General features: G+C 50.3%; 56 protein-coding genes, 2 pseudogenes and 1 riboswitch (2 of these 59 cut by a window edge). Of the genes and pseudogenes, 16 read left to right on the top strand and 42 right to left on the bottom strand.

Annotated elements, in window-relative coordinates; genetic code table 11:
• The 24 genes and pseudogenes from IPH59_04545 to IPH59_04430 form a co-directional block, all read right to left on the bottom strand.
• Nucleotides 1-2,553, bottom strand: partial view of a tetratricopeptide repeat protein gene (locus tag IPH59_04545; GenBank protein MBK7090981.1) — the 5' portion only. It extends 93 nt beyond the left edge of the window; only the first 2,553 of its 2,646 coding nucleotides appear in the window; its start codon is at nucleotides 2,551-2,553; its stop codon lies beyond the left edge, outside the window.
• On the bottom strand, nucleotides 2,546-4,168 hold the full coding sequence (locus tag IPH59_04540) for a glycosyltransferase (GenBank protein ID MBK7090980.1): 1,623 nt from the start codon (nucleotides 4,166-4,168) through the stop codon (nucleotides 2,546-2,548). The genes IPH59_04545 and IPH59_04540 overlap by 8 nt, the downstream gene beginning before the upstream one ends.
• Before the next feature lie 68 nt (nucleotides 4,169-4,236).
• Nucleotides 4,237-4,716, bottom strand: coding sequence for a flagellar assembly protein FliW (fliW, locus tag IPH59_04535; protein ID MBK7090979.1), 480 nt, complete (start codon nucleotides 4,714-4,716; stop codon nucleotides 4,237-4,239).
• Between the two features lie 10 nt (nucleotides 4,717-4,726).
• Nucleotides 4,727-6,655 carry a flagellar hook-associated protein FlgL gene (gene flgL, locus IPH59_04530; GenBank protein ID MBK7090978.1) on the bottom strand — a complete coding sequence of 643 codons (1,929 nt, stop codon included), beginning with the start codon at nucleotides 6,653-6,655 and terminating at the stop codon, nucleotides 4,727-4,729.
• 8 nt (nucleotides 6,656-6,663) lie between these two features.
• Entirely contained in the window at nucleotides 6,664-6,801 is a 138-nt protein-coding gene (locus tag IPH59_04525) for a hypothetical protein (GenBank protein ID MBK7090977.1), read from the bottom strand.
• 10 nt (nucleotides 6,802-6,811) lie between these two features.
• Nucleotides 6,812-7,147 carry a carbon storage regulator CsrA gene (gene csrA / locus IPH59_04520; protein ID MBK7090976.1) on the bottom strand — a complete coding sequence of 112 codons (336 nt, stop codon included), beginning with the start codon at nucleotides 7,145-7,147 and terminating at the stop codon, nucleotides 6,812-6,814.
• A gap of 18 nt (nucleotides 7,148-7,165) precedes the next feature.
• Nucleotides 7,166-8,548: a flagellar hook-associated protein FlgK gene (gene flgK, locus IPH59_04515; protein ID MBK7090975.1), complete on the bottom strand. Its 1,383-nt coding sequence runs from the start codon at nucleotides 8,546-8,548 to the stop codon at nucleotides 7,166-7,168.
• Between the two features lies 1 nt (nucleotide 8,549).
• Nucleotides 8,550-9,053, bottom strand: coding sequence for a flagellar export chaperone FlgN (gene flgN / locus IPH59_04510; protein ID MBK7090974.1), 504 nt, complete (start codon nucleotides 9,051-9,053; stop codon nucleotides 8,550-8,552).
• Between the two features lie 11 nt (nucleotides 9,054-9,064).
• Entirely contained in the window at nucleotides 9,065-10,042 is a 978-nt protein-coding gene (locus IPH59_04505; GenBank protein ID MBK7090973.1) for a transglycosylase SLT domain-containing protein, read from the bottom strand.
• Nucleotides 10,039-10,925: pseudogene (locus tag IPH59_04500) on the bottom strand (flagellar basal body P-ring protein FlgI). Before IPH59_04500 ends, IPH59_04505 begins: the two are co-directional and overlap by 4 nt.
• A gap of 14 nt (nucleotides 10,926-10,939) precedes the next feature.
• Nucleotides 10,940-11,539 (bottom strand): flagellar basal body L-ring protein FlgH, encoded by a 600-nt coding sequence (locus IPH59_04495; GenBank protein ID MBK7090972.1) that lies wholly within the window; start codon nucleotides 11,537-11,539, stop codon nucleotides 10,940-10,942.
• Nucleotides 11,511-12,200 carry a flagellar basal body P-ring formation protein FlgA gene (gene flgA / locus IPH59_04490; GenBank protein ID MBK7090971.1) on the bottom strand — a complete coding sequence of 230 codons (690 nt, stop codon included), beginning with the start codon at nucleotides 12,198-12,200 and terminating at the stop codon, nucleotides 11,511-11,513. Before flgA ends, IPH59_04495 begins: the two co-directional genes overlap by 29 nt.
• Nucleotides 12,201-12,202: 2 nt before the next feature.
• Nucleotides 12,203-12,991, bottom strand: coding sequence for a flagellar basal-body rod protein FlgG (gene flgG / locus IPH59_04485; protein MBK7090970.1), 789 nt, complete (start codon nucleotides 12,989-12,991; stop codon nucleotides 12,203-12,205).
• Between the two features lie 14 nt (nucleotides 12,992-13,005).
• The gene (gene flgF / locus IPH59_04480; protein MBK7090969.1) at nucleotides 13,006-13,740 is read right to left on the bottom strand and encodes a flagellar basal-body rod protein FlgF; all 735 of its coding nucleotides are present in this window, start codon (nucleotides 13,738-13,740) and stop codon (nucleotides 13,006-13,008) included.
• Nucleotides 13,741-14,278: 538 nt separating this feature from the next.
• Nucleotides 14,279-14,785: a hypothetical protein gene (locus IPH59_04475; protein MBK7090968.1), complete on the bottom strand. Its 507-nt coding sequence runs from the start codon at nucleotides 14,783-14,785 to the stop codon at nucleotides 14,279-14,281.
• Complete coding sequence (gene accC / locus IPH59_04470) at nucleotides 14,785-16,269, bottom strand: acetyl-CoA carboxylase biotin carboxylase subunit (GenBank protein ID MBK7090967.1); 1,485 nt, start codon at nucleotides 16,267-16,269, stop codon at nucleotides 14,785-14,787. Before accC ends, IPH59_04475 begins: the two co-directional genes overlap by 1 nt.
• A 96-nt stretch (nucleotides 16,270-16,365) precedes the next feature.
• The gene (locus IPH59_04465) at nucleotides 16,366-17,160 is read right to left on the bottom strand and encodes an enoyl-CoA hydratase/isomerase family protein (protein ID MBK7090966.1); all 795 of its coding nucleotides are present in this window, start codon (nucleotides 17,158-17,160) and stop codon (nucleotides 16,366-16,368) included.
• Nucleotides 17,161-17,162: 2 nt separating this feature from the next.
• Nucleotides 17,163-18,770 carry a methylcrotonoyl-CoA carboxylase gene (locus IPH59_04460; protein ID MBK7090965.1) on the bottom strand — a complete coding sequence of 536 codons (1,608 nt, stop codon included), beginning with the start codon at nucleotides 18,768-18,770 and terminating at the stop codon, nucleotides 17,163-17,165.
• Between the two features lie 6 nt (nucleotides 18,771-18,776).
• Nucleotides 18,777-19,169, bottom strand: a complete 393-nt coding sequence (locus IPH59_04455) for a Zn-ribbon domain-containing OB-fold protein (GenBank protein MBK7090964.1) — start codon at nucleotides 19,167-19,169, stop codon at nucleotides 18,777-18,779.
• Entirely contained in the window at nucleotides 19,169-20,326 is a 1,158-nt protein-coding gene (locus IPH59_04450) for a thiolase domain-containing protein (GenBank protein ID MBK7090963.1), read from the bottom strand. The genes IPH59_04455 and IPH59_04450 overlap by 1 nt, the downstream gene beginning before the upstream one ends.
• Before the next feature lie 11 nt (nucleotides 20,327-20,337).
• On the bottom strand, nucleotides 20,338-21,279 hold the full coding sequence (locus IPH59_04445; protein ID MBK7090962.1) for a hydroxymethylglutaryl-CoA synthase: 942 nt from the start codon (nucleotides 21,277-21,279) through the stop codon (nucleotides 20,338-20,340).
• Nucleotides 21,280-22,257: 978 nt separating this feature from the next.
• Nucleotides 22,258-23,052: a hypothetical protein gene (locus IPH59_04440; protein MBK7090961.1), complete on the bottom strand. Its 795-nt coding sequence runs from the start codon at nucleotides 23,050-23,052 to the stop codon at nucleotides 22,258-22,260.
• Between the two features lie 118 nt (nucleotides 23,053-23,170).
• Nucleotides 23,171-23,491 carry a hypothetical protein gene (locus IPH59_04435; GenBank protein ID MBK7090960.1) on the bottom strand — a complete coding sequence of 107 codons (321 nt, stop codon included), beginning with the start codon at nucleotides 23,489-23,491 and terminating at the stop codon, nucleotides 23,171-23,173.
• A gap of 278 nt (nucleotides 23,492-23,769) precedes the next feature.
• A complete protein-coding gene (locus IPH59_04430; protein ID MBK7090959.1) occupies nucleotides 23,770-24,318 on the bottom strand; it encodes a thioredoxin family protein in 549 nt (182 codons plus the stop codon).
• A 306-nt stretch (nucleotides 24,319-24,624) separates the two neighbouring features.
• On the opposite strand from IPH59_04430, the gene IPH59_04425 reads away from it, so the two are divergent.
• From IPH59_04425 to IPH59_04405, 5 genes are all read left to right on the top strand, one after another.
• Nucleotides 24,625-25,014, top strand: coding sequence for a DUF2007 domain-containing protein (locus tag IPH59_04425; GenBank protein MBK7090958.1), 390 nt, complete (start codon nucleotides 24,625-24,627; stop codon nucleotides 25,012-25,014).
• 216 nt (nucleotides 25,015-25,230) lie between these two features.
• On the top strand, nucleotides 25,231-25,620 hold the full coding sequence (locus IPH59_04420) for a hypothetical protein (GenBank protein ID MBK7090957.1): 390 nt from the start codon (nucleotides 25,231-25,233) through the stop codon (nucleotides 25,618-25,620).
• Nucleotides 25,621-26,008: 388 nt separating this feature from the next.
• A complete protein-coding gene (locus IPH59_04415) occupies nucleotides 26,009-26,305 on the top strand; it encodes a hypothetical protein (GenBank protein ID MBK7090956.1) in 297 nt (98 codons plus the stop codon).
• Between the two features lie 95 nt (nucleotides 26,306-26,400).
• Nucleotides 26,401-27,150 carry a 2,3-diphosphoglycerate-dependent phosphoglycerate mutase gene (gene gpmA, locus IPH59_04410; GenBank protein ID MBK7090955.1) on the top strand — a complete coding sequence of 250 codons (750 nt, stop codon included), beginning with the start codon at nucleotides 26,401-26,403 and terminating at the stop codon, nucleotides 27,148-27,150.
• Between the two features lie 20 nt (nucleotides 27,151-27,170).
• Entirely contained in the window at nucleotides 27,171-28,619 is a 1,449-nt protein-coding gene (locus IPH59_04405; protein ID MBK7090954.1) for a leucyl aminopeptidase family protein, read from the top strand.
• Between the two features lie 87 nt (nucleotides 28,620-28,706).
• On the opposite strand, the gene IPH59_04400 is transcribed toward IPH59_04405, so the two are convergent.
• Nucleotides 28,707-29,417, bottom strand: a complete 711-nt coding sequence (locus IPH59_04400; GenBank protein MBK7090953.1) for a DUF1573 domain-containing protein — start codon at nucleotides 29,415-29,417, stop codon at nucleotides 28,707-28,709.
• Nucleotides 29,418-29,707: 290 nt separating this feature from the next.
• Here IPH59_04400 and IPH59_04395 point away from each other — a divergent pair, with 290 nt between their 5' ends.
• The gene (locus IPH59_04395; GenBank protein ID MBK7090952.1) at nucleotides 29,708-30,274 is read left to right on the top strand and encodes a DUF1579 family protein; all 567 of its coding nucleotides are present in this window, start codon (nucleotides 29,708-29,710) and stop codon (nucleotides 30,272-30,274) included.
• 68 nt (nucleotides 30,275-30,342) lie between these two features.
• Here IPH59_04395 and IPH59_04390 read toward each other — a convergent pair whose 3' ends face one another.
• A complete protein-coding gene (locus tag IPH59_04390) occupies nucleotides 30,343-30,840 on the bottom strand; it encodes a YajQ family cyclic di-GMP-binding protein (GenBank protein ID MBK7090951.1) in 498 nt (165 codons plus the stop codon).
• A gap of 146 nt (nucleotides 30,841-30,986) precedes the next feature.
• Here IPH59_04390 and IPH59_04385 point away from each other — a divergent pair, with 146 nt between their 5' ends.
• The 3 genes from IPH59_04385 (at nucleotide 30,987) to IPH59_04375 (ending at nucleotide 33,688) form a co-directional block, all read left to right on the top strand.
• The gene (locus IPH59_04385; GenBank protein ID MBK7090950.1) at nucleotides 30,987-31,991 is read left to right on the top strand and encodes a GNAT family N-acetyltransferase; all 1,005 of its coding nucleotides are present in this window, start codon (nucleotides 30,987-30,989) and stop codon (nucleotides 31,989-31,991) included.
• Nucleotides 31,992-32,090: 99 nt separating this feature from the next.
• Nucleotides 32,091-33,041, top strand: coding sequence for a ring-cleaving dioxygenase (locus IPH59_04380; GenBank protein MBK7090949.1), 951 nt, complete (start codon nucleotides 32,091-32,093; stop codon nucleotides 33,039-33,041).
• Between the two features lie 8 nt (nucleotides 33,042-33,049).
• Entirely contained in the window at nucleotides 33,050-33,688 is a 639-nt protein-coding gene (locus IPH59_04375; GenBank protein ID MBK7090948.1) for an alpha/beta hydrolase, read from the top strand.
• A gap of 24 nt (nucleotides 33,689-33,712) precedes the next feature.
• Here IPH59_04375 and surE read toward each other — a convergent pair whose 3' ends face one another.
• The gene (gene surE, locus IPH59_04370; GenBank protein ID MBK7090947.1) at nucleotides 33,713-34,462 is read right to left on the bottom strand and encodes a 5'/3'-nucleotidase SurE; all 750 of its coding nucleotides are present in this window, start codon (nucleotides 34,460-34,462) and stop codon (nucleotides 33,713-33,715) included.
• A gap of 4 nt (nucleotides 34,463-34,466) precedes the next feature.
• Nucleotides 34,467-35,135, bottom strand: a complete 669-nt coding sequence (locus tag IPH59_04365; GenBank protein ID MBK7090946.1) for a glycosyltransferase family 2 protein — start codon at nucleotides 35,133-35,135, stop codon at nucleotides 34,467-34,469.
• 125 nt (nucleotides 35,136-35,260) lie between these two features.
• Between IPH59_04365 and IPH59_04360 the strand changes: the two genes are divergently transcribed.
• From IPH59_04360 to IPH59_04345, 4 genes are all read left to right on the top strand, one after another.
• The gene (locus IPH59_04360) at nucleotides 35,261-35,986 is read left to right on the top strand and encodes an HAD family hydrolase (GenBank protein MBK7090945.1); all 726 of its coding nucleotides are present in this window, start codon (nucleotides 35,261-35,263) and stop codon (nucleotides 35,984-35,986) included.
• 113 nt (nucleotides 35,987-36,099) lie between these two features.
• The gene (locus IPH59_04355) at nucleotides 36,100-37,512 is read left to right on the top strand and encodes a phenylacetate--CoA ligase family protein (GenBank protein MBK7090944.1); all 1,413 of its coding nucleotides are present in this window, start codon (nucleotides 36,100-36,102) and stop codon (nucleotides 37,510-37,512) included.
• Nucleotides 37,509-38,888 (top strand): phenylacetate--CoA ligase family protein, encoded by a 1,380-nt coding sequence (locus tag IPH59_04350; GenBank protein ID MBK7090943.1) that lies wholly within the window; start codon nucleotides 37,509-37,511, stop codon nucleotides 38,886-38,888. Before IPH59_04355 ends, IPH59_04350 begins: the two co-directional genes overlap by 4 nt.
• 194 nt (nucleotides 38,889-39,082) lie before the next feature.
• Nucleotides 39,083-39,958 carry a dockerin type I repeat-containing protein gene (locus IPH59_04345; GenBank protein MBK7090942.1) on the top strand — a complete coding sequence of 292 codons (876 nt, stop codon included), beginning with the start codon at nucleotides 39,083-39,085 and terminating at the stop codon, nucleotides 39,956-39,958.
• Between the two features lie 74 nt (nucleotides 39,959-40,032).
• Here the strand turns inward: IPH59_04345 and IPH59_04340 are convergent, their stop codons facing one another.
• The 8 genes and pseudogenes from IPH59_04340 to ribD form a co-directional block, all read right to left on the bottom strand.
• Nucleotides 40,033-41,040 carry a flippase-like domain-containing protein gene (locus tag IPH59_04340; GenBank protein ID MBK7090941.1) on the bottom strand — a complete coding sequence of 336 codons (1,008 nt, stop codon included), beginning with the start codon at nucleotides 41,038-41,040 and terminating at the stop codon, nucleotides 40,033-40,035.
• Nucleotides 41,033-42,157 carry a glycosyltransferase family 4 protein gene (locus IPH59_04335; protein ID MBK7090940.1) on the bottom strand — a complete coding sequence of 375 codons (1,125 nt, stop codon included), beginning with the start codon at nucleotides 42,155-42,157 and terminating at the stop codon, nucleotides 41,033-41,035. The genes IPH59_04340 and IPH59_04335 overlap by 8 nt, the downstream gene beginning before the upstream one ends.
• A 14-nt stretch (nucleotides 42,158-42,171) precedes the next feature.
• Entirely contained in the window at nucleotides 42,172-44,691 is a 2,520-nt protein-coding gene (locus tag IPH59_04330; GenBank protein ID MBK7090939.1) for a DUF2723 domain-containing protein, read from the bottom strand.
• Between the two features lie 197 nt (nucleotides 44,692-44,888).
• The gene (gene nusB / locus IPH59_04325; GenBank protein ID MBK7090938.1) at nucleotides 44,889-45,314 is read right to left on the bottom strand and encodes a transcription antitermination factor NusB; all 426 of its coding nucleotides are present in this window, start codon (nucleotides 45,312-45,314) and stop codon (nucleotides 44,889-44,891) included.
• 3 nt (nucleotides 45,315-45,317) lie between these two features.
• The gene (locus IPH59_04320) at nucleotides 45,318-45,785 is read right to left on the bottom strand and encodes a 6,7-dimethyl-8-ribityllumazine synthase (protein ID MBK7090937.1); all 468 of its coding nucleotides are present in this window, start codon (nucleotides 45,783-45,785) and stop codon (nucleotides 45,318-45,320) included.
• Nucleotides 45,778-47,030, bottom strand: a pseudogene (locus IPH59_04315) (bifunctional 3,4-dihydroxy-2-butanone-4-phosphate synthase/GTP cyclohydrolase II). Before IPH59_04315 ends, IPH59_04320 begins: the two are co-directional and overlap by 8 nt.
• A gap of 29 nt (nucleotides 47,031-47,059) precedes the next feature.
• On the bottom strand, nucleotides 47,060-47,701 hold the full coding sequence (locus IPH59_04310; GenBank protein ID MBK7090936.1) for a riboflavin synthase: 642 nt from the start codon (nucleotides 47,699-47,701) through the stop codon (nucleotides 47,060-47,062).
• A gap of 8 nt (nucleotides 47,702-47,709) precedes the next feature.
• Nucleotides 47,710-48,735 carry a bifunctional diaminohydroxyphosphoribosylaminopyrimidine deaminase/5-amino-6-(5-phosphoribosylamino)uracil reductase RibD gene (gene ribD, locus IPH59_04305; protein MBK7090935.1) on the bottom strand — a complete coding sequence of 342 codons (1,026 nt, stop codon included), beginning with the start codon at nucleotides 48,733-48,735 and terminating at the stop codon, nucleotides 47,710-47,712.
• 141 nt (nucleotides 48,736-48,876) lie between these two features.
• A riboswitch (FMN riboswitch) is annotated at nucleotides 48,877-48,995 on the bottom strand.
• Nucleotides 48,996-49,124: 129 nt separating this feature from the next.
• Here ribD and IPH59_04300 point away from each other — a divergent pair.
• Entirely contained in the window at nucleotides 49,125-49,778 is a 654-nt protein-coding gene (locus IPH59_04300) for a CDP-alcohol phosphatidyltransferase family protein (protein MBK7090934.1), read from the top strand.
• Nucleotides 49,779-49,883: 105 nt separating this feature from the next.
• On the opposite strand, the gene IPH59_04295 is transcribed toward IPH59_04300, so the two are convergent.
• The 6 genes from IPH59_04295 to IPH59_04270 all read right to left on the bottom strand — a co-directional run bounded on the left by IPH59_04295 (nucleotide 49,884) and on the right by IPH59_04270 (nucleotide 55,215).
• Nucleotides 49,884-50,081: a hypothetical protein gene (locus IPH59_04295; GenBank protein ID MBK7090933.1), complete on the bottom strand. Its 198-nt coding sequence runs from the start codon at nucleotides 50,079-50,081 to the stop codon at nucleotides 49,884-49,886.
• 315 nt (nucleotides 50,082-50,396) lie between these two features.
• Nucleotides 50,397-51,191 (bottom strand): DUF3078 domain-containing protein, encoded by a 795-nt coding sequence (locus IPH59_04290; protein MBK7090932.1) that lies wholly within the window; start codon nucleotides 51,189-51,191, stop codon nucleotides 50,397-50,399.
• 115 nt (nucleotides 51,192-51,306) lie between these two features.
• Nucleotides 51,307-51,972: a TrkA family potassium uptake protein gene (locus IPH59_04285; protein ID MBK7090931.1), complete on the bottom strand. Its 666-nt coding sequence runs from the start codon at nucleotides 51,970-51,972 to the stop codon at nucleotides 51,307-51,309.
• A gap of 59 nt (nucleotides 51,973-52,031) precedes the next feature.
• Nucleotides 52,032-53,462: a Trk family potassium uptake protein gene (locus tag IPH59_04280; protein MBK7090930.1), complete on the bottom strand. Its 1,431-nt coding sequence runs from the start codon at nucleotides 53,460-53,462 to the stop codon at nucleotides 52,032-52,034.
• A gap of 135 nt (nucleotides 53,463-53,597) precedes the next feature.
• Nucleotides 53,598-54,710, bottom strand: coding sequence for an aminopeptidase (locus IPH59_04275; GenBank protein ID MBK7090929.1), 1,113 nt, complete (start codon nucleotides 54,708-54,710; stop codon nucleotides 53,598-53,600).
• Between the two features lie 22 nt (nucleotides 54,711-54,732).
• Entirely contained in the window at nucleotides 54,733-55,215 is a 483-nt protein-coding gene (locus IPH59_04270; GenBank protein ID MBK7090928.1) for a methylated-DNA--[protein]-cysteine S-methyltransferase, read from the bottom strand.
• Nucleotides 55,216-55,628: 413 nt separating this feature from the next.
• Between IPH59_04270 and IPH59_04265 the strand changes: the two genes are divergently transcribed.
• Both IPH59_04265 and IPH59_04260 read left to right on the top strand, forming a co-directional pair.
• The gene (locus tag IPH59_04265) at nucleotides 55,629-57,437 is read left to right on the top strand and encodes a S41 family peptidase (protein ID MBK7090927.1); all 1,809 of its coding nucleotides are present in this window, start codon (nucleotides 55,629-55,631) and stop codon (nucleotides 57,435-57,437) included.
• Between the two features lie 171 nt (nucleotides 57,438-57,608).
• Nucleotides 57,609-57,671: the 5' portion of a S41 family peptidase gene (locus tag IPH59_04260; GenBank protein MBK7090926.1), read on the top strand. It continues 1,620 nt past the right edge of the window; only the first 63 of its 1,683 coding nucleotides appear in the window; the start codon lies at nucleotides 57,609-57,611; the stop codon falls past the right edge of the window.

Here is a 57,671-nt window from a genome sequence, read left to right as displayed (position 1 = left end):
CATCAGTGCACGTTCGTAGCCGACCTTAGCGCTGTCAATGTGCCCGAGCTTCAAGTAGCAGTCGGCAAGAAATCCTACTAGCTCTGGGGAGCGCGGGTGTACCAACAGGCACTTTTCAACGTACCGGAGTGCATCAGAATAGTTCGATAAGTCGAACCACAGCCTTGCAACCAGGTAGGTCACATCGAAATCCTCCGCCGCATAGTCAATATAGTTTGACAGTTTTACTGCCGCGTTGGCGTTGTCACCGAGCTTGAAGTACGACAGTCCAATATTCCGCAGCGCCGGCACAAGTTGCGCATCGATTGCCAATGCGTTTGAATAGTGCCGTATCGCTTCCTGGTAATCTGACATGCGGAAATAGCAGTTTCCGGCATTATTCCAGAGTTCCGCATCATTTGGAAAGGCTGCCAACAGGTGCGAATAAATCTCCGTTGCGCGGTCAAATTGACCCTGTCCAATCAGCACCTCGGCCTTCTGATTCAATGTCGCGAAGTTAGTAGGATCCACTGCGAGCAGTTGGTCAATCCTGACCAAAGCCTCCCTCGCATTTCCCGCTTCGCGTTCCAATGAGATGAGTGTCTCAAGAGCCTGAATGTGATTGGCGTCTATGGCGAGGATTTCCAGGCAGTGCTTTCGACTCGACACTGCTTGTCCCGCACGTTGCTTGATTTTAGCCAGTAGAACATGAGCCGTGATATCGCTGCGATCCGAACTCAACTGCCTTTCGGCATAAGACTCCGCACCATCATAGTCACCTTGACGGAATCGCAGGACTGCGAGGTGTGCGTAAACGTCGAGGTGATTACTCTTGTACTCCAGAACACGCTTGAAGTACAACTCCGCCTTCTCATCCATCTTCATCTCTTCATGGATCAAGCCAAGGCTGAAGTAGGCTGCAGCTTGATCATGCGAGTGGATTAGGATGAAACTCGTGATTTCGTTTCCCGGGTTATAATCATCTGCTGCTGCGATGTACTTCTCGTATGCCTTGATGGCTCGAGCAAAGTCGCGAGAAGCAGCATACACATGCCCCAGTTGGAACATCGGATCAAGATAATTGGGATCAATTTCGAGCGCTTGCTTGGCAGTCTCTTCGGCTCGCTTGTACTCGCCCAAGTGAAAATATGCCGAAACGATTTGGTCAAGCGCCATGAGATGTATGTGCCGCTGTCCCGGTGCTTCCGAGCTCGAATTGCGAACAGCGCGTCCAGCATGTTCGATTATTTCACGACAAACTTCGGGCGGTGGCATCTTATGTTCGCCGCGCAGAATTTGAGCAAGATTGAAGTTTGCAAAGTAGTTGTTCGGATTCTCTTCGAGCTGTTTGTGGAGCAGCGCCTTGCTGCGAGCGATCTTCTTCTTCATCAATTCCCAGTCGAGTCCGTAGCCGTAGTGTATGATCCCGGCATCAACGCGAAGAATCGGCTCATCGACCGGCAACCGCAGTTCGTTATGCACGATACCTTCGTAACGTACGTTCAGTTTTCGTCTCCACATGCGCACCGAAGGTAGAAACGATGTGATTTCGCCGCTGGCAACGTGCTTGTTGTGGACAGACAGGGACAAGACGTTCATATCGGGTACCCGAGTTGCCTGTTTGAGCTTTGCAATGTCCTCTTGACGCAGTTCTTCATCGGCGTCGAGAATCAGAATCCAGTCTCCGGTGGCGTATTCAAGCGATTGGTTGCGGTGAAGCGAAAAATCATTCTGCCACGGATGATGATAGACTCGGGCGCCAAATTGCTCTGCAATAGCGACGGTTCCATCAGTACTGCCGGTATCGACGACAATAATCTCATTCACGAGCCCGCGGGCGCTTGTCAGACATTGTCCCAACAGTGCCTCCTCGTTCTTCACGATCATGCAAAGCGAGATTGTCTCGTTGCCGACAAGATCGCGCGCGAGAATATCCAGTTCGCGTTTATTGCCGCACCGGACTAACCCATCACTGATGACCTTGCGCCGTCCTTCTTCATCGCCCAAACGCCCTTTAACAGTGGCAAGATTGACATAGAATTCGTCATGGTCATCGCGTGCGCTGATCGCTTCTTCAAGGACATTCACTGCAGACTCTAATTCGCCGAGATTGTAGTATGACATTGCCAAACAGGAAATCAGGTCCAACTGGGCTTTTGTTGTCATTCCGTTGTTTTCATTGCGCGCCGTTTCGGAAAGCGGCATTAGCAGTGGTTCGGCAGTCCGAATACACTCTCCGAATTCACGAAACTCGTAATGCAATAGACCTTTAAGCAGTGCATCGTCTTCGCCAAGTCCGCGAGTGTTCCCGAGATCGACAAGAAACTTATCTGCTTCCGCGAAGTTGCCAACGCGATATGCGCTCCAGGCGCCGATTTGGACAAGCTCTGGATTCGTGGCTTCCGTAGTTCGATCGTTTAACTCGTACCTTGATCTGGCGACACCGAGGGCAGCCGCGTAGTCGCCATTAGCGAAGTACGCTCGCGATTGATCCAATGAAGCGTCAAGACTCATTGCCTTCTGAGCCACAACCTCTTTGGGTCTGCGCTGTTTGCCCGAACTCTTCTTAGCCATTGCTTGCCTCTCGATTCTCGCCGGATAGTATTGATGTGATCAATGATTCGATTTTCTTAAGCTGCCGGCGATTGTCATATCGCCCGGCAATGAAATTGCGACACTCTTGCTGCATTTGAGGGCGATTACCGCTTTCGATTTCCTTGAGAAGGCGTACAGAGTCATTGGGTGTAGTAAAGACATACTGCTTCGGATACAATTGGTCGGCGCCAAGCCAATCATGAATTAGCGGCAACACTCCCGAAGCCATTCCTTCGGCTATCGAATAATGGAAAGACTCAAACAGCGAGGTTGAAATTACGAAGTCTTTGTCACGCATATATGCCGGTACATCTTCGACCCATCCGTCGAATGATACCGGGATGTTGAGTCTGGGCAGAAGGTGTGCGAAGTAGACCTGAATCCGTGCATCCTGATGTTCGCCGGCAAGATGGAATGTATATCCGGGATCGTAATCGTGAATCGCCTTGAAGCAGTACAACAGCATCGCCGGGTTCTTCTTGTAGTTGATGTAACCAATCGAGCAAATCTTCTTCCCCGGCTTCTTGTTCGGTGGAATCGTGAATTTCTCGAGATCAACGCCATTATGAATGACCGTAATCGGACAGGGCACGTTGAAATTGTAGCTCAAAAGTTCCTTTACAGCATCACTCACAAGTACAAGATGGTCGATCTTGCTCCAATCTACCTGACGCGGCATATCTGAAAACACTTCGTAGCTGTGCAGTCTGCAGATCATCTTGCACTTCTTGGGCATCTTTGAGGCCGCGATCACCAGTTGATCGCACCATTCGAACCAGGCAAGGTCGCACCACTCCAGTAGGGACTTCATTTCCGCTTCCGAGCCCTTTTCGAAGACTCGTAGATCGTGGTGCGTTTTGAGGTTCGCGATGACGGGATCAATGAATGTGCGGTATGAAGCAAACACCGCGATCTTGGCGCGTTTCACTTGTGGAACGACAGGCACACTCGGTGCTCCAGCTTCCACTTCTGCCACTGGACTCTTTGTGTTGCGTTTTTCCCATTCAAGCAATACTGCATCTGCGCCCCAGCGGTCAAGATACTGCGAACGCACTGCCTGCAAGTCGGTCAAGCCGGCGTGGCGTTGACAGAAATCGAGGAAGTTTGTGAACAGCTTCTTGCTTGCGGATTTCAGTTTTGCTCCGCGTTGAAAGGTATTCAGTGCGCCGGCGAGATTGCCGCTCTCTTCTTCAAGAATCGCAAGGTCGTTGTAGGCCGCTGGCTCCAGCGGTGCCAGCATTATCAACTTGTGGAGACACTCTGCTGCAGCTTCGAATCTGCCAAGCGCAGTTCGCACGAGTGCCAAATTGTGTAGTATGTCTGTATTGTTCGGAACAAACCTCAAAGCTCGAGAGAAGTACTCCTCAGCCCGCAGTGGTTCGCCGGCTTGAAGCCAGGTCATGGCGGTGGAGCTTAACAGATCGATTGAGCGAGGCTGCAATAAGCACGCCTTATCGAGTATCGATGCGGCGCCGCGGAGATCTTTCTTCGCTATTCTTGCTGAGGCTTCTTCAACGAGTGCGGCGGCTTTGTCGGCTGCAGTAACAACCTGCTCGGTTGATTCCTGCGGACCGGCGTCCTTGGGGTTGACCATGGCATCTCCTATTTGCTCTACAAATTCGACTCACTGTCGCTCCCTCAATCCAATCGGGAAGTTTTCTACTACGATATCTGAACCGGCGTTGCCCGCTGGGTATTGACCTGTTGTCTGCGTTCCATTTGTTTGACCACCGAGTGAGCAACTGAGTATAGGCTGTCCGTCAGAACAAGCTGCTTCACACGATTGTTGCGCTTATTCACAAGAATCGGCCCTTGCAAGTTAGCGGTCATATCTTCCAATCGCTCCGGAATGGTGACTACGACATAGATTTCCACATCATGTGGATCCTCTACTTCGATGTCCGCCACTTCCTTGGCGTGTACCGCCACGCGGTAATCGGGGAAGAACACCACGGGGCTGACTACTACAAAAGCCAGGTCTGGTGCGTCAATGCACTGAAGCCAACGAAACGGCAAGCATTCTGCGCTTTCAATCAGGACAAAATGCTCTAACCCTTCAAATCCCAGCAGCCCTTTGGGGATCTGAAGAACCTCTGTGTCGTCTACTTCAATTGTTCCGAATTGTCGGGTCTGAACTTCCATTATCCCCTCGTTATCTGATAAAATCCAAAAGCGATGGTTGAATGATCTTTGCCGCCGAGTTGAGCGCCGCTGAATAGGCGTTCTCTTGCATAGCCAAATCTGTGATTAGTTTTGTAAGGTCCGCATCTTCGACATCGGACAGCAGCTTTGTATAGTAAACTTCGTACTCCTGTAGTCGATTCAGTGTCGTTTCCATGTGGATGCCTTTGGCACCGGTAGAGGCACGTTCATTCAAAACGGTAGTCAGCGAATCGCTTAGCGTGCCGACCATTTGCTGAATCGTCTCGCCATCGTCTTCTCGGAGTGCCTTGGTGAGAAGCATCATCGAACCCAACACATCAGCTGCGCCCGAGATACCCAGAGCGGATGCCGATCTGTCATCATCACCGTTTGTCACCATGAGCGTCCGGCTTGGATCGTCATTGACGATCTGAATTCCGGTTCCAGCGCTATTAATCGACGCCGTGATTGCAAACCCGGAGTTGTTGAAACGATCAATCAAGTCCTGCACAGTGACGATCGATGTATCAGCCAAGTCGATCTCGTACGCAGAATCGCCGTGTGCGATTCGAATTGTACCGGCAGCGAAGCCATTGCCATTGTTGAACTGAGTCAGGAGGTCAGTTGGTGTCAATTGAGGCTGAAGCGCCTGTCCAACTTGACTGTAGTTGAACAATCCAACAAGTCCCAAGTCCGTGGCCGTTGTTTCACCTGGCGCAGTTTCAGCAACGCTAAACGCCGGTCGTGGATTTAGTGCTGTTCCGACAAGCACCGGGTCAACTTGTCCGAGGATTCCCAGGCTAGCAGCTGTATTCTCAAGCGGGCCAAACTCTTCGACACGGAGATCAAGAGGGATTCCGTTTGTATCGGTTATGCTGATGCCATTGCCGGAGCCATTGATGGCTGCAGTAACATTCGCCACACCGGCGGTGGTTAACTGCGTGTTGATGGCGGTGATGACATCACCTAACGTGACTGCCGCAGAAATGTCGATTGCAACACTCGTCGTACCTGCACCGTTACGGATCGTAAACTTGCCCGGACTTGTATCAATTCCAAGACCAGCATTGAGGTTAGTCAATGGCGTGGCTGATGTGACAGTCGGAGAATCGACCGCAACCAGTCTGAGGTTATTGCCTTCAAGACCGATCGATGCGGTGACGTTCGTGATCCCACCCGCAGTCAGTTGAGTATTGATTGCAGTAATTGCACTTTGTATGTCTGTTGCAGCCGAAATGTCTATTGTGACTGCTGTGTTTGTGTTCTGGTTTGTAACCGTGAACGTACCTGGAGCCAAGTCTACACCTTGGTTAAGGTGCAGGCTTGCAAGCGTGGTCGCGCCCGTTATGCCGAGCTTCACATCCGCACTCGCTCCGATGGCTTGGAACGGCTTTGTAAGCAGGTTTGATCCAATTGTGTTGATCTGCACTTTTGATCGTGTATCAACGGTGTATTCCATGATGCCGGTATCACCGCGATAAACCACTCCATTCGAGTTGGTCTCAAATGGCTGTGTTCGCGTGCGATAGCCTGAGAATAAGTAGTTGTTCTGAAGTTGCGAGTTTCCTGCACCGATTATCTGATCGAACAGCGATTGGACTTCGTTGGCGGCCGCTTCGCGAGCATTCTCGTCGTTTGTATCATTGGACATTTCGACCGCGATAGACTGAGCGTCCTTTATGGCTGAATTCATGTCGGCAATCGCACGATCCGACGATGCCAGCCATGTGCTTCCAATAGATATGTTGGCTTTGAATTGCGTGATCTCCGTGAGACGTTCGCGGTACGACAAGTCCTTCACAGTGCCGATTGGATCATCGGACACTTTGTTGATGCGCTTGTTGGTCGACATCATGTTTTGGAGCTTGAAGAAGCGCGAAATGCTGTTTTGCAGGTTGAATACAACCTGGTTCGATATCATCTCATGAGTTACGCGCATTGTCTTAGCTAATCCTCGTAATAGACGAAGCCCTCATCCATTGGATTCGGGGTCCGCGGGTCATTGTTCTTGTCCACATCCTTGAGCTTTGGATCACTTCCGCTCGAAGTGCTCTTGTCGCTGTGCGAATCCTTCCCGTCGCGCATTGTCCACCGCCTAATGTTTGCCTTCTGGTCTTATGTTGTCGTCATGGTTCTTCTTTTTCGACTCGCGATACTCAAGCTCGGATTTTTGCTCGCCGTCCGGCTTGATGTCGCCTTTGAACTTGTTCTTGAGCATTGTCACTACTGACATCAGGTCTTTCTTGCCTGCCTGAGCCGCTTTGCGGTTCTCGTTCTGGATCTTTACATAGACCTCTTCGCGATGAACGACGACCTTCAGCGGAGCATCGATACCGAGACGAACTTGCCGGCCATAGATGCCGAGCACGGTGACCTTGATATTGTCGCCGATAGTGATGGACTCGCCTAACTTCCTTGTTAGTATTAACAATCCACCCTCCGTGGTTCGTTATCTGGTGACGCCCATACCGCTTATCACGGTCTCCAGAGCTGAGTCGACGAAAGTGATCACCCGAGCTGCCGCTTCGTAGGCACGCTGGTATTTGATCATGTTCGTCACTTCCTCATCAATCGACACTCCCTGCACCTGTTGGCGGGCATTGTCCAATTGGGTCACCAGCAAATTGTAATTGTCTTTCAGGGTTTCGGCTTCCTGTGTCCGGATGCCGAGTGTTCCCACCATTGATGCATAGTATTCGTTTATAGTTGCCGTGCCCGACTGGAGCACGCGCTGATATCGTAGTTCAGAGATTGCCTGCGCATTTCGAGTGTCGCCTGGTTCACCAGTTATCGAGGCTGCAATCAGGTTTGGATCACTTTCCACATCAATATTAACTTCCATCGTTCCCGCGGTAAGACGATAGGGATCGAAGAAGTTGATGCCGGTCGACCCTTGCGCGCCGGTTCCAGCTGCGTGGACCGCGTTGACGCGCTCGATGATTGTTGTCGCAAGGAGGTCAAGGTCCTTCTGCATATCGGGAATAGTCGAATCCCGCATCTGCTCAAGTGCCTGTATTTCGCCCCCAGCAAAATCGATCTCAAAATTGGTGTTTTCCCAAACCGCCACTGTCGCGGTAGAACTTCCGCGCTGAATGGTTTTGGTTTCTATCTGAAGGAAGTCTACGCCGTCGACCAGACTCATCGAACCGATCATCACAGCCGCGGTGCCATTTGATCGCTCAATAGTGCGAACGCTGGCGTAGCTGGATAAGTTGTCAATCAGAAGGTCTCTCTTGTCCCGCAGATCGTTGGCGCTGTCGCCGCCCAATTCGGCTGTCGAGATTTGACGATTCAAGCTGGCGATTTGGACTGCAAGCTGATTGATCTCGCTCGTGCGGCCTTTAATATCGGCGTCAACGCTTTCGCGCAGATCCGCCAACTGGTTCGCTTGTTCGTGGAACGCGTTAACCAAAACCTTTGACTTTTCGAGTACTGTCACTCGAGCATTCGGGTTAGTCGCTAAGTTTTCCCAACTATTGAAGAAATCGGTAATAAGCTGATTTAGTCCCTTATCTCCCGGCTCATTAAAAAACAGCTCCACCTGGGAAAGCGCCTTATGAGAGGTCTCCCAGCGTGCAAGCTTGCCGCTGTCGGCGCGTAATTGTGTACTTAGAAACAAATCGCGGACTTGTCGCACGCCGCTAACTGAAACGCCGGTACCAATGTTGCCTTCCGTCGTGTTCAACGGATTTGACTGTGAGATTACCACGCGCTGACGAGAGAAGCCCGGTGTTGCCGCATTGGCAACGTTGTGACCAGAAGTCGTTAACGCCAGTTGCTGAGTCATCAGGGCGCGCTTGCCCATTTCGAGTCCGAGAAACAATCCGGGCATGCTACACTCTCCGATCGACAAGCGCCGTTTTTGACGCTTTGGAAGTTCGGGTACTCTCAGGCGAGTAGGTCTGTTTTTCCGGCGGCTCTGCAAGGCCCAGTTGCGACATCGTCGTATTGATGTATTCCATCGACTTGCGAATCAGAAAATCGTTGCGAGCTTTGATTGTCGAAATTTGATCGTGCAAACCAAGCAGCGTATTCTGTAGCGAGTGAATCTGATTTGACTCGGGTTCAGATACTAACTTTGTGAGTTCGCTGAGGGTGAGGTCGTGCTGGTCACGCTTGAGGTCAACCGACAGCTCGGCCACAAGTGCCTTGCGCTCTTGTTCGACCTGCGTTGTGCGAACAGCGAGAAGTTCTTGATCGCGAGTAACTGTCTGCAGCGCCTCGAGATTGTTGTTCACGAGCGCTTCCTGCTGGCGATTCAAGTATTGAAGGAAGGTCTCGAAAATGAGTACTTCCTCGCCGATTAACTTTATCAATCTTATGATTTTGGCTTCCAAAGTCTTTCCTCTTACTTCTTTATGTCGGTATCCTGCGAGGATTTATTAACCTGCTTGCCTTCAGAAAGTTGAGATAGAATGCGCTTCACATAGTTTTGTGTTTCTGCAAACGGCGGGATCCCATTGTGTTTCTCAACATTGCCCGGTCCGGCGTTGTAAGCCGCCAGTGCCGACTCGATGTCACCGAAGCGATCGAACATCTGGCGCAAGTATCTGGCACCACCCTTGATATTCTCTTCTGCGTCGTAAAGATTAGTTACACCGACTGAGCGAGCCGTGTCAGGCATTAGCTGCATCAAGCCAGCCGCTCCACGATTTGACGTCGCTCGTTCGTTTCCGGAGGATTCCTGCATGATAACGGCGCGAAGCAGATCTTCCGGTATATTTGACTCAATCGAGGCGCTGCGGATGTGGTCCACATACTTGCTAAGGCGATCGTGTGCTGGACTGTTGACTTGCGGAGCGTGGGTCACCTGCTGACTCTCGACCGGACCGATAACCTTAGTATTGGTGGGCTGAGGCACGGTCGGCACCTTTTCCTGAATTGGAGGACTAGTTGCCGGTTTCGATTGATGTGAATCGAAGTGCTCCGGCTCAACTTCCTTCGCTGAACGGGGCGGTGCGACACCGTCAATGTGCCGCTTTGACGTGATTTCGAGCCCGGTGCTAACCTGCGTTTCTTCACCCAGCCGCTTCAAGAGGTTGTTGTAGAGTACTTCTCCAATTCCAATCATCCCTGTCTTGGCAAGCTGTTTTGCGACGCTTTCGTCGGCCATAGATAACATGATATCTTTGCCGAATCCGCTTTCTTCCTTTCCCTTGTCTTCAAGAGAACTCGAGCGCATGCTTTTGAGCAATTGTGCGATGAATATTGATTCGAAAGCTTGTGTAGCTTGCTTGAGTTTCAACTGCCGCTGCAACTTGCTGTCGAGCGGCGTCTTGGCTGGAGCAATCTCCATCGGTGCCGGGAGATTGTTGATCTTCATCATAGCACGACGAGTTCGGCGCGCAATGCGCCTGCCTGCTTGATCGCCTGGAATATGGCAATGATGTCTCGCGGCGAGGCTCCAATAGCATTTAATGCGGAAGCAATTTCCGAGATATTTGTGCGCTCTTCGAAGTACACCACGCGCGCCTCATCCTCTCGGACTTCAACCTGCGTATCTTGAGTCGACACCGTTTCACCCTTACCGAATGGTTCCGGCTGGCTGATTACTGGCGTCGCTTTGATTTCAATGGTGATATTGCCGTGGGCAAGCGCAACCGGTGCTATGCTAACGTTGCCTCCAGCAACAATAGTACCGGTCTTCTCAAGTTTTCGCGAATTGGCTCGCGCTCTACTTGCAGACCATTGGGAATTCGTCCTACTAAGGTGTAATTGCTAACAATCTTGTTGTCGCCTACTTGAACGTTGAAACCGCCGATCGAAACTGAACCCTGTGCATATCCATAAAGCACGCCTGTACGATCAGAAAGCGGCGTCAAGACAAGTGTTCCGCCTTCCAACGTAGAAGCATCTCCCAACGATGACACAGTCACGTCGAGCTTGTCGCCGATCATTGCATTCGGAGAAAGTTTCGTCGTCACCAGTACGGCGGCGACGTTTTTAGTCTTAATCGAGCCAGCGTCGACGGTAACACCCATCCGCTGCAGCATATTCGAGATTGATTGCACTGTGAAAAGAGATCCCTTGCCATCACCGGTGCCATTGAGGCCGATCACCAAACCGTAACCGACGAGATCTGTCTCGCCGGTCTGGTTGATTCGGGCTATATCCTTGATTCGTACATCCGCGCGTACTTCAAGCAAGGTCAGGATATTGACCAGCACGAAGATTATCGCGGCGACGACCAACAGTCTCAATAGCTTCATAGCGTCCATGCTCCTTAGAAAACCCAATTGAGAATTCTGGTAATGAGGCCAGGTTTGGAACCATCTGCGGCTGGTCCCTTGCCGGTGTAATTAATCTTTGCGTTTGCGATGTTGTAAGAGTTGACCGTGTTGTCAGGGTTGACATCGGCGCGGCGCACGATCCCGCTCAGCACCATAGTTTCTTGTTCTGCATTGATCTCGATGTTGCGCGAGCCTTGGATAACAAGGTCACCGTTGTTCCGCTCGGCGATAACTTCGACAGTCATCCGCGCGCGAATGCTTCCACGCCGGCTGTTTGAGCCTTTGCCGTCGTAAGCTGTCTCGCTGGCGTTATTTGCTGAGAACAATGGAATGAAATTGAGCGGTCCAACGCCGCCGGTGCTATTGGTTGAACCATCGCTTGATTCTTCCGTCTTCATCGCCGACTCATTCGAAGCTTCCGTGCTTTCGTAAATGATAACCGTAAGCAGATCTCCGACCCGGTGGGCTTTTATGTCTGTGAAGAAAGATCCGTCCGTACCGACACGCTGGGCGTGTAATGACGGTGCTGATATTCCAGCAAACAACAGCATCAATGCTGCAATTTTAGCGTACGACTGTAACAAGCTGTTCATCCTGAACCTCTGCCATTATGATCTTGTTCGTTAACAGATTCTTGACTTTGATCGACTCGCCGCGTGCTCCTGCCTGACGAGCTTCACCCGATGCGGTGATTTGGACGCTGCCGGAACGGAACATGATCGTGACGTGGTCACCACGCTTGATCACTTCCTCAGGCTTGACCATGCCGTATGTCAGGGTCTTCCCTTGCGGAATCGTGCGGCTTGCTTCCATGCCCTCGATGTCGTCAATTGTTGCGACAAAGGGGTCGGTAAGTGAGTTGATCTCTCGCCGCATTGCGGTGAACATGTCAGCGGACAGCGCTTCACCGCGAGGAACATTTCGTGTCGAGACTAGAGCATCCTGATACCAACGGACCTGCGCGTTGAGGGTAGCATTAGCGACGATTGTCTGATTTGCATATACAAACACCTTGAACCAGCAATTGCCGAATGGTTGCGACTCGCCAATCATTTCGACTCGAAGGCTGTCGTAGACTTCCGGAAACACCGGAGGCACCGTGGAAAGCGTTATCAGATACTCGTAGTTGGTATCGATGAGCTGAAGTCGCAACGCATTCTCAATCTCCAGTGGAGTATTCTTTGTTGCTTGAACGTGACTCGCTGCGAGCAACATTAGTAGTGAGGCGACTGTAGTAAGTAATCTCTTAATCACGGCTATCTCTTCAGGTTGTTGACCAAGCTGCTCATGTCGTCGGCAGTTTGGATTGCTTTGGAGTTGATTTCGTATGCGCGTTGCGCGACAATCATGTTCACCATTTCACTCACGACATCGACGTTGGACATTTCCAGGTAACCCTGATTGATCTTTCCGAATCCGTCTTCCGAAGCCGTGCAGGTAATTGGAGCGCCAGATGCCGGTGTCTCTTCGTAAAGGTTGTGACCGATTGCCGAAAGTCCAGCCGGGTTGATGAACCGCGCCAATTCAATCTGCCCAACTTCTTGCGGATCGTTGGAACCGGCCTGATTGACCGAGACTCGTCCATCAAAGCCGATCGAAATTGAAATCGCGTCTTCAGGAATTGTGATATCGGGTGTTAAGTAGAAACCATCGGATGTCGCAAGGCGGCCATCGGCGGTCAATTTCAGACTGCCGTCACGAGTGTATGCTGTTGTGCCGTCCGGTTTCTGGATTTGATAGAATCCATCACCGTCGATTGCGACGTCAAGCGGATTCCCCGTCTGCGAAAGTTCTCCAACTGAAAACTGTCGGGTAGTTGCAACCGGGCGTGTGCCGTAGCCGATATCGAGTGACGTCGGTGTCACTGCACCTGTCGATGCGGTCACCCCGGGCTTCCGCAGTGACTGGTACATAATGTCTTGAAACTCGACCTTGGACTTCTTGAAGCCGGTCGTATTCACGTTCGCGAGGTTGTTCGCAATGTTGTCAACATTCATTTGCTGGGCGGACATTCCGGATGCAGCAGTTCTGAGAGATCTAATCATCTTACCTTACTCCCTTAAACTCGCGGCAGTTCGTTTACTGCCTTGGACAAAGTGTCATCCTGTATCTGGATCATCTTCTGCCCGGTTTCAAACATGCGATATGAGTCGATCATGTCGACCATTTCGCGCATGATGTTTACATTCGACTTTTCAAGATATCCCTGCCGCACGTTCATCGTGGCAGGTGCGATTGGCAGTACATTTGCCGGGGCCTTAAATAGTGTGCCCGATGTCTTAATCAGTTCACCAGCGTCTTCAAACGCGACCAATCTCAAGCGACTGACAAGAGCGTTGCCAAGTGTGACCACTCCGTCAGTTCCGATAGTGACCTTTTCATCTGTAAGAGTGATTGGTCCGCCTTCGGAGAGGACTGGAAATCCATCAGCATTGACCAGCGTGCCATCGGGACCAAGAGTGAAACTGCCGTTGCGGGTGTAAGCTTCTCCGGTCGGTGTCTCGACTACGAAGAAACCATCGCCTTGAATGGCAACATCCAGATCACGGCCGGTCGCTTCTAGAGAACCTTCAGTATGATCGACATACAGTTTGTCAATCATCCGAACTCCCCAGGAAGGACCATTCAGATTCTTGAGACTTTTGACTTCTGGCTGACTCTTGAAGACACGCAAGAACAATGAGTCCTGCTTGTATCCGGCAGTCTCGGCGTTAGCCATGTTGTTTGCGATCACCTCTTGTTTGCGAACGCGAGGGACCATCGATGCTGCTGTGTTGTAAATACCTTTAATCATAGCAATACTCAGCCACAGCTATTGCAAGAGGCCTGCCAACCCTGAGGACTATTCTGTTAAGTCGTTGTAATTGGTTCAGTTAGAACCATGAAGTTTTTGACGGAAAGGGATTGGATTAAGATGAATACAGAAATAATTTCCGCGCAGTGGCCTATAATTTTCTCAGCGTGGAATCAATTTGTGCGACTTGCTCTTATTGATGAGCTCGTTGACAGCTTTATGGAAATCCTCTTCGGTTACTGCTCCACCGTTTGTCTTAGTGTAAAGAACGCAGTCAAGTTTGTAACCGTAACATTGAAGTGATTCCGCTAAGTAGCAGACATCTGTGTATTGACATTTAATAATGGGTTTATTCTCGCGCATACTCGTCCTTGCTCTGATGTCCTGTCTTTTCCGATTATCGGAGAGACGTGCAAGAAACATTAGGCGAATTGTGAATCGAGATTGTTTGCGTTTATTGGGAAGGAGGCATGTACTGGCAGCGAATTCGAAAGTCCGAGTTTGCTCGACTCAGACTTTACGTCTATTTCAGTAACACCTACTCGGTCTTCGATAGCTCAACGAGGATTTTGTCGGAATCGACAAGTTCGCCTTCAATGCAGTTAATAGCTTTGACCTCTGCAGCGAAAGGTGCAACCAGCGGATTCTCCATCTTCATCGCTTCGACAATGATCATCTTCTGTTTAGGTGCGACTTTGTCGCCTGCCTTCACCAGAACTTTGACAACCTTGCCGGGCATCGGTGCGGTGATCTTTGATTTGTCACCGTGATCACTCTGCTCCGACCCAAACGAATCGGCGTCCTTAGCCGCCGGGAGATCAAACACATACGATTCGTTGTCGGTGAGAACGAATACCTTGTTGCGAGCCCTTATCGCCGTCACTCGCATCACCTTTGTAGCATTGCGCAGAATGAATTCGTTTTCACCGCATGGCGTCACTTCATAACGCTGATTCTTGCCGTCGCGTACAATCAGCAGTTTCTCGCCTTCACGTTCGGCGCGAATGTCAACTGCCGTTTCGTTGCGGAATAACTTCAGATCCATTACAGCTCCCAAGATCCCAATGCTTGCCAGGGAGAAATCTCCAGCTCCTGAAGCGTATCAGATGACGCCGCGGCCTTTCCCGACATTGCCAAAGCCGCTCCAGCGTACGCTGCATCAAGCTCTTTGTCGGATTCCGATTCCGCCCATTCGGGCAGGTACTTATCAATGAAGCCTGTGAAGAGATTTCCGGCTCTGTATTCCGGATGGCTAAGACAATCAATGAGGAATCGAACATTGTTCTTGATTCCAACTATACGATAGTCTTTCAGCGCCAAAATCATTCGATCAATCGATTCGTCGCGAGTGCGTCCCAACGCTATTACTTTCGACAAGATTGGATCGTAGTAGATCGGCACTTCGAACCCGGAATAAACGCCGCTATCAACACGAACATTTCCCCCTACCGGCTCCTTGAGATGCAGTATCTTTCCCGGAGAAGGCAAGAATCCGGTCGCAGGATCTTCTGCATAGATGCGACACTCGGTTGCATGGCCGCGCATCTTAACATCCGACTGGGAAAATGAAAGTTGGTCTCCCGAGGCGATGCGGATCTGCTCTTTGACGAGATCAATACCGGTTACCATCTCAGTAATCGGGTGCTCTACCTGAATTCGCGTGTTCACCTCAAGGAAATAGAAGTTGCCGTTATCATACAGAAATTCGACAGTACCCGCTGAGATGTACGAAGCCGCCTTAGCCGCTGCAACTGCCGCGTCACCCATTTTAGTGCGAAGTTCAGGAGTCAACGCCAGCGATGGAGTTTCTTCGATAATTTTCTGATGTCGTCTTTGAATTGAGCACTCGCGCTCGAAGAGGTGAATCGTGTGGCCAAAACTGTCCGCAATTACCTGTACTTCGATGTGGCGCGGATGGCTGAGGTATTTTTCGAGATACACCGTTGCATCGCCAAACGACGACTTAGCTTCCCGCTGTGCGGCTTCTACGGCCTCCTGCAATTGCGCCTCGTCGTTGACAATGCGCATTCCTTTGCCCCCGCCGCCGGCAGCTGCCTTGACAATGATTGGGTAGCCGATCTTGTTCGCCAACGATTTGAAATCGTCGATGCTGCCGGACTTGACTTCGCCGCCAGGAACTGTCGGCACGTTAGCCTTGGACATCATCGAACGCGCGCCAAGCTTGTTTCCCAAAGCTCGAATCGCCCTCGGTTGCGGGCCGATAAACGTCAGCTTGGCATCCTGAACTGCTTGAGCGAATTCGGCGTTCTCCGCCAGAAAGCCATAGCCCGGGTGGACAGAATCGCACCCCGTTTTCTTCGCGGCATCAATCAGCTTGGGAATGACGAGATAACTCTCGTTGGCCGGCGCTGGTCCAAGTAATACAGCCTCAGTTGCGAGACGGACATGCAGGGCTTCGCGATCGGCCTCGGAATAGACCGAAACCGTCGGTATCCCCATTTCGCGGGCGGCACGCATGATGCGAACCGCAATCTCTCCGCGGTTGGCGATTAAGATTTTTTTGAGCATCTATCACAATCTATTGAGCGGCCATGTTCTTCGTGGGCCGCGCACAGCTTATTCTCATTTTTGTTGTGGCAGTTCTCGCTGCCTGTTTTCCTGGCTTTAGTCGCCTTCAATCACCCAGTTGGGCTTGCGTTTATTCAGGAAGGCGTCCATACCCTCTTGCCCCTCTGGTGATTGCCGCAAGTCCGCTATGACTCGAGCAGTATACTCTTTGTAATCGTCCACTGATTGTTGCGGTACAGTCTGAAGCAGTTGCTTGCAGACCTTGATTGCCTCAGGACCAGACGATAGAAGCGACTCTACGAGACCGTTGACAGTCGCATCAAGCAAATCATCCGGCACCGAGCGATTGACCAATCCTGCGGTCAAAGCGCGCTCGGCAGTTAACCGTTCGCCGGTAAGAAAGAACTCGCGCGCTCTTCCTTCTCCCACTCTCTTAATTACGTAAGGCGAAATACACGCAGGTACAACGCCAATCTTGACTTCGCTAAAAGAAAACACCGCACTCTGCGCAGCTACAGCAATATCGGTAACTGCGACAAAGCCTGTGCCACCGCCGATTGCCGCACCATTTATGCGGCCAATTACCGGTTTCGGAAAAGAGTAGATATCGTAAAACAAATCAGCCAGTCGCCGCGCTTCATCGAGATTATCTTCGTAAGCTGCACTGCGAACATCGCTCATCCAATTCAAATCGGCTCCGGCGCAAAAAGATTTACCCTCGCCGGTTAAGATCACGACGCGAACATCCTGGTCGGTCTTCAGCCGCTTGAATGCAAATGTCATCTCATCGATAACCTGCGCATTGAAGGCGTTGTGAACTTCCGGACGACAGAAGATCACTCTTCCAATCGCACCCGCTGTTTCGACTCTGACTGTCTTGCCACCATTCATCATTACATCCTAAACACGCCGAATTGCGGCTCCGGAATCGGCGTATTGAGCGACATTGAAATCGCCAACGCCAGCAAATCACGCGTCTTCTTGGGATCGACAATTCCGTCGTCCCATAATCTTGCAGTTGAGTAATAGGCCGAAGACTCCTGTTCGTACTTTGCAAGAGTCGGCTGTTTGAACTCGGCTTCCATCTCAGGCGTAAGTTTCACGCCCTGCTTGGCGAGCTGTGACTTTTTCACCGTCCACAGCACATCGGCAGCTTGTTCGCCGCCCATAACACAGATTTTTCCATTCGGCCACATCCACAAGAAATTGGGGTCATATCCCCTTCCGCACATGGCATAGTTGCCGGCTCCGTACGACCCGCCAACTATCACCGTAAACTTCGGTACCTGCGCATTTGCGACAGCATGTACCAATTTTGCGCCATCACGGGCAATTCCGCCATGCTCATATTTCTTGCCGACAATGAAGCCGGTGATGTTCTGCAGGAAAATCAGAGGTATCTTGCGCTTGGCGCAAAGTTCAATGAAATGCGCTCCCTTGAGCGACGATTCGCTAAACAACACACCATTGTTCCCCAGAATGCCCACCGGATATCCATGGATCCGCGCGAATCCGCAGACCAATGTCAGTCCATACAACGCCTTGAATTCCTGGAATCGGCTCCCATCGACAATTCGAGCAATGACTTCTCTGACGTCAAATGGTTGCTTCAAGTCGGTGGGAACAACACCATAGAGTTCTTCCGGATCATAGTACGGCTCTTCCGTCTTGGCACGATCAAGCTCGAACTTCTTCGAGCGATCCAAAGTCTCTACGATGTTGCGGCAAATCTGAATCGCGTGGTCATCGTTTTGTGCATAGTGGTCGGCTGTACCGGAGATACGGCAATGCACATCTGCACCGCCCAGGTCCTCATCTGTGACCTCTTCACCTGTTGCAGCCTTCACCAACGGCGGCCCACCAATAAAGATCGTCCCCTGCTTGCGTACGATGATTGCTTCATCCGACATCGCCGGAACATAAGCACCGCCAGCCGTACAAGAGCCCATAACGCAAGCGATCTGAGGAATCCCCAATGCTGAGAGTGTCGCTTGATTATAAAAGATCTTTCCGAAATGATCTCGATCCGGGAAAGTCCCTGATTGCTCCGGCAGGAATATCCCGCCAGAGTCCACTAGGTAGATGCACGGAAGATGATTCTTGCGAGCTACTTCTTGCGCACGCACGTGCTTCTTGATTGTGATGGGGAAATATGTCCCGCCCTTGACAGTCGCATCATTGGCGACAACGACGACTTCACGACCATGCACGACGCCAACACCGGTGACCATTCCGGCCCCTGGTGCATCATTGTCGTACAGTTCCCAAGCAGCCAGCGGCGACAACTCCACAAACGGTGTGTTATCGTCGAACAGCTTGGCGAGTCGTTCGCGTGCGGTCAGTTTGCCGCGTGATTTATGGCGCTCGACAGCCTGCGGCGGTCCGCCCTTACGCACTGTCTCTAAGCGGTCACGGAGTTGCTCCATTAACCGCTTGTTGTCTTCTTGGTTCTGTATGTACTCGGGCGATTTTGTGTCGATCTTCGATTCTATTCGATACATCGACCGTTACATCACCGGCACAAGTTTATAGCCGTACGCCAAAACGCCTTCGTGTCCATCGGTCTGAACCCTACGGAACTCGATCTGCAATTCCATTCCAGTCTTGATCTGGTCGGCAGGCATGTCGACGATTTGCGCCGTCAACTTTGCGCCTTCCTTGGTCTCAAGGATACCCAGCGCATAAGGAGAGATGTCCTTGAACTGGCTCGCCGGCGTATGAATCACGGTGAAGCTCAACAGCTTCCCGCGCTCGGACAATACTATCGTCTCGAATTCTCTACCCTGACACTCGCGGCAAATCAACCGCGGCGGGAAATAAACATGTCCGCACTTCTTGCACTTTCCTGCTTCCATCCGATAGCGTTGCGCCATCTCACGATGATATCTTGCCGGATTCATTAAGCCACCTCCATCACATGCACGACGGAGCTGCCACCGGAGCCGCCCATATTTTGTGTCATGCCGACTTTTGCATTTTTCACCTGACGCTTACCGGCTTCACCGCGAAGCTGATACGCAATTTCGATAGCCTGCGCTACTCCCGTTGCTCCCACCGGATGACCTTTTGACTTCAATCCACCGGACGGGTTAATCGGGAACTTACCTTCGATACGAGTCTCACCGTTGGCAGTAGCTTCTGCGCCCTTGCCGCAAGCAAAGAATCCGAGTGACTCGGACACGATGATCTCGGCTATCGAGAAGCAATCATGAACTTCGGTGACATTGATGTCATGAACGTTCTTCCCTGCCATCTTTAACGCAGCCATTGACGACACCTTCACTGCATCGAGTGACGTAAAATCACGGCGATCGTGCAACGCGATCGTATCCGTCGCCATCGCCGATCCGAGAATTCGAATCGCCGGCTTGTCAGAAAGTTTCTTCGCCATCTCCAGCGGGCAGAGAATCAACGCCGCCGCTCCGTCGGTAATCGGCGAACAATCCAGAATTCGCAGCGGATCAGCCACCATCACCGAGTTGTTCACTTCGTTGACGCTGATCTTCATCTGATACTGCGCATTCGGATTGAGCAGGCCGTTGTCGTGATTCTTCACCGGCACCGCCGAAAGCTGGTCGCGGGTTGCGCCAAACTTCTCCATATATGCACGCGCCATCAAGGCATACAAACCCGGAAAGGTCGCGCCATTATATACTTCGTATTCCTGATCGGCTGCGGTCGCCAACGCGTAGGTCGCGCCGTCGCCGGAAACATCGGTCATCTTCTCGACACCGCCGACGAGCACGATATCACTCATGCCGGATGCTACATCAATGAATCCCGCACGGAGCGCGGCTCCACCTGATGCGCAGGCTGACTCAACTCTGGTCGCGCCCAAATAGCGCTGGCCAAGATAGTCGGCCATGATCGAGCCGATATGTTCCTGCCCGACAAACAAGCCGCCGGACATACAGCCAATATACATGTGGTCGATCTTATCGACCTTCGTTTCTCCAAGGGCGTTCAGTGCCGCTTCGACAAAGAGATTGCGGAAGGACTTCTCCCACAACTCTCCCCATTTCTGCAGTCCTACGCCGATTATTGCTACATCACGCATTTATGTTCTCCTCATATCTTAACTCCAGCTAACCCCCTCAGCGGGGCCCCCCCGGGGCGGGGCGCGGGGGGAAACCCCCCCCAATTCGCATTCTTCAAAATCTTCCTGCGGAACTTGGCGTAGGTGCCATAGTCGATATAGTACTTCTTGTCGTCGAGCAGCGTGAAGGTCTTGGTCGTGATATCCTGCACCTCTTTGATGCGATCAGTCACCGTCCAAATGAAGCCATCCGAGCCCGCGCCCGAACCGTACGACACCATGAAAATCTTGTCGCCCGGTTTGGCGTGGTCGAGGATTGCCGTTAAACCCAGCGGCGAAGCACCCGAATAGGTGTTGCCCAAACGCGGGGTCAGGCCGTGCTGCGGATAAAATTCATGTTCGCGACGCCAGAAGTCCGGCGTGTCGGTCATATATGAGGTCGTGAAATCGCACTCCGCGACGAGATTCTTGTCTCCCATCACAAACGCCGCCGCTCCTGCGCCAGCCGAATACTCAAGCGCATCGCCCGGGGCGCCTTGCGAAGTGTCCGCTGCGATACCCATTCCGTACTCGATTTCTCCAGCTTTGACCAAAGTCATCGCCACGAACATTCCCTCGGTACCAGCCTTGCAAGCGAATTCAAAATCCGCCACACGGCAAAACGGCACCGCGCCGATAGCCTCGGCGACAACCGTTCCGGAGGGCTTTACGGCGTACGGATGCGACTCCGAACCGATATACATACAGCCGATCTTCACTCCCGGGATGCCGGCACGCTTGAGTGCGCGCTTGGCGGCTTCAACCGAGAGAGTAATCGTATCCTGATCCGGCGGCGGAACCGACTTTTCGGTCAGTTCGAGGCCTTTCTTGTAGGACGGAGCATCCGCGCCCCAGGTCTTGGCAATTTCCTCGACCTTGATGCGATATCGCGGGATGTGGGCTCCGTAACCGACAATACCAACTTTCTTGGACATAGGTTACCTCATAGCTCTATTAAATAAGTTCTCAAATTCACAATTTCGGGCCCTCTTGGGCGCATAATAACAACAAAATGGTACGTCAGTTAGACGTGAAGATTGTAAACTTATGTTTTATGAGGTAAATGTCAACCGGAATTGCAGGGTAAGAGCCCGACCGAGGCCTCTTAGCGTGCCATCCCGACGAAAGTCGGGATCCAGTTTCGGTCCACTTATTCGTTGCGGCAGGTCCTCCGAGTCTCGACCTCGCACTTAATCAGACTTGCAGAATCACTCTCTTTGGGACGACCCCCCCCCCCCCCATGCCCCGCCCACCCTCCCCTCCCTTTTGTTCGCTCCCCCGCCACTCGTCCGGCCCCACCCGCCCCTCCCCCAGCACAAATGGACCCAGATTCAGGCGACAAAAAAATCCAAAACAAGACCCCCCAAAAAAACAGGCCCCCCTTAAAATTTCATACTTCTTCTTCATTTTTTTTCTTCCTTTTTGGGGTGGCCTTCCGGGTCCGGGACGCCGCCCTGCCGTTCCTTGTCCCGCCGTTCGGGCCCCCCCTCTTTTTTGCCCCCATCGCCCCCCTGTTTTTCGTGTCCCCGGGCCCTCCCCCCCCCCCGTTAGGGGTTTTGTTGCCTGTTTTTGGCTGGGGGGGGGGCCTGGGGCCCCCGGGGAAGGGGGGGGGGCCGCCCGCCGCCACGCCCCGGGGGGGGGGACCCTCTCCCGGGGGCAACTTCCCCCCCCTCTTTGCCCCCACCCCCACCCTTGTTTTGTCTTGTCGGTCTTTGCCTGCCGGAAAGGGCGGGCGTGGCCGAAAAAGTGGGGGACTGCGGTGGGGGGCCGAAGGCCGGGGGTCGGCCTTTCGGCCGCGGGGGCGGCTCCCCGGCCGAGGCGGCGGGCCGGCGGGGCCCCGCCCCTGCACTTACTCGCAGAGTCACTCCGTTCGGGACGAGGGCGACCTGGCGAAACAATAAAAAAACGCCCTATCAATCTTCATCGCGCCTCAATAGGAAGCGCAACGTACCACGTCGGTAATCGAAGTCTCGTCTATCCCAGTAGTCCTTCTCTGTGAGCTGCTTGCCGTCAGACCGCAGCAAATCATAGATCGCGATCGAATCCCCGCCGACCTCAAAGACAAAGTGTAGTTTGTGACCCAACGAATCCGCAAAGACAATATTGTCAAATTCCGGCAGTCCTTCGATGTCTGCCAAACCAACCGCAAACCCTCGCCATTCAGGATAACCGGTAACCCTGCGCTCCGAAGTGAGTTTGATACTGTACGCCTTGCCCGTAATTGCGTCCTTCAATATCCAATTGCCGACAAATATCCGCGCTTCGAAAAATCTTAACTCAATATCGAGAAAGTAGTTTGTTAGGCTCGGCGTTTGGCTGGAAAACTTACGAAAAACTATGTTCGAGTCATATTTGCAGTCAAGACATGAAATGGTGGAATCATCCAGTGCATAGATTGCAAGTGCTGACGAAGTGTATGGCCCCGTGAGAAGTAAAGTATCACCGGTGAGAACTGAATCGGTATACCAAATTCCGTCGCTGAAGGCGTGAAGATCTGTTGTGTCGGCATGAAATTCCAGAACAATTTGATTAAGAATGAAATGGCGACTTCTGTAGAGAGAACCGGTGCGCCACATCTCATTGTAGAATGCACTATCGACCCACATTCCGCTGAAGAACGAGCGGTCCCTTTGCCCGGCACAAGCTGTGGCTGAAATGCCAATCTGAAGCAGCACAATTGTACAGAACCACATTCTTTTCGATGTCATATTTCCTCTCCACTCACATACCCGTTAGAAGGTCCGCCCGTTGTGGTTCGGACCTGTTTTTCAATCCGGGAAAGTCAATATCTTAGTTGGCTTCATGGACGCAACGCATTAATGCCATCTACCACAGATCTCTATCAATTACCTCAAAGCGCAATTCACCTTCGTATGGATTCTCATAGTCTCCCGATTCAAAGCCATCATATTTCCAAAAGCCGTCTCTCGACGAATCAGGATAGAAGAACAGAGTTAGTTTTTGGTCGAGAATGATCTCAATACTTTCATGCAGAGGGTTAGCAGGGTCACTTGAATCAGCGCCATAGTGCAAAAATCGAATGCGGGCACCATCGAATAGTTGGTATGATGCTCCCACCGTTTTTGCCGAAGATCGAAACTCCTCTGGAAGCTGCGCTTGCAAGGAATCGAACTGCTCCAACTTCATTGGTAAGGATTCGATTTTGCGCGCCCTTTCGTCTCTTATTAGCATGATACCAAAGAAGAATATCAGAATACAGCCCGTCCAGACGATTGCCGTCCGTGCGAGGAACGTTAATGGCATAAGTACCCTTTCTTTAGCGCTTACAATAATTGTGCTTGAAAATTATATGGAGGCTGTCAGACTTTGTAAAGTCAAATTAGAGCTACTGCTCGATGAGGAATCCGGGGCAACTAATTTTCTCTCATCCGGGACGAGGGCAGAGTGCTGAAACAACAAACTGACTACTTCCCCGACACGACCTGCCAGAGAAATTCTGCATATGACTTGGCGGGGAGATAGCCGACGCGTCGGTTCGTCTCGTTTCCCTGCTTGTCGAAGACTATGGTTGTGGGAAGCGCCCTGACATTCAAGACTTGTTTAGCCGCCTCATAACAACTAATGGTGTCGCTGGCGATAACGATGAGGCTGTCGGAATCGGAATCGAAAGTGCACGCATCAAAACAGCTGTCGACCCAACCCATGACACTGCGGTCGTGCATCGTCTCATCCATCAGCTTTTTGCACCAGCCGCACCAATCCGCACCGATGATCAAAATCGAATACGGTTTCTTGTCCAGACCGGCAGACCAGATAACATCGGTCGACGTCCAATTTATGACATCTGCCAGTGGCTCGTCGCCGTATACCCATTCCGGAGTAACGGGTTGGACCGGATCATCAGCGCAGCCACAGATGGTGAGACAAGCGAAAACCACACCAACGAAAACGGCGACGTGCATTAATCGGCAATTTCGTACCTTACAAACTTCGAGATTCGAATTCGCAAACATTTCAACACCTCCCGCCTTTGATTAGTAAGGATTAAGGCGATGAGTTAATCTACCAAACGGTCCGCAATCAGCAAAGCTGTTTTCTCATCGTGGCGCGTCTCGCAACTCTCGCGCCTTACGGTCCGACCACGCGTTGCCCAAACCCAACAAACCGCTACTGCGAGCCATCTTTTCATTTCCAGCCCCATCTGGCGTCAAAGTTGTATGAATGCATGCTTCCAGATAGACTTATTGTCCAATCGTTTTATTGCAGCCTGCTTTGGCGATTATGCTATATTCCCTTCAACCCATTCCCAAGGAGTCACCATGCCCTTCTGTCCCAAATGCCGCGCCGAATATGAAGCAGGCACAACCCGCTGCAGCGATTGCGAGGAAGCACTCGTTGCCGAACTGGCGCCGGTCGAAACTGAATTCACACCGACTGACTATGACAATTGGAAATGCGTCGCCAATTTGACCTCGACTGCATATGCAGAAATGATCCAGGAAGCCCTGCGCGAAGCCGGTATCCCCGTCGTCGTGCTTTCGCAGTCCGGATATTTTGGCACCAGCGGCATGATGGGAACCGCGCTTTTCAACTCCGCCGGAGCCGGCTACTCCGTAATGATTCCCGAAGACCACATCACCGAAGCTGACGCTATCGCCACTGAAATGTTCGGGGAGATTTGGACTTCTGCGCGTATCCCTGCAGAGTAGTCCACACAACTGCAAGCAATAAGGTCCAATCCCAATTTGGCGATCGCGGACAAGGCACGAGTTAGAACCGCAAGAACATCAGTTGTTCGATAACGATCAAATCCCCAAAACTGGCGAACAAAATAAACCAGACACAGAGTGTACGAACATCGACTTCATGGCTCTCTAACAATAGGTGAGTGGTGCCCTAAACCTTCTTCCTATTGAGGTGAGCACATGAACAGTCGAATTCTCTTCCCAATCGTCCTGACCGTAGCAATACTGGCGCTGCTTGGTATGGGTTGTAGCGACGACAAAGGCACAAACAACAACGGCGGCGGCGGTGGTGGCGGCCGTGAATTTGTCTCCGGCGATCTCGGCGTCGGCGAGTCCTACTCGCATACTTTCACCACGTCCAAAGTTGTGCGTTACTATTGCCGCTATCACGGTGGCCCCAACGGACAAGGAATGTCTGGAACCATAACAGTAACCCCAAGCGGCACCGCGGCTCAATTCCAGAGCAGTATCACTGCAAGTGCGCTGCAGAACCTGACAGTTCCGGTCGGCTCAACTATTCAGTGGACCAATAACCACATAATGGTTCACACAGTAGAATCTGACAATTAACGGTGCCCTTTTGATTTAACACTGGCGGCGAATCGCTGCAGCTCGGAGAACGTCTATCCGGGCTGATTGAGCCAATCTGTCCCGTGCTTTTTGACCTCTGACATTTCCCCTTGCCATTTGGCCTTGCAGTCGGGACAAATCAAGTTGGTGATTCTACCCGAATAGCAACTGTTCGTACACGGATGTTGTCGTTTACAATAGGGACAATTGTGATAGTGGGTCTTTTCATTCACGGACGAATTCCCTCGCTGACACGTTGAGGTTGTATGCTGCAGCTAATCTTCTGATTGATACGCAGCCATTTGACTAATCTGAAGCTATACTCCGAAGATATACCTTGCAACGAATCTCCTCCAGACCATATTGAGTCGTCATCGAGAGGAGTTATATGAGACATTTCATCGTTATCATCAATTACACAACTGACTTTGCCGACATCGAACCCCTTGTTCCCGAGCATCGCAATCACCTTCAAGCTGGAGTCGATAACGGAGTCATCTTGATGTCTGGCCCACGCATACCCCGCACTGGCGGTTTTTTTATCGCCAAGGCTGACTCTGATGTAACAATCCAGAATCTTATCGACAATGATCCGTATCGACGCGCCGGAGTTGCCGAGTATCAGATCGTCGAGTTCAAGCCGGGCAAGCACCAAGGTTTCCTGGCCGATTGGATTAAAGACTAGCTCCGCCGGACCTTTTGCGTTTTTGCTTGCTACAAACACTCTCATCCGCCATTGTTGAGTGGATGAATTCTTAGTGTATTGGGAGGAGTAATACCGTGTACAAACTTGTTTTGCTGCGTCATGGCGAATCAACCTGGAATAAAGAAAACCGTTTCACCGGATGGACCGATGTCGACCTGTCCGAGAAGGGTCTCGGCGAAGCCAAAGAGGCCGCAGTTACCCTCAAGGCCGCCGGTTACAACTTCGATATCGCTTACACCTCTGTGCTAAAGCGCGCCATTCGCACCTTGTGGCTTACACTGGATGGAATGGACCTGATGTGGATTCCCGTAATTCGCAGTTGGCGATTGAACGAACGCCACTACGGTGCGCTACAGGGTCTCAATAAAGCTGAAACGGCTGCCAAGTTTGGAGAACAACAAGTCTTGATTTGGCGTCGAAGTTACGATATCCAGCCGCCGGCTCTCGAATCAAGCGACGACCGCTTTCCCGGCCACGATCCTCGCTATCAAAATCTGACCAAAGATCAACTTCCACTTACCGAGTGCCTGAAAGATACAGTAGCTCGCGTGTTGCCGTTCTGGCATGAGACAATTGCTCCGAGCATCAAATCGGGACAGAAGGTCCTTGTCGCCGCTCACGGCAACAGCATTCGCGCGATGGTGAAGTACTTGGACAATATCCCTGAAGACGAGATTGTCGGACTCAATATCCCCACCGGGCTTCCTTTGGTCTATGAACTCGACGTTGATCTCAAGCCGATCAAGCATTACTACCTCGGCGATCCCGAAAAGGTCAAGGCGGCAATCGAGTCAGTCGCGAATCAGGGCAAGGCAAAGAAATAGCATCTCGAAAGGAATCCATAATGGCGACATCCAAATTTAGCCTGAGCGAATCGCTACGATTGCAAGATGGTGACTGTCTGATACTCCCCTTCCTTGATGACAAGAAAGGCCTCTTCATGAAGACCGCTCTTCCCAAGGAAGTGCAAGCTGCTGCTCGAACCAGCCCCAGCTCTGGTGGTTCACTTACGACACTTCGCGGCGCCGTCGGCAAGTTCGATGTTATGGTTCGAACCGTGCGGCTGGATGCAAAGTACTCGAACACAATACTCGAAATGAAAAAGGCGATTTCTACGGCCATTGCCTCGGCACCGAAAGAACATTGCAAGCGAGTAGTTGTAGCTTTAAGCGACCGACATCTCGATTGGATGTTTGCGGCTCACGAAGGCACTTTGCTTGGAAGCTATTCGTTCGACAAGTACCTAACTAACAAAGCCAAACCAATTCCGGTTGTGGTCGCTGGCATTAAATCAACTTCTGCGATTAGTCGACAGCTCAAAGAACGTGAAACTATCTATAGTCAGGTGAACGCGGCTCGCGACTTGCTCAGTGAACCGCCAAACGTGATGAATCCACCGGTTCTTGCCCGCGAGTTCCAGAAGCTTGCCCGCCAATCGGGTCTCAAGGTTACTGTATGGGATGAAAAGCGACTCCTCAAGGAACGCTGCGGTGGCACCTACGGCGTTGGCGTAGGCGCAAAAGCAAAGCCGCGCATGGTAATTGCCGAGTACAACCCCCGCGGTGCGAAGAAGCATCTCTGCCTTGTCGGCAAAGGCGTGACCTATGACACTGGCGGCTATGGCCTTAAACCTGCCGCGTCTCAGATTGGCATGAAGTATGACATGGGTGGCGCTGCCATGATGTTTGGCGCTGCGTGTGCCATATCGCGCCTGAAGCTCCCAATCCGGGTCACAGTCATTACACCGCTTGCAGAAAACGACATTTCCGGTGAGTCGATGCACACTACTGCAATCCTGACGACTCGCTCCGGCAAGACGATCGAAGTCGAGCACACGGATGCCGAGGGTCGTTTGCTATTGGCTGACGGATTGGCACTAGCCGGTGAACGTAAACCCGATTGGATTATCGACTCCGCAACACTGACCGGTGCTTGTGTCGTAGCCCTAGGGGAAGAAATTGCCGGAGTTTTTTCAAACGATCCGAAGCTAGCTCAAGAGATCATTTCCGTGGGCAATACTGAAGGCGAATTGTACTGGGAACTTCCCCTTCACATGCCGCATGCTTCCAAAATCAAAACGACCATTGCCGATGTCAAGAATCGCGGCGACGCTTGGGGAGGCGCAATCACAGCGGCAGTCTTCCTGAAGGAATGGGTCAGCGATACAGCCAAGTGGGCGCATATCGACATTGCCGGTCCCGGCGGCAAAGAGCAACCGCTTGACCACTTGGGCAAAGGCGCCAAGGGATTTGGCATCAAGACAATTGTGCAATTGGCGAAGAAACTCGCCTAGCAATCTTCGATAGCTCCAAGGGCAAAGAAAAAGAGACGAAGTAGCAATACCTCGTCTCTTTTCGTTGATGACTAAATTCGGATTTGATTAAGTCGTCGGCTTGCCAAGAACGACAGGCACAGTGTACCGCTTCGAATCGGCGGCTCTTCCCGTAGTGAATGTAAACGACTTCTCGAAGTTGCTCTCCTTGCAACCCGGCGCAATCTTCACCTTGATCACGCCTGACTTGCCCGGTGCTATATCGCCTGATGGCAACGTCACATTGATGAACTCAAATGGATAACTGACCAACGCCAACGTTAGTGGTTCCTTCGAGACATTCTTGACACTCATTTCAACTTCTTTTGCCCGCATAGCCTCCGTGAAATCGACATTCCAGGGACTCAGCTGTGCCGGTTGAGCCGAATCGGGACTTGTGTTAATGGTGGCCTTGAATCGCAACGAGAATGTACCCCGTGCATCATCGTTGCAGGTTACTGTCGCTGTCTTCTGCATTGTTCCTCTGTAAGTCTCAACGGAAGTGAAAATCAACTCAACTGCTGTGGAATCTCCCGGAGCCACGACTTCCTTCTTGATTGGAGCTTTCGTACATCCACAGCCAGGCTTGACATTCAGTATCTTGAGCGAGTCGGTTCCGGAAGCACGCATAACATAGGTGTGAGCGACCTTACATACTTGAGGAATGTAGCCAAAATCAAAACTCGTCTCATCAATCTCCAGTCGTGCCTGAGCTAACAGCGAGGAGCTGCCTATTACACTAACTGCTAAGAGAGTAAGTATCCACAAATGCCTAATCATGTTCTCCTCCGTAGTATTTGGAATCCGCTCTGTCGCGGTATCAATTCCTGTATATCATTTCATATATCAACAATAAATACACTCATTTGTGCCGGTGGTTCCCGCGACTGTTGCATGAGCGCCAACCGCCTCGAACATTAGTTAATCGGAAGTAACTAAAGGAAATTGATCAAATGCGCAAAAGTACCTCCGAGAGATCAAAAAATGATTGACGCAATAGGTCTACGATATCAAATTGCTCATACATTCAGAATCTATGACCAACTAGTAACATTTACAGGAGGAAACCAATGAAAACGCTCCGAATCATGTTGGCGCTGGCCGCGCTCTGTCTCACAATTGTGGCGACCGCCATTGCACAGGAGAATACCGAAGCCGCCATGCCCGAAATGGGTGCGCCTAAGGAAATTAAGGAGCTGTCTTGGCTCGTCGGCACTTGGGATGTGGTTATGAAAACCAAATGGGATCCCAATGCAACCGATTGGGCGGAGGAGAAAGGTACGGCAACCTATTCTTATGCCGTAGATAGCTCAGCAATCATGATGCACTACCAAGGTACGACGATGGGAATGTCTTTCAAGGGATTGATGGTACAGACCTTTGATCGTGAAACCAAAATGTGGCAATCAAGCTGGGTCGACAACTTTAGCGCCAGACTTGTTCTTTACACCGGAACTAGAGCCAAGGGCAAAACCGTCCTGACCGGAGAAGACCTGATGCAGGGTCAGAAAATGACAACACGAATGACGACATTCAATGAATCGCCGACGAAATTCGAATGGTCGATGGAAGGTTCAATCGATGGCGGCAAGACGTTCATGACCTCAGCAACCGCAGTCTACACCAAACGCAAGTAAATCGCGAGCTTCCAGGTGGGGTGAGGTCGGTCCTTGCCCCGCTTCATCATGAGATCCCGATACCTGTTCTAACGGAAGTTGGCAAACTCGAGATGAAACGGTAAATCCTTACCCTTAAGAATTTGCATCACTTCCTGTAAATCGTCCTTCTTGGCGCCAGTTACCCGTACCTGGTTTTCCTGAATTGTCGCCTGGACTTTCAGCTTCAGTTCCTTGATGATCTTGACTATCTCTTTGCATTTCTCGGTTTCAATTCCGGACTGAAGTTTGATTTCCTGCCGCAGACTGCCGCCAAAAGCATCTTCAACCTTACCGTAGACCAATGCCTTATGCGGAACATTTCGCTTTGCAAGTCGTGCATGTAAGATGTCTGTCACATTTTGAAGTTGAATATTGCTTTCTGCAATCAACACCATTACCTGGTCTTTCTGGTTGAACGTGATTTCCGCTTTAGTGCCGCGAAAATCAAATCTTTGCGAGATTTCCTTCATTGCCTGATTGATTGCGTTGGCAACCTCATGCAATTCAACCTTGGAGACGATATCAAACGAAAAATTCTGTGCCATAACTTTAGAATCCACTCCCTTCTCGATTCACACTTCCTACTCCAAACTTACGGACACCGAAATCCAAAGTCAAGAAGAGTAGTTTGTGCCATTTTGAATTGTGACAACTTGTATTTTAACATATACTCCCAGAGCGGGAAGATTGAATGAATATCGTACCATTTGCTGATCACCATATTCTCTCGTGGCAGGATGCGATTGATCGCACACCGGAATCGCCCGGTCCTACAAGCGGACCGGAGTACGGTTCCAGCATGGATGTGTCATGGAAGAACACATTCATCTTCGAAGCTGGCGACATGTTCCTCCCTTTCTCGCTGAGAAATTCGAATCAATTCAAGGTAATCCCCACCGCAAACTACGCCGGAGCACAAATCAACAGCCTACTTGGCGTTCCTCAGCTCGATAGCAGCGTTTTCGACCGTCTGGCGATGTTGCCACGTGATTGTGTCGTTACGTTGCAGCTTCCCCGCAACAATTTCGACGCGCACTCCGTTGAGTTTGGCAAGCTTGGATATGAGGTCCAGAGCAATTTCGACTATCATATGATTCCCTTGCGCGATTCGTACGACGAGTGGTTCAACCGCAAAGTGATCGAAAGGCGCTTCATTCGCAAAGCTGAGCGCGAGAATGTAGAAGTCCGCTTTGGCGCGGAAGAACTGCTCCCGACGTTTTATGAGGTGTATCAGCACTCTGTTCAGCGCTGGCAAAAACACGATCCGCGAGCGAACTATCACCGACTGGACCGAATGCAGCGACTCTTCACATATCCAAACAGCCGTGTTGAAATCGCTCTTGGGTTCTACCAGGACAAACCAATCGCCGGCGTAGTTTTCGCCCAGTACCAGAAGACATCAGCCTACCTGTTTGGCGGTTTCGATTATGAGTATCAACATCTGCGCGCCATGTTCCTTGTCCACGCCACGATTATCAGGCGTCTAACGGAGTCTCACATCAGATTGTACAGCCACGGCCTAAGTCTGGGAAGAAAGTCGCTCGAGCATTTCAAAGAATCACTTGGGGCAGAGCGAAACCCCGCCGTAGTCATTGTCAGACACCGTTTCCCAAAGATCAAGCGTCTCATCACAGTTTTCCGCAAACCGGCCTTCGCAATGAAAGAAGTCACCGATAATGGCAGCAACGATCTTTAAACGAACCACATTGGCACTCAAGTGAACCTCTCAGCAAATCGCCGCTAATATAATCTACCCGATCACCGTATAGAACTCAGTTATCTGATCAGGAGGAACATGCGAAAAAGTCTTCACGGCATACATCATATCACAGCAATTTCGAGTGACCCTCAAGCCAATTTTGATTTCTATACCAGGCTCCTCGGGTTGCGAATGGTCAAACAGACGATCAACTACGATGACCCGAGCGTGTATCATCTTTACTTTGGTGATCGCGTCGGCTCTCCGGGTTCAATCCTGACGTTTTTCCCCTTCCCTAATGCGCAGGCCGGCAAGGTTGGAAATGGCCAGGTCGGTGCAATTGGCTACTCGATATCCGCTGATTCGATTGAGTTTTGGGTAGAGCGATTCTCGCGACTTGGAATCAGCTTCGACGGACCGTTCAAGCGATTTGATCACGAAGTGATTTCATTCAAAGATAGCGATGGTTTGCCCCTCGAGCTTATCGCCGACTCGAATCGTTCTGGAGTTTACTGGACCGAATCCTCGTTACCTTCTGCTCACGCAATCAAACGATTCAGTTCAACGACCTTGCTGCTCAACAACGCTGACCCAACAAGCAGTCTGATCACTGACGTTCTTGGATTCGAAATGGTTGCGACTGAAGGTAACCGCACTCGCTTTGCTGCCGGTACGGGCGAGGACCGTCAACTGGTAGACATCGTCGCAAATCCAGAAGCGAGACGTGGAGTTCCCGGTCCTGGTACCGTCCATCATATCGCTTGGCGCTGTCTTGATGCCGATCAGGCGGACTGGCGAAAGGCAGTTGAGGCAAACGGGTATAACGTCACGCCGATTATCGATCGCAACTACTTCCACTCAATCTACTTCCGCGAGAAAGGCGGTATACTCTTTGAAGTCGCTACCGACGAGCCGGGATTCGCTGTAGATCAGACCGAATCAGAGCTTGGATCAAGGCTGTCATTGCCGCCGTGGCTCGAATCACGTCGGGAAGACATCATTCGTCAACTCCCGCCGTTAACGACAATCGGCCAACAAGTATCATGAATCAACCAATGAAAAATCAGCTCTCTTACATCCATGAGTTCCTGCCGGCACGCGATGACAATAATGACGTTACACTGCTGCTGCTTCACGGAACAGGTGGAACACAGTTTGATTTGATTCCAGTAGGCGAACGTCTTATGCCGACCGCTTCACTTCTTAGTCCATTGGGCAATGTTTCTGAAAATGGGATGGCACGCTATTTTCGCCGACTCTCGCCCGGAGTCTTCGATCTGGATGATTTGCGTTATCGTACCCGGGAATTGGCTCAGTTTGTAGAGTCTGCGGTGAAATCCTATGAGTTGAACAAGAATCGCGTGGTTGCGGCCGGATACTCAAATGGCGCCAATATGGCCGCCAGTCTATTGCTGCTGTCACCCGAGACATTGCATGCGGCCGTGCTCTTTCGCCCTATGGTGCCGTTTGTTCCCACAGTGATACCCAACCTCGAAGGAGTTAACATCCTGATCTGCGGGGGGCGCCACGATGAAGTCGTGGCTCCCGAGGAAGCCATACGCTTGTCCGAACTTCTCCACGAAGCGGGCGGTATCGTGAGCATACACTGGACCGATGCCGGCCATGGCTTAACCTCTCAGGAAATTGCTTACGCGCGCGATTGGCTTGGCGAAAAGTTGAGTATCAAGAGTTAGTCAATTTGCCCTTCCTGTGCAGACTTACGTCTTCAAATTCCACGACGCAAGCTCATCACGAAATGTATAGTCAGTCATGTCCATTTTGAGCGGCGTGATCGAAACATAGCCAGCCTTTGTCGCCGAATAGTCTGATTGATCAAATTCCTGCCAGTCAGGCTCCCCAGCTATCCAGTAGTACTTCTTCCCCCTCGGATCAATATTTTCGACAACTATATCACGGTAAACTCGCTTGCCCAGTCGCGTAATCTGAACGCCACGATAGCCGTTTTTCGGCGGATTCGGCATGTTAACGTTGAGCAAAGTGAATCCGGGCAATCCGTTCTCTAATACTCTCTTCGCCAGTTTTCGTGTAAACCGTGCAATCGCAGCATAGTCAATCTCATCTGTAGCTACCGACGAAACAGCAATTGAGGGAATTCCCAGAATCGCTCCCTCAAATGCCGCAGAAACCGTGCCCGAGTAAGTTACATCATCTCCCATGTTAGGTCCGCGATTTATTCCGCTTATCAGAATATCCGGTTTTCTCTTATTCTCGAGTATGCCATACATCGCAACCATCACAGCATCGGTAGGAGTACCGTCAACCGAATAGAAGTTGCTTCCAACCTTATTGATTCTGAGCGGTCTTTGAAGCGTCAATGAATGACCCGATCCTGATTGATCTACGAGCGGTGCGACAACCAACACATCGCAGACCTTTGCCATCTCGCGCGCGAGCTTCAGCAAGCCTTCGGCTTCGTAGCCATCATCATTAGTCAATAGCGCTAACATTAGTTTACCATAATAGTGATTTGACCAGCATTTTCAAGAACCTTAACGTGTCCCGCGCCGGCCTTATAGAGCTGCTGCTGTCGTTGTAGATAGTTCTGATTGGAATATCGCGAAATCGAAACCCGGCCCGTGATGCCTTGATTATCAACTCCGGCTCGAGATCATAATGGCTGGAAACAAACTCCAGCGAACGCAAGACTCGGGTTGGAATCAGCCGAAAACCACACTGGCTGTCTTTGATGCGTCGTCCCGCAAACACTGAAGCCACAAATGTCGAAAGAGTGTTCGAGATCCTCCTCGCAAACGGCATTTCTGGTCCGGTTTGCCGCAGCCCGATCAAGATCGTGTCGTCATCCATGAATTCCTCAAGAAACAACTGCACTTCCGCCGGATCATGCTGCAAATCTGCATCCATTGTTACGACTGCATCAAAATTGTTCTTAACCGCGTAATCGAACGCCGTCCGCAAAGCCATCCCCTTGCCCCGATTGCGTTCGTGTGTGATAAGACTTGCCCCGTGAAGACGCACGACTTCACTCGTGCCGTCAGTGGAGCCATCATCGACGACCAAGATACGTATATGAGGATAGGATTTCTCCAGATTATCTATCAGCGTCGACATTGTGTTGACGGCATTGTAAGCTGGAATGATGACAAGAATTCGATGCTGCATACGCGAATTATATATTATTCCAGCTTGACATTGTAGCACTATTGCGAAGATATCAGGCTATTACGTACAATACTACATTGCAGCCGAAGTGGCCGAGACTTGAGCGACTGGAGAATGAAGGTCCAATGAAACAGGCTATACTTTTCGACTTCTGGCAGACCCTCTTTCACGATATGAAGGAACGCGAGACATTTGAGGCGCGAAAGCAATTGGTGAAGACCTTCCTGACGGAACGAGAGTATTATGACCCGGCGAATTCAGTTGACGAGGCTTTTGAAGCCTCTCGCCCGTGGTTTCTTGACATCTATCATCGGGAACAACGAACTCCAATTGTAAGTGAACGCCTGACTTGGGTATTCGACCAATTGGGAGTACCAATTGATACCAAGTCATTCGCCCACCTGTCGCAAGAATTCGAGGAAATGGGATTGATGCTGGACCCGAAATTGACCGAGAACCTGCCACCAGTTCTCGAACAACTAAGTCGCGACTACTTGTTGGGAATCGTCTCCGATACAGGATACACGCCCGGACGAGTCTTGCGAAAGCACATGCAGGCACACGGTGTCTTGGACTATTTTTCCGCATTCTCTTTTTCCGACGAAACCGGTCGCGCCAAGCCTCACGCTCTCCAGTTCGAAAACGTCATGAATAAACTGGGTGTCGATCCCTCCAATGCAATCCATTGCGGCGACCTACCGACCCACGATGTCCGTGGCGCCAAGGCTCTTGGTATAACCTCTGTGCTCTATACCGGATGCCACGCGGAAACAACAAACGGCTACGAACCGGATTTTATCGTGTCGGATTGGCGTGAACTTCCAGCAGTCGTCAGAAAAGTTTTTGCTTGAATCACCTACCCTATCAGGTAAGTTTGGCGCAGAGTGTACGTTTCTGAAGTTTCAATTGGATTCAGCGGTATAACCTCTAATCGAGATTTGCATCTTAACCAGGCGTAGAACAAGTGTCTGAACAATATCGATTCCCTCAGGATAGTTTCGAGTGGCAATCCTTCGTCAAAAAACCATGGCGACTACGTTGGAAACTGCGATCAATTCCGGCACATTTTGGTCCGGAATTCCAAGAGTACTATACGCTCTTGGGCAAGTCGCTCTATTGGACGACCGAAGAGATTGACAACTACCAGTGGCGCAAGGTTTCAGACCTCATCGCCCATGCGAGCAAGACTGTTCCCTTCTATCAGAGGTGGTTCAGCGATCAGAAGATCTCGGCGAGTGATATTCGCAACTGGGAGGATTTCAAAAGACTCCCAATTGTCTCAAGAACCAATATTGACCAGAATTTGGCTGACTTCACTTCAACTGAGCTTAAACTCCATCGGGGCTCGCCCGCCTCAACTTCCGGTTCAAGCGGCCGAGTCCTGAAGTTCTACCGCAGTTGGTATACTGAGAGTTTCCGTCGGGCGGTTCTTTGGCGTCATTTCAATCAGATCGGATATCATTTCAAGCAACCGAGAGTTTCTCTTAACGTTGCCTTTGTCGATTCCGAAGCCGACCTGCTATACAAGTATGAGCCAATTGACAATTTGGTAATGATCAATGGCAGATTCCTTGGCGCCGCTACCGCGAAAGCCATACATGATCTCATAAAGCGGTTCAACCCGGTGATGTTCTATGCTCATCCTGTGGCATTAGCAACATTGGGCAAATCGATGGAAGAGGTCAATCTCCCTCCACTTAACTTGCCGGTTACATACGTCTATTCCGAAGTCTTAAGCAAGGCGACGCGAGCGATCATCTCTCGCCAAATTGGGCCGAACGTCTACGACCACTTTGGTAATCGCGAAAACTCCATCAGTGCTTCTCAGTTCCCTTGCAAGCACTACCACATTAATTCTGAATTTGTCTATATGGAGTTGACACCATCTCCCAGCGTATTTGAAGGACAGGCTCTCAACCGCGTAATCGGAACCAACCTGATTAACTATGCAATGCCGGTGCTCCGATACGATTGTGCAGATCTTGCCACCGAAATCAAGCCTTGCGGCAACTGTCAGATCAACCATCCGACAATTCAGTTCGTTGGGGGCCGCGACAAGAACTTCCTCGTTTCCAAACAAGGTCTGCTTCACTGTCAATTTGACGATATCCTGCACAAGCACGGGATCGAAATGCCGGACGACATCCAGGTCGAGCAAATCGACATTGACACCCTGGTTCTGCGAATGGTAGTCGGCAGTGACTTCGTGCTTGAACGCGACGAGCCAATATTAGTGGGCCACCTAAAGGACGCGACTAAAGGATTATTTGATATTCGCGTCGAATACGTCGATCATATTCCTCAGACGCAAGGATTCAAGAAGTCCAAAGTCGTTTCTCGCCTTGGCGCCGAATATCTCGAATCGCAGTTGAAATGAAGATTCTCGATTCCGTTAAAAAATCCCTGCGTTGGCGGTACAGACTAACTCCTATACCCGTCAGCTACGGCCATGAATTTCGCGAGAAATTCCGTTTCGTAAAACTATCACTTACGTTCAGTCAGGAACAACTTGATGAGTATGTGTGGAGTCGCCTCACGGCACTCATACACTTCGCCTACCACAACACTGAATATTATCGAGTTCTTCTTGATGACTTAGGCTGCCGCCCCGAAGACATTAAGACTCCGGCTGATTACTTGACGTTACCAACGACCAATCGTCTGATTGTTCGCGAGAACTTGGAAAGGATGAAACCGCGCAATTTCTCTGAGACAAACCCGATAAAAACAGTCACATCCGGCACGACCGGATTCCCGCTCAAGCTCTATCGCAGTCAATCACATGAAGCGCTTCGCAAGGCTATTGTCTGGAGACACTACAATGCCTGTGGTTACTTCTTCAAGGACGCTCGCGCCACCCTTGGAAGACCGCTCGACTTCCCACAAAAGCACCAGTACACGCATGAAGACCTGCTGGAAAACAACCTCTGGCTGAACTCATTCCACTTGAATCCTCACGATTTCATGCACATCTATGGCGCTCTCGCCGATCGGCGACCCAAGATGTTGGTGGGCCACCCATCGGCGCTATTTACATTCTGCTTGCAGTCAGAGCGTGCAGGCGTTAAGCCGATTCCGATTCCGATTATTTACAGTTACTCTGAGAAGTTGTATCCGCACCATGTTGAGAAATTCAAAGAATACTTCGGTGCCCAGGTCTTCGACTACTATGGTAACCGCGAAAACACTTTGGCAGTAACTCAACTGAACTGCGGCAACTACCACATCAATCCGGAGTTTGGTTACGTCGAATTTGTGACCGGCTCACGCCATAGCGAAATCGGCGAGACGGGCTCGATCATTTCTACTTCACTCGAAAACTACTCTATCCCGCTTCTCCGATATGACACTGGCGACCTTGGCAAGCCACTCGGGACTTGCTCAGTTTGTAGTATCCCTCACCCTACAATGGAGATTCTTGGGGGCCGGGGCAAAGATGTGCTTGTCACTCGCGACGGTTTTGTGAACTGTCACCTCGATACCTATCTCTCTCGAAATGGCTTCTTTGGGGCAGACTACATTCAGGTTGTCCAGCGCCAAATCGACAGAATAATAGTCCGGATTTTCCCGAATAAGAGCTATGACCAAGTCCGAGATGAAAATCACCTCAAGCGACTGGCGAAAGACTGCCTAAGCGGATATTTCGAAATCGATGTCGAAATACTGGACAAGCCCCCTTTTACTGAAGCCGGGAAGATGCCGTACGTCATTAGCGAGCTTGCCAAGCACCAACCAGATCAGCCCTCATCATAAGGTTGATCTGCCAGGCGGCCTCGCATTGCACGACAACGACTTGCGACTGACGCTTGATTTGACCCTTCAAACCCAACAAGTCGCCCAATCTTTGAACAGCTTCAAAATTCCGCTTTACTATTAAGGGGAACAGCTTATATTCACGCGGGGTAAATACTTGTCTGGGGCTTAAACCGTTTACTTCACGGAGTGATATGCTGACAAATGCCGGTCGCTTGGTCATGACAGGAATACTGCTGTTTATCTCTGTCCTCGTGCTTCCGTTGAATGCCGAACCTATGGCTCCTTTTGAGATCTCGATTGAGAACCAACCGATTGCCAAAATCGGCGACAATATTGAATTGTCAATAAACTATCTCTCTGGTTCCGAGACCTTTGGTAGATTCAAGCTTTTCGTTGCTTATGACCCATCGCAGTTGCGCTTGGTGAACGTTCAACCTGGAGTAATTCCGACTTTCTGCAATTGGGATACCTTCAGCTATGGAGAATCGCTCTGTGGCGGCTGTATTTTGCAGACTGTTGAGATAAACGGAATTGCCGATGACCCGAATGTGCCCGGTGCACCCACCTGTAGCTCCCCCACTGGTGATTTGGCAAGAATGAACTTTCATGTTCTGCCCGATACACTTCTTGCGGGAACACGTGCTGATGTACAATTTTACTGGATTGACTGCACAAGCAATACCTTGGAATCGACCGCTCAGGACACCGTTTGGCATGGCCGATTCGCATACGACTACCAGGCAAACGAAATCACCGGCACCGACCCGAATTTGGGCGGGACAATCGCCGGTTGCATCGTACCCGGTGCGGTTGTGCCGATTCGCGCAATCAACACTCAGAATGGAGGCGTTGAGATCAGCGGTACGTATGGAGTCTACGGTGATATCAATGGAGACAACCGCTTCAACATCGCGGACATACTCTACATGATTAACTATATCTTCGGCGGCGGCAGCAGTCCAAAGGACTACCTTCACGGAGATTATGACGGCGACAACCAGGCTACTATTGCTGACGCTGTCTTCCTGGTAAATTATCTTTTCTTGGAATTACAAGGGCACGAGTAAGACGCTACGTTCACTTCCTTGCACTTGGAGGCCGCGTTCAAAAGACGCGGCTTTTTTTGTGTTGTTTGGAGAACTCAGTCGTTGACCGGCTCGCGTTCAACTTCTTTGAGAGAGAGATGCTCTTGCTTAAGATGGTACAGGCCGGCAATCGTAATGGTGAAGTATTGCGTTGCCCACATGACGATACTACAGGCAGCCGCAGTATCCTTGTCGACCCCGTAAAGACTCAAGCTCAACACTGTTAAGTATTGGTATGGTCCGATAAATCCCGGCGCATTTGGCAGCATAATTCCCACTGACACGACCGCCAACACCACGAACGAAGCGTCCAGTGGCAAGAAACTCATGTCAAATGCCAGGAATATGAAGTAATTCGAGAGGGCCATCACGACCCACAATAGCGCCGATTGTGCCGAAATCAGAAGCACCGATTTTGGATCAGAAAGTACTTCCAGACCGGACGCAAACTTAACCAACAAGTCGCTGCCGACTTCTTTGATTCGTTGCGGGAAAATGTGGAGAATCCGATTTAGTACCCCGAGTGTAGCTTGAGTGCGAAACTTCAGTAGTGTCAAGATCATCACCGCGAACATCGTGACGCCGAGAAACAACCATCCGGCAGTCTCCAGATGTCCCAGATCTTCTGCCACAGAAGCCGGGAATTCCTTAAATAGAATTATCAGTGTGAACAATGCAAGAAGAGTCAACAGGTCGAACACGCGTTCGATCAACGTCGTCGCCATTGCCGCAGAGCGAGAAACATCTTCAATCTTGCCAAGCGACAATGGCCGCGCCAATTCTCCCAAGCGCGCCGGCAAGATGTTCGAAGCCATAAATCCGATCATCGTCGCGGCATATAGCCCGCGAAACGAGCACTTCTTCAGGGGGTTAACCATTATCCCCCACCGCCATGCTCTTAGCGCCATTGAGGCAAATATCATGGCGACATTCGGAATCAGCCACCAGTAGTTGGCCTGTCGTATTGCTGAGATTACGCGGTCCCATTCAATCTTTTCGACAAACAAGTATAAGAAGAATGCCGCAATTAGAATTCCGAACGTAATCAGCAGCTTTTTACCCACGGTCTCTCCATTCAGAAACGGTGCGTTCCATCGCGGCAAAAGACCGCTGTGCGCAGTCGTCCCACGTGAATCTCTTTGCCCATGTCACTGCCGACTGACTCATTCGTTCGTAAAGTGCTTTGTCGCTGAGGAGCCTGCTAATCTGTGCTGCAAGTCCCTCGATGTTTCCATACTCATACAACAATCCTGACACTTCCGGGCTGACAGAATCTCTTAGCCCCGGTGAATCGGCAGCAACAACCGGTGTTCCGCAGGCATTTGCCTCGATGTTCGTTATGCCCCAACCCTCCTTGGGAGAAGGATAAATAGAAACGTGTGATCTGCGCAAGTATTCAAGTTTCTGTTCTTCCGAAACAAATCCCGCAAACTCAACGGCGTCATTCAATCCCAATTCCTGAGTCAGTGACTTCAATTCACGAAGATAGTCACCGCCTCCGACTATCAATAAACGAGCATTCGCTATTCTTTGTCTGACGAACGGCAGAGCGGAGATCAGGTGGTGAACGGACTTATACTTTTTCAGCCTTCCGAGGTAGAGTATTGTCGGCTGATCGTATCTTTGCGACAACGGATCGACCTTATAGGCGGAATGATCGACGCCGCACTCAGCTACATCGATTTTCTCCCGACGAATGCCCCTTGTTACAAGATCGTCGCGGGTCGAGTCGCTAATTGCCAGGAAATGAGACTTCGCGTACACGCGTGGAATCGGTTTCTCTGCAAAATAGACATAGCTTGCAATCACCGCGTTCGCTTCTTGATAGATGTTCTTTCCGAAGAGATGCGGGATTACTGCCAAGTGAGGCAGATCATACCACAGTGGCAAGTAGAATGGTATCTTATTGATATCTTCGACGATGAGATCAAATTGTGATTCATCCAGAAGGTTCTTGACTAAGAACGGGGCGACAAAATTGAAATTCTGGCGTGAACCACGCCGACGAATTGACATCCCATCGCGCTGCTCCTGCTCCAAACCATTGGGATAGTTCGAGCAGGCAAATGTAACATGGTGCCCCCAAGCAACAACTCTCTTGAGTATCTCTTCAAGATGAATTTCTGCTCCACCAGCGAGTGGATTCGTAGTATCCTGCCAATTGACAGCCAGAATTCGCAAACTAAGTCCGCAGCCTACTTCGAAGTGTCCGGGACATCCAACTGCCGCAGTTTAACACCCGATTCGGCCTGCTTCAGTTCCTGAACATCCTTCATGGCGCTTATCGCTTCAGTGTCGGATGGATTATTGGCAATCCAGCGATCAAGCAGCTTTTCCATGCTGTCGGTCATTGACTCCTTGAAGTAGATGCTTAACAGCTGCTTGTATGCGCCATCAAAATGCGGGTCTTCAGTAAGTCGGTCATTGAGCATGTCAATCGCCTTGTCGCGCAGACCTCGACGATACAAATCGCTCGCAAGCGTCTGCCACATTGTCTTCGGATCCAGTTCCGGTGGCGCGGTCTTCAGCAATTCCGCCACGCGGTCCAGCGAATCCATATCAGCATACAGCTGCATCAAGTACGCTTGGCTGCGCCATTCACCCGGCACTGTCTTGATGGCAAGATTTACCATGTCAATTGCCTTCTGCGTATCGCCGCGCTTGCGTAGTTCCTCGGCGGTATAAAGGAAACCAGCAGAGTAATTATTCGTAAGCCGGAATGCATTCTCGTCCTTGTAGACTGTTGAATCGGCAACGCCTCTGTATTTAAAGACATTGGAGTAAAGATCGATAGTTGCATCAAGGTCGATCATGTTCGTTCCAGTCTCGCGTTTCAATCGGAACATCATGCCTTTCATCTCCAAATGATCTTCAATTGGCTGCATCCGATAAATGCGATTGTCCTGCGAAACAGTCACTGCAAAATGCACCGGAGTCTGAAACTTCGCCGTTTCAATGATGTTATCGATCATCTGATCTTGAACGCGGCGAATACGTCCATCAGGATAACGCTCATGCCTCATGGCAGAGATTTGTGCGTCAGAAAGACTGATGGGAACTCCCATCTCGTTCTTTAACTGCTTAATATACCAGTCAGTATTGAGCAGCGACAGATTCGCAATCTTGACATCTTTGCGAATACCGTAAACTTCCTGCAGCGCCCACACCGGAAATGTATCATTGTCGCCGTTGGTGAATACTACTGCGTTAGAGTCTGCCGACATTAACAAGTTGTAGGCATAGTCGTACGAGATGTAATTATTCGATCGATTGTTCTCGTGATATGTCGCAAACACAGCATTGATTGGAAGAATCAGGAACGCGAGCAAAGCCAGAGTTAGTTTTTCCATCCCGCGCTTACTGAAGAAATTGTATGCCAGGTCCCACAACGCAACAATTCCCATACCGATAGCCATGGCAAACAGGATGAAACCCGGCTGCCAGAAATAGTCTCGATCTCGGACTTCCAACCCGGCGTCATCGCCGGGCAAGACATTGGGAAGTGTCCCGTCCGCGAAATTCATGTAAATCACGAGCCCCACTGTCGCCGCCAGAACCATCAGGAAGAAGGGCAAACCCTTCTGCCATTTTCGCATAATCGGTTCCAACAGCCCCAGAAGCCCAATTGGGAACAAGAAGAGCAAGAAACCTTTGCCGGAGACTCCATACTGATCGTGGAAAAATCCCCAGAATCCCATGCGCGGATGTGTGCCAAACTGATTTGCCCAACTTCCGCGACGAGTAAACATGCGCTCCGTCATCGACATCTGCCCATACTGTTTGCGCTCAAGGAAATCCTCAAAGGTCTGCCAAGTGTAGGGAGCATTCTCATTAATCGCCGGCTTCTCGGCAGCCCTAATCGGAATATAGAACTGGCTGCTGAAAGCAATGCCTGCCGCAATCATGATCATAAAGGGCATGGTCGATAGCCGCTTGTCCCGCGAAACGAAGTATATCAACGCAACAACTGCAGCCCAGGCTCCGCCTATATACATGAATTCAACCAATGACTTGACCGGCCAGAGCAGTATTAATGCGGTCACCAAGAACAGCCAATTCTTTCGTAACGATTCATCCAGAAGCAAAATCATTAGCATTATGAACGGCATGATCAGATAGACCGTCAGGTGAATCGCGGTCGAAAGTACCGCTAGGAAGAATATCAGAACAAGATAACGCGTAGCTTCAACAGTACCGCGCTTATCAGACCAAATGAGTGTCAACCAGATCAACAATGTGATCATTAGCATCGACGGCCCATAGACCTCTGCCTCGACCGCTGAGTTCCAGTTAGTTGTTGAGAATGACATTAACAACGCGCCGACAACGGCTCCGGTATACATTCCGATCTGACGAATACCTTCGACCTTTTCGCCGAACCACTCGCGGACAATCTTTACAATCGCGAAGTAGCCGAACATTGACGCCAGCGCCGTACTCAGAACCGAGAGAATGTTGATTCGAAATCCAATGTCGTCGGAAAATGGAATCATTGAGAAGATGCGGCCTATCAGAATAAACAGCGGTGTTCCGGGCGGATGGGGTACTCCCAGTATGTATGAACACGCTACAAATTCACCGCAGTCCCAAAATGAGAACGTGCGCTGTACTGTCATCATGTAAACGATGAAGGACAGGAAGAAAACCAGTAGCCCCAAACCGAGGTTCAGCCGATCAACTTTTTTGATATCAAAATTCCCAACGGAAATGGACAATGTAACCTCCTCAACGTCACAGCCTTATTTACTAAGCTGATATACCCGTGACGCGCTGAAATGGACGAAATAATTTGGCGCCGAATATACACAGAAACCGGCTCATCGCCAAAGGAAAAATCCGCCCCTAACTTTGCAACTGTTGCCGGGAAACTGCCGATTCTCGATTCTATCGCTTCTGGCCTAGCCGCCTGGTCTCACTTCTTTGGCAGCGGCTCCTTCTCGAGGTGCTTATTAACTGCATCGAGAAGCCCATTCACAAACCGCGACGATTCTTGTGAAGAGTACTTCTTTGCCAACTCCACTCCCTCATTGATAGCGACGCGAGCGGGAATGTCGGGAAAGCATGTCAATTCGCATATCGCAATGCGAAGTATGTTCTTGTCGACCATGGCAATTCGTTCCAGACGCCAATTCTGAGAAAATTTCTCAATATGGCCATCCAACTCAGTTAGCATACCCGCAACTTTACGAAATAGCCGACCAGCATACTCGGTCGAGTCTTCCCCCAGATCCGAATTTGCCAAGAGCGACTCACAGACCGAGTCAACATCCTGTCCAGTCGATTCATGGGCATAAAGGCACTTAAGCGCCAACTCACGAGCTTTCTTGCGTTGTCCCATGGCTTACGAAATCGACCGATAAAGGTTGACCATCTCAATTGCAGTCATTGCAGCATCCCAGCCCTTATTGCCGGCTTTTGTCCCTGCTCTTTCAATGCCCTGCTCGATATTGTCGCAAGTGATAACTCCGTAAATCACCGGCACACCGGACTGCAGCGAGATTGAAGCAATACCTTTGGTGACTTCCGCAGCAATGTACTCGAAATGCGGCGTATCACCGCGAATGACCGCACCAACGCAGATTACGGCATCATACTTTTTCTGTTCAACGATCTTGGACGCAATGTAAGGCAGCTCAAATGATCCCGGCACCCAGAATTCATCAATACTCTCAATGGTTGAACCATGACGAATCAGGCAGTCTTTGGCTCCTTCCAGTAGTCGCTCTGTAAGTAGTGAGTTAAATCGCGCAATGCAGATTGCAAACTTCTTGTCGCGAACTACCAGCTCGCCCTTATACACTTTACCCATTTTGTACCTCGTGAAATACGCCCAATAGATGGCCTAATTTATCCCGCTTTGTCTCCAAATAGCGGGCATTGTGTTTTGTCGGCGGGATTATCGATGCAACGCGCTCCGTTACTTTCAGGCCATAGCCTTCGAGTCCGATGATCTTGCGCGGATTATTTGTAATCAACCGAATTGTCGTGAGTCCAAGATCCGATAGAATCTGGGCGCCAATGCCGTAGTCCCGTAAATCATCCTTGAATCCCAAGTCGTTGTTCGCTTCAACTGTGTCGCGTCCCTTGTCCTGAAGACTGTACGCCAGTATCTTATTTGCCAATCCGATACCGCGACCTTCCTGGCGCATGTAAAGTACCACGCCGCTCCCCTCCTTCTCGATCATCATCATCGCAGCCCTGAGTTGGTCTCCGCAATCACAGCGCGCCGAAGAGAAAACGTCTCCAGTCAGGCATTGAGAATGAACCCGCAAGAGCACATTCTCCTGATTCTTGACATCTCCTTAACCAACGCGATATGATGATGGTCGTCAATATCCGAACGATACAGGTGCAGCCTGAAATTGCCATATTCAGTCGGAAAATCGACATCAACGATCTTCTGAATCAGATTCTCATGCTTGTGGCGATAAGCGATCAGGTCCTTAATGGTAATCAACTTCAAATCAAATCGATCTGCTACACCGCGCAGCTCGTTTACGCGAGCCATAGAGCCATCAGCGGACATTATTTCACATAACACCGCACCGGAATTGAGTCCCGCCAAACGAGCGAGGTCCACTGAAGCCTCGCTGTGGCCCGCACGAGCGAGTACGCCGCCCGGTAGCGCCTCCAACGGAAACACATGTCCCGGCCTTGCCAAATCCTCAGGACGGCAGTCCGCAGACATAATCTGCTGAATTGTCTCTGCACGGTCAAAAGCCGAAATACCCGTCGTCGTGTTCTTGACTGCATCGACGCTCACCGTGAATCGAGTGCCAAGCAGAGCCGTGTTCTCTGTTGTCATCGGTCCCAACTTGAGCTTCTTGATGATGTCCCGCGTCAACGAAACACACAACAGGCCGCGGCCGTGAGTAATCATAAAATTGATTGCATCCGGAGTAGCCTTGTCGGCGGCCATAATGAAGTCGCCTTCATTTTCGCGGTCCTCGTCGTCGACGACGATGATGATCTTCCCGTTGCGTATGTCCTCGATTGCGGCTGCCACATCATCGAAGAGATTTTGCTCGTCGCGCTTCAATGTGACATTAGGCATAGATTTCACTCCCATATATCAAGTGTGTACTAAAATCCATAGTTCTTGAGTCGCTCAATGCTCAGACCAGACTCGCTGGTCTTGTTTACCATTCGTTGAACATATTTTCCAAGTATGTCGAACTCGATATTAACAAGATCCCCAGCCTTGAGAGACTTCATCGTCGTAGCCTCAAGAGTGTGCGGAATAATGCTAACCGTGAAAGCGGCATTCGAAACTTCGTAGGCGGTCAAACTGACACCATCAATGGCTATCGACCCTTTATCAACTACAAGTTCCCGAAATCGCTCGTCGATGGCAATCGTTGTCAGCCAGCTACCGTCACGAATATCGATTCGTTCGCATTTGCCGACAGAATCGACGTGCCCCTGCACGAAGTGTCCGCCCAATCGATCCGAAGGACGGAGCGCAGGTTCGAGATTCACTTCCGAACCGCTGCGTAAGCGGCCCAATGTTGTCTTGCGCAGTGTTTCTTCCACTGCAGTTACCGTGAACTGCCGCGAAGTCAGATCCAGCGTGGTCACCGTCAGGCAAACACCGCCGATAGCGACCGAATCGCCAATCAACATCGATGCGTCAACCAATTTGCTCTGAACCGAAATCACGACGTTATCGCCTTGATTCTTCATCGTGGTTATCTTGCCAATATCTTGTATGATTCCGGTAAACATTCGATACCCTAACTCGGATAAGCCTCTACCCACAAATCGCCGCCGATCGACTCCCAGCTCTTGAACTTCAAATTGAGCGTCTCCAATATCTTGCGATTCTTCTGGCTATTATATGCGGGCTTGCCGGAACCGAGAAGCTTTGGCGCGATCACAAAGATGTACTTGTCCACTAGGCCCGACTCGATGAATTGCGAGAAGACGCTTCCTCCCCCTTCTACCAACAAGTGGGCGACGCCTTCGGATGCTGTCTTCTTAAGCAAAGTGCGTATATCCGTACCAACGGTCCAAAAGTCGTCACGTACTCTTTCCGTTTCGTTGTCGGGACCAATCACGATAGTCTGTCCACCGGTATTCGGATCATTGATCTTGAGATTGCTGCGCAATTCACCAGACTTCGTTATAACAAGCCGCAATGGGTCCTTGCCGATTCCGTGGCTTGACAGCACAGGATCATCAATTCTTGCCGTCATAGCGCCGACGAGAACGGCATCAACAGTTGATCGAAGCGTGTGCACCTTACGGCGCGCTTCTTCTGACGTTATCCACTTTGAGTCATTCGCAGAATCTGCAATCATTCCATCAATGGTCTGGGCGATCTTAACAGTAACGAACGGCATTCCTGTAGTGATAAACTTGAAGTATGCCTCATTGAGCCGTTTCGCCTCTTCTTCACAAATTCCTACCTCGACTTCGACTCCAGTTTCCTGTAGTGATCTGATTCCCGCACCATTTACAATTGGATTGGGATCAACTGTAGCGACCAAGACACGTCGGATTCCAGCCGCCTTGATTGCCTGCACACAGGGTGGGGTCTTTCCGAAATGAACGCAGGGTTCAAGCGTCACATACATCTCAGCACCGGCCGCCTTATCACCAGCGCGATTGATCGCGTCGACCTCGGCGTGGTCTGCTCCGTAGCACCGATGGTATCCTTCGGCGATCACCAGCCCATCTTTGACAATGACAGCGCCTACCAGCGGGTTGGTTCTCGTTTGTCCGAGTGCCGAAGCCGCTAACTCGAGTGCGCGTTTCATGTGTTCTTCAAAGACCATAAAAAAACCCGAAGTGGCCTTCGGGGGATTTACAAGCACCGCTGCATAGCATCATACATGACTGCTTTGCGGGCTTGGAGCGACAAGACACTTCAAACGGAACCATTCCGTGAGCGTCAGGTCGTTTGTCTTCTACCATCCGGACTATACCGTCGGCGCCGGAATTTAACCGGCTCTGTCCCTTTCGAGACTCGCGGGCTGTACCGCCGATCGAGGAATTTCACCTCACCCCGAAGACATACCTAATCTGTTCATTATACGAATATAGTCAAGACAATTTTGTCTATTTCTCTCTTGCCTAATAAGCTTGCGCTGAATCTTGCAGGCTCTTAGTTTCAAGTAATGCACTATCAAGCACTTGGAGGCAAGGCATGGCGCGAATAATGTCCTGGGCAAATCGAGTGACAATCGCTCGAATCGGCATCGTCTTTTGGCTCGTTCTCTTAGTTTATGACAACAATATGTGGTCACGTTTGTTGGCGGCATTTCTCGCAATATTGGTAATTGTTGGCGATTGGCTCGATGGGTTCCTCGCCCGCAAGCTGCATGAACAGTCCCAGTTGGGTAGCGTTCTTGATATTGCCGGAGACCGAATCCTGGAAACCGTGCTCTGGATTGTGTTGGCTGATCTAGAATTAGTCCCCGTGTGGATTCCAATTGCGGTGACTTCGCGCGCCATTCTCACCGACAGCATCCGCAATTATCTACTGCAATTTGGATTTACCGCGTTCGGCAAGACGACAATGATGCAGAGTTCCATCGGGAAGTTCCTAACCGGATCCCCGATCATGCGCACGGGCTATGCGATTCTCAAGGCATTCACATTTGGATGGTTGCTACTTATTTCCGCACTCGATCGACTTTGGCACGAATTCCCTTTTCTAACCGAACGATTTGTAACAATTGGATTTGAAATCGGATACATCAGTGCGATTGTCACGGCTGTCGTATGTATTGCCCGAGGAATTCCACCAATTGTCGAAGGCTCAAACCTGATTCGTAAAATGGACGGAAAAACTGTTTGATTGAGCTTGAGAGCGTTGAAAGTTCGCGTAAAGCCAAATTGACCCAAAACAAAATCGGCAAGTGCATCTGCACTTGCCGATTGATTCATTCTGATCAACTGATTACTAACAGCAATCGCTTTTCTCATCCGCTGTTCGTTTCACTGCGATTGAGAATCCCTTGCCTCCATGACGATCAACGACAAAGTCAATATAGATATCTCCTCGTTGACAGACCAACTCATGCAACCCGCTCTCGATATATGCATCGATCCCGTTTGATTCGAGTTTCTCCAATCCAGTTACCGACTCTTCCAGAGTCATCCCCATTCGGGGACCGCTTCAGCCTGCGCCCTGCAAGTAAAGTACCAGATTCTTGCCCTTCGCGTGCTGCGAAGACATAACTGTCTTGATATTGTCTCTTGCTGTATCACTTACGATAATCATCGCTCAGTTTCTCCTCTTATACATGAATCGGTAGAAACTTCCAATTTTGCAATGTTTTCTCAATGAAATCATCACTTTTTTACCACATCGTAAATGTTAGTCCAACTCCCATCGTCTGTTTCACACGCCCCTTCTTTGACAACTCCTTGTCATAGAGGAACTGATTGTAGAGTATTACTGTCATGATTTTACTCACTGACACCTTGAGAGAATTTTCGAAGTTGACATCCACCGATTTCCAGTATCCCTCAAGATCAGTCCCCTCCACCTCGTCCTTTGTGACGAAAAGAGAGCCTTGTAAAGCGATAGCTTCCCGATGTACTGCACCCGTTTACTCAGAGTCAATTGGGCATCAGAAACTGACTCAATACCGCCATCAGTCTGCGTTGAATCCTCTGTTGCCAAAGTCTCCATATCCGTAATCACATTTCGGCGTATCTGGCGAACTGCCATACCGAGGCGGCTTGACACTTCGTCCTTTTCGTGTCGGTAGAATATGCGCGCAATGCCCGCCGAGAAGGTAAACTTCATGGGATTAAGGTAGCGTTTCTTCGCAGCAACTGAAGCATCAAGGAATTGGCTTTCAAATCGGAATGCCGCATACGGATCAACGAAGGCCTGCAAAGGAAACGTCGCAATGTTTTCCCAGTCGATGAGATCAGTCGATTTCTTCGGCTTGCTCCAGCTCTTGCTCTCCTCGTCCTGCACCGTTGTCTGACCAAAAGCTAAACGCAGGTTAGATTTGAGATTGAATTTCTGGCTGAATCTTCGCTCTACTTTGGCATTCAGATTACTGACCCAGGCGAATGTACCAGCTTCGCCTCCCAGCCACGAATCAGAGTAGGCTGTCTGGGCTGCAGTAATGTCGAGCACCATTGTCTTTTGCCACCTCAGCGAAATCAGCGAATCAACGTTGACTTCCTCGGAGTAGGCATTGGCAAATCCGGCAAGAATCAAGAACATTGTCAGATACAAAAATCGGCGCATAGAAGTACTCCTGTGATTTAACTTGAAGGGAAAAAGTAATTCATATCAACCCAAATTGAAGAGAGCAGTTTTCACTTATCGGCCTAACTAATCCTAATCTGGGGTGTTGCCCAAATCAACTCAGCTCATTTTGCAGTTTCTCGATTGACTTGGTTTCGCCGAGAAGTACCAGTACTTCGTCAGGTTGAAACACTCTATCGCCTGCCGGTAAGAGCGTTGTCTTTGCAGGCATGGTCTGACGAATCAGGACAACGAGAACATTGTAATTTTGGCGCAGATTCAAATCGGAAAGACTCTTTCCAACGAAGCGATCCGGCACAGCAAGTTCGACAAGCTGCAAATCCTCACCCAACGTCATTTGCTCGATAACATTCGGATAACGAAGCTGGCTTGCGACTCTCATTGCCATATCGCGTTCCGGAAAGATAACATCGTCGGCGCCGATTAGCTCGACTATCCTGCCCTGGTCGACCGTGATTGCTTTTACCATGATCTGCTTTACGCCCATTTCGCGCAGATAGAGCGTCGCCAGAATACTGACATCGATGCTTGTGCCAAGACTCACGACTACCACGTCGCACGAACTCAGGTCAAGCTCTTGTAGTGTCTTGCGATCCGAAGCATCACCAACGACCGCCTTAGCTACGTAGTCCTTGATGTCTTCAATCTTCTCACTGTCACTGTCGATGACAGTCACATCGTGGCCGTGCTTCGCCAACTCCAGCGCGAGATAGTGGCCAAAGCTTGACAATCCAATAATACCGAATACTCGTTTTCTCATTCTATCTCCCATCTCAACGGCAGAATCAATTCGCCTTGAGAAATTGATTCATCAAAACACTATCCGATGATTACACGGCCCTCAGGATAAACGACCTTGGCCGGCTGCCGGTATCGACTAATCGCCAATGCCAATGTCAGCGGACCAACGCGGCCAACAAACATCAAGATAATCAAAACGACCTTGCTCAGCGGAGCAAGTTTTGGCGTGACACCAGTAGAGAGCCCGACAGTACCAAACGCCGATACAGCTTCAAACAGCAGTTCAACAAACTTCTCACCGCTTGCACGATGTCCTTGGCCCCCTGTTTCGAAGATCTGGAGCAGCAGAGCACCACCAATCACAACCGCGCTAGCGATAATAGTAAAAGTCACGGCTTCTGATTGCAGAAACGAACTGATGCGCCGGTCAAAATACACCACATGATCTTGTCGTTTCAGGCGTGCTCTTACCATGCCCAAGAGCACGGCGAAAGTCGAGGTCTTGATGCCGCCGCCGGTCGAACCCGGTGAAGCACCTATGAACATCAGGATCATTATCACAAACAGCGTCGCTCCTGAAAGCGCGCTCATATCGACTGTATTGAACCCAGCGGTTCGCGGAGTTACTGACTGAAAGAGCGAACTCAGGATTCGCGTTGACCAAGGCATTCCCTCTTGAACATTATTGAATTCCAAGAATCCTATCAGCAATGCGCCTATCAACACGAGCCACAGTGAAGCCGAGATTACTATCTTGGAGTGAATCGAAAACCGAAATGGCGCCTCTTGCCAGTAACTCGAATCTTTCAAAAATCCCAGCTTCTCAAGGAGTAGTCGTGACCTAGAGATCACGAATCTTTCCAACTCCAGAAATGCCACGAATCCGATTCCACCCAGCATAATCAGCAGCATCACGGTGATGTTGACCGTCGGATTTCCGACGTACTTCATCAGATTGTCAGGGAGCAATCCAAATCCGGCATTACAGAAAGCCGACACGGAATGAAAAACTGAAAACCAAATTGCGTCATTTGTTCCCATGTCGCGTTCAAATCGCGAATACAACAGAATCGCCCCAACTGCTTCGATGATGACCGTGATTATCACGACCGTCAACAACAGCCCTCTTGCACTTGTGCCGTTTGTCGAACCAAGGCTTGTATTCAATAAGGATGTATCTCGACTTGTGAGCCGCCTGCCAAACACGTACAGCAGAAATGTCGAAAAAGTCATAATGCCAATCCCGCCAAGCTGAATCGACAGCAAAATGACACCCTGTCCAAGAGGGGTGAAATAAGTGCCTGTGTCGACTACGGTCAGCCCAGTCACGCAAGTCGCTGATGTAATCGTGAATAGTGCATCAATAAAACTGATTGTCCCCCCGGTTGTACACTGCGGAAGCATCAGCACAAATGTCATCGCAAAGATGAACCCACCGAAACTGAGTGCCAGAATTTTCTCAGGTGCCAAGCGCTTCAATGGCTTGAACCCTAATTCGATGGGGCGCATGAAATCTATTCGTGCCATAATCAGGAGAGAGATAATGTGTTGGAGTCAGGAAAAGCAAACTGAATGTTTATGAGGAGATAACCCTTGGGGACGCAGAAGCGTCCCCAAGGAAACTAATTTCGATAATCAGATGACTTAGTCAATAAATCCCGGCACGAATTTGCCGTCTTTATAAATCAGCTCGTCGTCACCGTAAATCTCGCCGCCCTTGCGTAACTCACAAACCATATCCCAATGCAATGCAGACTGGTTAGTGCCTCCCGATTCGTAAATCGAGTTGCCGACTGCCAAATGACACGTGCCGCCAATTTTTTCATCGAACAGCGTATTCTTTGAAAATGTCTGAACATGGTAGTTCGTGCCGATAGCAAATTCCCCTACTCGCTTGGCGCCTTCGTCCATCTCGAGCATTTTCTTAAGGAAGTCGTAGTTCTTGGCCGCGCTGAAATCAGTAACTACGCCGTCCTTGAATGTCAATCTTACATTTTCGACTTCCCTTCCGCCGTAGCATGCAGGATATGTATATGTGATCACTCCATTGGTAGAGTCTTCCAGCGGTGAAGTGAACACCTCTCCGTCTGGGAAATTCTCCTTCCCGTCGCAATTGATCCATTTGCGTCCGGCAACTTTCATTCGCAAGTCGGTATCACTGGACTTAACGTGTATCGTTGAGAGCTTGTTAAGTCTCGTACATAGCTTTGCCTGCTCTGCGGAGATTTTCTTCCACTGTGAGACGGGATCGGCTTTATCGCAATAGCCCGCCGAATAAACAAAGTCTTCGAATTCAGTTAGCGATTTTTCCGCTTCCTGGGCATCGGACTGACCGGGAAACATTGTCCCGCACCAGCGCAACGAACCATCGGCAACGCGACGGAAGAAGACTTCGAGGAAGTCTTTCCGCGACTTCTGATTCAGGGCTTGTCTCGCAGAGTCGGAGTTTGACAAGTACTTGGTATTCTCCGAACTCCAAATGTGCAGGTACGCATCCATCATCTTTGCCTCCTCAATATCAAGCGGATGCATATACGTCAACTGTTCGTCATTGGCTTCTTTGATAAGAACCTCTCCCAGAGTCTCACAGTTGAATTCGACATAGGGGTAGGCGCCTCGTTTCAGAGCCAGCGAATAGACTGCCTTGATCAGCGGCAAAGCGTGGTATGGTCCGCGTATCTTGAAGGAATCGCCCTTTTTGATGCTCAGTGAATAGTCGACCATTACTTCTGCCAATTTTCCAACTCTTGGATCCATAACTTCCTCTATCTCTAGTGGTTTATTCGCGATATTTTGCCTGCTCGATATCGAGCAGCATTTTTTTTGTTTCGATGCCGCCGCCGAATCCGCCTAATGAGCCATCAGCCTTCAACACACGGTGGCATGGTATGACGATTGGCAATGGGTTCCCAGCACACGCGGTGCCCGCTGCTCGAAATGCTTTTTCCGACCCGGCCATCTTGGCGAGTTCCTTGTAACTTACAGTTTTGCCGTAACCGACTTTCTGAAGCGCTATCAACGCACTTCTCTGAAAACCGCTTGCCAACAATTCGATGGGAAACGAGAATTTCTTCCGCGTGCCTTCGAAATATTCCTGCAGTTGTTCCTCTGCGATCCGAAATGCTCCCTTGGTTTCTGTGGAGTGCCCTGCATAGCGAACCGGCAACTTCCCAACTCCAAAGCGGATGTACTCAACTGCATTGGTGGTCCCCACCAGCACAAGATCACCTATGGGCGTCGACATTGTTCGTTTTATGAACATTTCCAAATCTGCTTTTGCTCACTTAACTAGTCTATGGTGTTGCAATATATGTCTTCTTCCATGCAAGTCAAATCACTGCATATCGGCCATTCCGCTTGCAGTACGTGGAATTAAATGGATGTTACGACTCCCAAATCGCAATGTTGCATAAGCTTACAAGAATTAGTTACAATTACCATATTCTCGGCACGTTTCTCACTATGTATTGTCTGGGATAGTATCGCCAGGGCATCACTTTGGAGCAATTGGCGTATGTTATTGAAAATGAGAACTTTGAAACAAAAAGAGTTGTATAAACGTTGTAAATGAAGAAGATAGCGACCGATATTGTAGCGTAAAGCGACAACGAAGCAGCTTTAACTTGATTAATTACTCCATGGAATATAGCATTCTCAGCCCGGAGGAAGAATCTGATGAAGACCGAATTTAGACTTAAGCTCTACGCCCTGATGCTGGCGATTGTGGCGCTCAGCGTCATTTGGATCGTCGGCTCCGGCGATGCAGCTCAATCGACGCTGCAAAGCGCGGTGTACGGCAAAGACCTCTTTGCCCAAACAACTACAAACCCGCCTGTCGACCAACAACCTCCAGTCGATTCACGCAATCACTCGATTGCTTACTACACCAAAATGATGGCTGATATTGCCTACAGGATTCACTCCCGCTACATGGAAGAGGTTGATCCAGAAAGCTTGATTGAAGCCGGTATTGAAGGAATGCTATCCAATCTTGACCCATATAGCGTTGTGCTCAAGCCAAAATCCTATGAGTCGCTGATGGAAAGCACTCACGGCAAGTATGAAGGCGTTGGTATGCAAATTGACCTTCGCGATGGCCGTGTAACCATTGTGTCCCCAATGGAGGGTACACCAGCATGGCGAATGGGATTTAAGGCTGGCGACAAGATCATGAAAATCGATACAGTCTCGACCGATGGGATGAAGACCGATGAGGCCGCCAACTTGATGCGCGGTCCGGCCGGTTCAAAGGTGAAGCTCTCTATCCAACGCCCTGGCATCGACTATCCAATGGAGTATGACGTTGAGCGCGCCGTTATCGAACTCAATTCCGTGCGCTACTATGGCCTCGTTGAGCCGGGTGTCGGCTATGTCCGCATCGACAAGTTTGCCGAAACAACAACCGACGAACTGGTGAAAGCCATAACTGATATGAAGACCAACATGGGCATCAAGTCCTTGATTTTCGACCTACGCTCCAATGGCGGCGGTCTATTGGATCAGGCGATTAGTGTCGCCAATCTCTTCCTGCCCAAAGAAAAATTGGTCGTTTACACCCAAGGCAAGTACCCAACTTCTCAGAAAAAGTACTTCTCTGAATCCGAACCTCTCTTCCCCGAAGGCGATCTTGTCGTGCTAGTCAATGGCGGCACCGCATCAGCCTCTGAAATCGTGTCTGGCGCCCTTCAGGATTGGGACCGCGGCGTAATCGTCGGTAACACTACCTTTGGTAAGGGTCTGGTTCAGCAGGTCTTCGGCGGGCAGAACGGTGAAGCAGCTCTTAAGCTCACAACCGCGAAGTACTACATCCCGTCGGGGCGTTGCATCCAGAAACCGGAACGTGCCAAAAAGCACATGGAAAACATGACTGAAGAAGAAATAGTACTCGAGGAGAAGAACTCAGAGTTAGGCGATGCGCGCGAAGTCTTCTTCACCAATGCCGGACGCAAGGTATTCGGCGGTGGCGGTGTCGTTCCTGACGTTGTTGTCGAAGACGAATTGTGGAAGCCGATCGAATATAATCTCGTCCGCAAAAACATGTTTTCTGAATACGCGATTGAATATGCGACCAAACACAAGAATACCCCCAAGGATTTCGAAGTCACCGACGCCATCGTCAATGACTTCCGCAGTTTCCTGAAGGAAAAGGCATTCGACTACAAGACTGGCTTGGAACTTGACCTTGAGAAGTTTGAAGCGACTGCGAAGGAGATGGAGAAGAGCGATCTCTTTGCCTCCGATATCAAGGAAATGAAGCAGTTGATCGAGAAGGAAAAAGTGAAGGACTTTGACGCCTCGATCGACTACATCCGTCAGTCAATAAAGCGCGAAGTGCTCCGTAGTGAATACGGCGAACGCGGCATATACGAACAGATCACAATGAAGGAAGATAAGCACGTCAAGCAGGCGCTTGAGTTACTGAAGGACAAAGCCAAGTACGGCACCCTTCTTAAACCGAGCAAGAAGGAAGACGACAAAGGCTAATCTGCCGGAATCCGAATATCCAAGGCGGTCGCAATTTGCGGCCGCCTTTTTTATTGCGAACGCCGCAACACCTCGCTCGACAAGACTTGGGGAGCTGTTTTGTGCAGCTTTCCTTGACACGGCGGATTGAACTCGTAGATTCGCAAGTACTCGTCTTCATGGAGGTTTGGATTGAAGCGCTATCAGAAATCATATTGCGCAATTCTCGTCATTCTGATTGTCGGTGTATTCGCA

It is taken from the genome of bacterium (assembly GCA_016708315.1).
In the GTDB taxonomy this organism is placed as follows: Bacteria; Zixibacteria; MSB-5A5; order CAIYYT01; family CAIYYT01; genus JADJGC01.
The sequence above is the reverse complement of the archived record's forward strand: the minus strand, read 5'-3'. Positions and strand labels throughout refer to the sequence as shown.

Excerpts from the sequence above, each read along its gene's own strand:
- IPH59_04540 (MBK7090980.1), bottom strand. The coding sequence starts at position 4,168 with ATGGTCAACCCCAAGGACGCCGGTCCGCAGGAATCAACCGAGCAGGTT.
- fliW (MBK7090979.1), bottom strand. The coding sequence starts at position 4,716 with ATGGAAGTTCAGACCCGACAATTCGGAACAATTGAAGTAGACGACACA.
- flgL (MBK7090978.1), bottom strand. The coding sequence starts at position 6,655 with ATGCGCGTAACTCATGAGATGATATCGAACCAGGTTGTATTCAACCTG.
- IPH59_04525 (MBK7090977.1), bottom strand. The coding sequence starts at position 6,801 with ATGCGCGACGGGAAGGATTCGCACAGCGACAAGAGCACTTCGAGCGGA.
- flgK (MBK7090975.1), bottom strand. The coding sequence starts at position 8,548 with ATGCCCGGATTGTTTCTCGGACTCGAAATGGGCAAGCGCGCCCTGATG.
- IPH59_04505 (MBK7090973.1), bottom strand. The coding sequence starts at position 10,042 with ATGATGAAGATCAACAATCTCCCGGCACCGATGGAGATTGCTCCAGCC.
- IPH59_04495 (MBK7090972.1), bottom strand. The coding sequence starts at position 11,539 with ATGAACAGCTTGTTACAGTCGTACGCTAAAATTGCAGCATTGATGCTG.
- flgG (MBK7090970.1), bottom strand. The coding sequence starts at position 12,991 with ATGATTAGATCTCTCAGAACTGCTGCATCCGGAATGTCCGCCCAGCAA.
- flgF (MBK7090969.1), bottom strand. The coding sequence starts at position 13,740 with ATGATTAAAGGTATTTACAACACAGCAGCATCGATGGTCCCTCGCGTT.
- IPH59_04475 (MBK7090968.1), bottom strand. The coding sequence starts at position 14,785 with ATGGATCTGAAGTTATTCCGCAACGAAACGGCAGTTGACATTCGCGCC.
- accC (MBK7090967.1), bottom strand. The coding sequence starts at position 16,269 with ATGCTCAAAAAAATCTTAATCGCCAACCGCGGAGAGATTGCGGTTCGC.
- IPH59_04465 (MBK7090966.1), bottom strand. The coding sequence starts at position 17,160 with ATGAATGGTGGCAAGACAGTCAGAGTCGAAACAGCGGGTGCGATTGGA.
- IPH59_04460 (MBK7090965.1), bottom strand. The coding sequence starts at position 18,770 with ATGTATCGAATAGAATCGAAGATCGACACAAAATCGCCCGAGTACATA.
- IPH59_04455 (MBK7090964.1), bottom strand. The coding sequence starts at position 19,169 with ATGAATCCGGCAAGATATCATCGTGAGATGGCGCAACGCTATCGGATG.
- IPH59_04450 (MBK7090963.1), bottom strand. The coding sequence starts at position 20,326 with ATGCGTGATGTAGCAATAATCGGCGTAGGACTGCAGAAATGGGGAGAG.
- IPH59_04445 (MBK7090962.1), bottom strand. The coding sequence starts at position 21,279 with ATGTCCAAGAAAGTTGGTATTGTCGGTTACGGAGCCCACATCCCGCGA.
- IPH59_04440 (MBK7090961.1), bottom strand. The coding sequence starts at position 23,052 with ATGACATCGAAAAGAATGTGGTTCTGTACAATTGTGCTGCTTCAGATT.
- IPH59_04435 (MBK7090960.1), bottom strand. The coding sequence starts at position 23,491 with ATGAAGTTGGAGCAGTTCGATTCCTTGCAAGCGCAGCTTCCAGAGGAG.
- IPH59_04430 (MBK7090959.1), bottom strand. The coding sequence starts at position 24,318 with ATGTTTGCGAATTCGAATCTCGAAGTTTGTAAGGTACGAAATTGCCGA.
- IPH59_04425 (MBK7090958.1), top strand. The coding sequence starts at position 24,625 with ATGCCCTTCTGTCCCAAATGCCGCGCCGAATATGAAGCAGGCACAACC.
- IPH59_04420 (MBK7090957.1), top strand. The coding sequence starts at position 25,231 with ATGAACAGTCGAATTCTCTTCCCAATCGTCCTGACCGTAGCAATACTG.
- IPH59_04415 (MBK7090956.1), top strand. The coding sequence starts at position 26,009 with ATGAGACATTTCATCGTTATCATCAATTACACAACTGACTTTGCCGAC.
- IPH59_04405 (MBK7090954.1), top strand. The coding sequence starts at position 27,171 with ATGGCGACATCCAAATTTAGCCTGAGCGAATCGCTACGATTGCAAGAT.
- IPH59_04400 (MBK7090953.1), bottom strand. The coding sequence starts at position 29,417 with ATGATTAGGCATTTGTGGATACTTACTCTCTTAGCAGTTAGTGTAATA.
- IPH59_04395 (MBK7090952.1), top strand. The coding sequence starts at position 29,708 with ATGAAAACGCTCCGAATCATGTTGGCGCTGGCCGCGCTCTGTCTCACA.
- IPH59_04390 (MBK7090951.1), bottom strand. The coding sequence starts at position 30,840 with ATGGCACAGAATTTTTCGTTTGATATCGTCTCCAAGGTTGAATTGCAT.
- IPH59_04385 (MBK7090950.1), top strand. The coding sequence starts at position 30,987 with ATGAATATCGTACCATTTGCTGATCACCATATTCTCTCGTGGCAGGAT.
- IPH59_04380 (MBK7090949.1), top strand. The coding sequence starts at position 32,091 with ATGCGAAAAAGTCTTCACGGCATACATCATATCACAGCAATTTCGAGT.
- IPH59_04375 (MBK7090948.1), top strand. The coding sequence starts at position 33,050 with ATGAAAAATCAGCTCTCTTACATCCATGAGTTCCTGCCGGCACGCGAT.
- surE (MBK7090947.1), bottom strand. The coding sequence starts at position 34,462 with ATGTTAGCGCTATTGACTAATGATGATGGCTACGAAGCCGAAGGCTTG.
- IPH59_04365 (MBK7090946.1), bottom strand. The coding sequence starts at position 35,135 with ATGCAGCATCGAATTCTTGTCATCATTCCAGCTTACAATGCCGTCAAC.
- IPH59_04360 (MBK7090945.1), top strand. The coding sequence starts at position 35,261 with ATGAAACAGGCTATACTTTTCGACTTCTGGCAGACCCTCTTTCACGAT.
- IPH59_04350 (MBK7090943.1), top strand. The coding sequence starts at position 37,509 with ATGAAGATTCTCGATTCCGTTAAAAAATCCCTGCGTTGGCGGTACAGA.
- IPH59_04345 (MBK7090942.1), top strand. The coding sequence starts at position 39,083 with ATGCTGACAAATGCCGGTCGCTTGGTCATGACAGGAATACTGCTGTTT.
- nusB (MBK7090938.1), bottom strand. The coding sequence starts at position 45,314 with ATGGGACAACGCAAGAAAGCTCGTGAGTTGGCGCTTAAGTGCCTTTAT.
- IPH59_04320 (MBK7090937.1), bottom strand. The coding sequence starts at position 45,785 with ATGGGTAAAGTGTATAAGGGCGAGCTGGTAGTTCGCGACAAGAAGTTT.
- IPH59_04310 (MBK7090936.1), bottom strand. The coding sequence starts at position 47,701 with ATGTTTACCGGAATCATACAAGATATTGGCAAGATAACCACGATGAAG.
- ribD (MBK7090935.1), bottom strand. The coding sequence starts at position 48,735 with ATGAAACGCGCACTCGAGTTAGCGGCTTCGGCACTCGGACAAACGAGA.
- IPH59_04300 (MBK7090934.1), top strand. The coding sequence starts at position 49,125 with ATGGCGCGAATAATGTCCTGGGCAAATCGAGTGACAATCGCTCGAATC.
- IPH59_04295 (MBK7090933.1), bottom strand. The coding sequence starts at position 50,081 with ATGACTCTGGAAGAGTCGGTAACTGGATTGGAGAAACTCGAATCAAAC.
- IPH59_04290 (MBK7090932.1), bottom strand. The coding sequence starts at position 51,191 with ATGCGCCGATTTTTGTATCTGACAATGTTCTTGATTCTTGCCGGATTT.
- IPH59_04285 (MBK7090931.1), bottom strand. The coding sequence starts at position 51,972 with ATGAGAAAACGAGTATTCGGTATTATTGGATTGTCAAGCTTTGGCCAC.
- IPH59_04280 (MBK7090930.1), bottom strand. The coding sequence starts at position 53,462 with ATGCGCCCCATCGAATTAGGGTTCAAGCCATTGAAGCGCTTGGCACCT.
- IPH59_04275 (MBK7090929.1), bottom strand. The coding sequence starts at position 54,710 with ATGGATCCAAGAGTTGGAAAATTGGCAGAAGTAATGGTCGACTATTCA.
- IPH59_04270 (MBK7090928.1), bottom strand. The coding sequence starts at position 55,215 with ATGTTCATAAAACGAACAATGTCGACGCCCATAGGTGATCTTGTGCTG.
- IPH59_04265 (MBK7090927.1), top strand. The coding sequence starts at position 55,629 with ATGAAGACCGAATTTAGACTTAAGCTCTACGCCCTGATGCTGGCGATT.